Annotated in this window: 57 protein-coding genes (1 of these 57 running past the window's edge); 39 read left to right on the plus strand and 18 right to left on the minus strand. The window is 42.1% G+C overall.

Features of this window, described 5'->3' with window-relative positions:
- The first annotated feature begins 456 nt into the window (after positions 1-456).
- The 7 genes from tig to AN213_RS18055 all read left to right on the plus strand — a co-directional run bounded on the left by tig (position 457) and on the right by AN213_RS18055 (position 9,605).
- On the plus strand, positions 457-1,761 hold the full coding sequence (gene tig / locus AN213_RS18025; protein WP_054553149.1) for a trigger factor: 1,305 nt from the start codon (positions 457-459) through the stop codon (positions 1,759-1,761).
- Between the two features lie 273 nt (positions 1,762-2,034).
- On the plus strand, positions 2,035-2,652 hold the full coding sequence (clpP, locus tag AN213_RS18030; protein WP_054562075.1) for an ATP-dependent Clp endopeptidase proteolytic subunit ClpP: 618 nt from the start codon (positions 2,035-2,037) through the stop codon (positions 2,650-2,652).
- A gap of 135 nt (positions 2,653-2,787) precedes the next feature.
- The gene (gene clpX, locus AN213_RS18035; RefSeq protein WP_054562074.1) at positions 2,788-4,071 is read left to right on the plus strand and encodes an ATP-dependent protease ATP-binding subunit ClpX; all 1,284 of its coding nucleotides are present in this window, start codon (positions 2,788-2,790) and stop codon (positions 4,069-4,071) included.
- A gap of 143 nt (positions 4,072-4,214) precedes the next feature.
- On the plus strand, positions 4,215-6,575 hold the full coding sequence (lon, locus tag AN213_RS18040) for an endopeptidase La (protein WP_055199285.1): 2,361 nt from the start codon (positions 4,215-4,217) through the stop codon (positions 6,573-6,575).
- Between the two features lie 197 nt (positions 6,576-6,772).
- Entirely contained in the window at positions 6,773-7,063 is a 291-nt protein-coding gene (locus AN213_RS18045; RefSeq protein WP_175580427.1) for an HU family DNA-binding protein, read from the plus strand.
- Between the two features lie 158 nt (positions 7,064-7,221).
- Positions 7,222-9,123: a peptidylprolyl isomerase gene (gene ppiD, locus AN213_RS18050; protein WP_054562072.1), complete on the plus strand. Its 1,902-nt coding sequence runs from the start codon at positions 7,222-7,224 to the stop codon at positions 9,121-9,123.
- An 83-nt stretch (positions 9,124-9,206) separates the two neighbouring features.
- Entirely contained in the window at positions 9,207-9,605 is a 399-nt protein-coding gene (locus AN213_RS18055) for a GNAT family N-acetyltransferase (RefSeq protein ID WP_054562071.1), read from the plus strand.
- Positions 9,606-9,745: 140 nt separating this feature from the next.
- Here the strand turns inward: AN213_RS18055 and AN213_RS18060 are convergent, their stop codons facing one another.
- The 6 genes from AN213_RS18060 to pspF are packed head-to-tail and all read right to left on the minus strand — an operon-like array spanning position 9,746 to position 16,112.
- A complete protein-coding gene (locus tag AN213_RS18060) occupies positions 9,746-10,507 on the minus strand; it encodes an ATP-binding cassette domain-containing protein (protein ID WP_054562070.1) in 762 nt (253 codons plus the stop codon).
- Positions 10,507-11,499 (minus strand): oligopeptide/dipeptide ABC transporter ATP-binding protein, encoded by a 993-nt coding sequence (locus AN213_RS18065; RefSeq protein ID WP_054562069.1) that lies wholly within the window; start codon positions 11,497-11,499, stop codon positions 10,507-10,509. Before AN213_RS18065 ends, AN213_RS18060 begins: the two co-directional genes overlap by 1 nt.
- A gap of 2 nt (positions 11,500-11,501) precedes the next feature.
- Entirely contained in the window at positions 11,502-12,395 is an 894-nt protein-coding gene (locus AN213_RS18070; RefSeq protein WP_054562068.1) for an ABC transporter permease subunit, read from the minus strand.
- The gene (locus AN213_RS18075) at positions 12,382-13,416 is read right to left on the minus strand and encodes an ABC transporter permease subunit (RefSeq protein WP_054562067.1); all 1,035 of its coding nucleotides are present in this window, start codon (positions 13,414-13,416) and stop codon (positions 12,382-12,384) included. The genes AN213_RS18070 and AN213_RS18075 overlap by 14 nt, the downstream gene beginning before the upstream one ends.
- Entirely contained in the window at positions 13,416-15,023 is a 1,608-nt protein-coding gene (locus tag AN213_RS18080) for an ABC transporter substrate-binding protein (RefSeq protein WP_054562066.1), read from the minus strand. The genes AN213_RS18075 and AN213_RS18080 overlap by 1 nt, the downstream gene beginning before the upstream one ends.
- Before the next feature lie 15 nt (positions 15,024-15,038).
- Positions 15,039-16,112 carry a phage shock protein operon transcriptional activator gene (gene pspF / locus AN213_RS18085; RefSeq protein WP_054562065.1) on the minus strand — a complete coding sequence of 358 codons (1,074 nt, stop codon included), beginning with the start codon at positions 16,110-16,112 and terminating at the stop codon, positions 15,039-15,041.
- Between the two features lie 188 nt (positions 16,113-16,300).
- On the opposite strand from pspF, the gene pspA reads away from it, so the two are divergent.
- The 9 genes from pspA (at position 16,301) to AN213_RS18130 (ending at position 23,542) form a co-directional block, all read left to right on the plus strand.
- Positions 16,301-16,963 (plus strand): phage shock protein PspA, encoded by a 663-nt coding sequence (pspA, locus tag AN213_RS18090; RefSeq protein ID WP_054562064.1) that lies wholly within the window; start codon positions 16,301-16,303, stop codon positions 16,961-16,963.
- A gap of 57 nt (positions 16,964-17,020) precedes the next feature.
- Positions 17,021-17,254: an envelope stress response membrane protein PspB gene (gene pspB, locus AN213_RS18095; protein ID WP_036969793.1), complete on the plus strand. Its 234-nt coding sequence runs from the start codon at positions 17,021-17,023 to the stop codon at positions 17,252-17,254.
- Positions 17,251-17,652 (plus strand): envelope stress response membrane protein PspC, encoded by a 402-nt coding sequence (gene pspC, locus AN213_RS18100; RefSeq protein ID WP_054562063.1) that lies wholly within the window; start codon positions 17,251-17,253, stop codon positions 17,650-17,652. The genes pspB and pspC overlap by 4 nt, the downstream gene beginning before the upstream one ends.
- Positions 17,653-17,714: 62 nt before the next feature.
- Positions 17,715-19,127: a YcjX family protein gene (locus tag AN213_RS18105; RefSeq protein WP_055199286.1), complete on the plus strand. Its 1,413-nt coding sequence runs from the start codon at positions 17,715-17,717 to the stop codon at positions 19,125-19,127.
- A complete protein-coding gene (locus tag AN213_RS18110) occupies positions 19,124-20,158 on the plus strand; it encodes a TIGR01620 family protein (RefSeq protein ID WP_055199287.1) in 1,035 nt (344 codons plus the stop codon). The genes AN213_RS18105 and AN213_RS18110 overlap by 4 nt, the downstream gene beginning before the upstream one ends.
- A gap of 134 nt (positions 20,159-20,292) precedes the next feature.
- Entirely contained in the window at positions 20,293-21,474 is a 1,182-nt protein-coding gene (megL, locus tag AN213_RS18115) for a methionine gamma-lyase (protein WP_055199288.1), read from the plus strand.
- Positions 21,475-21,700: 226 nt separating this feature from the next.
- Positions 21,701-22,498: a phenylalanine 4-monooxygenase gene (gene phhA, locus AN213_RS18120; protein ID WP_054553132.1), complete on the plus strand. Its 798-nt coding sequence runs from the start codon at positions 21,701-21,703 to the stop codon at positions 22,496-22,498.
- 9 nt (positions 22,499-22,507) lie between these two features.
- Positions 22,508-22,852 carry a 4a-hydroxytetrahydrobiopterin dehydratase gene (locus AN213_RS18125; RefSeq protein ID WP_036969771.1) on the plus strand — a complete coding sequence of 115 codons (345 nt, stop codon included), beginning with the start codon at positions 22,508-22,510 and terminating at the stop codon, positions 22,850-22,852.
- Between the two features lie 120 nt (positions 22,853-22,972).
- On the plus strand, positions 22,973-23,542 hold the full coding sequence (locus tag AN213_RS18130) for a hypothetical protein (RefSeq protein WP_055199289.1): 570 nt from the start codon (positions 22,973-22,975) through the stop codon (positions 23,540-23,542).
- Between the two features lie 31 nt (positions 23,543-23,573).
- Here AN213_RS18130 and AN213_RS18135 read toward each other — a convergent pair whose 3' ends face one another.
- A complete protein-coding gene (locus AN213_RS18135) occupies positions 23,574-23,780 on the minus strand; it encodes a type II toxin-antitoxin system RelE/ParE family toxin (protein WP_082401586.1) in 207 nt (68 codons plus the stop codon).
- On the minus strand, positions 23,752-23,994 hold the full coding sequence (locus tag AN213_RS18140; protein ID WP_054562057.1) for a type II toxin-antitoxin system prevent-host-death family antitoxin: 243 nt from the start codon (positions 23,992-23,994) through the stop codon (positions 23,752-23,754). The genes AN213_RS18135 and AN213_RS18140 overlap by 29 nt, the downstream gene beginning before the upstream one ends.
- 147 nt (positions 23,995-24,141) lie before the next feature.
- Here AN213_RS18140 and AN213_RS18145 point away from each other — a divergent pair, with 147 nt between their 5' ends.
- The 7 genes from AN213_RS18145 to AN213_RS18175 all read left to right on the plus strand — a co-directional run bounded on the left by AN213_RS18145 (position 24,142) and on the right by AN213_RS18175 (position 27,023).
- Positions 24,142-24,489: a hypothetical protein gene (locus AN213_RS18145; RefSeq protein ID WP_054562056.1), complete on the plus strand. Its 348-nt coding sequence runs from the start codon at positions 24,142-24,144 to the stop codon at positions 24,487-24,489.
- A gap of 105 nt (positions 24,490-24,594) precedes the next feature.
- Positions 24,595-24,993, plus strand: coding sequence for a hypothetical protein (locus AN213_RS18150; RefSeq protein WP_150114738.1), 399 nt, complete (start codon positions 24,595-24,597; stop codon positions 24,991-24,993).
- Between the two features lie 60 nt (positions 24,994-25,053).
- A complete protein-coding gene (locus AN213_RS18155) occupies positions 25,054-25,395 on the plus strand; it encodes a hypothetical protein (RefSeq protein ID WP_055199291.1) in 342 nt (113 codons plus the stop codon).
- A gap of 191 nt (positions 25,396-25,586) precedes the next feature.
- Positions 25,587-25,973, plus strand: coding sequence for a hypothetical protein (locus tag AN213_RS18160; protein WP_055199292.1), 387 nt, complete (start codon positions 25,587-25,589; stop codon positions 25,971-25,973).
- A 137-nt stretch (positions 25,974-26,110) separates the two neighbouring features.
- Entirely contained in the window at positions 26,111-26,326 is a 216-nt protein-coding gene (locus AN213_RS18165; RefSeq protein WP_055021930.1) for a hypothetical protein, read from the plus strand.
- A 21-nt stretch (positions 26,327-26,347) separates the two neighbouring features.
- Positions 26,348-26,683, plus strand: a complete 336-nt coding sequence (locus AN213_RS18170; RefSeq protein WP_055199293.1) for an RHS repeat-associated core domain-containing protein — start codon at positions 26,348-26,350, stop codon at positions 26,681-26,683.
- Between the two features lie 34 nt (positions 26,684-26,717).
- A complete protein-coding gene (locus AN213_RS18175) occupies positions 26,718-27,023 on the plus strand; it encodes a hypothetical protein (RefSeq protein WP_150114739.1) in 306 nt (101 codons plus the stop codon).
- A 119-nt stretch (positions 27,024-27,142) separates the two neighbouring features.
- On the opposite strand, the gene AN213_RS18180 is transcribed toward AN213_RS18175, so the two are convergent.
- The 5 genes from AN213_RS18180 to map all read right to left on the minus strand — a co-directional run bounded on the left by AN213_RS18180 (position 27,143) and on the right by map (position 35,913).
- Complete coding sequence (locus AN213_RS18180; RefSeq protein ID WP_055199306.1) at positions 27,143-28,219, minus strand: efflux RND transporter periplasmic adaptor subunit; 1,077 nt, start codon at positions 28,217-28,219, stop codon at positions 27,143-27,145.
- A gap of 11 nt (positions 28,220-28,230) precedes the next feature.
- Positions 28,231-31,341: an efflux RND transporter permease subunit gene (locus tag AN213_RS18185; RefSeq protein WP_055199295.1), complete on the minus strand. Its 3,111-nt coding sequence runs from the start codon at positions 31,339-31,341 to the stop codon at positions 28,231-28,233.
- 294 nt (positions 31,342-31,635) lie between these two features.
- Positions 31,636-32,463 carry a 2,3,4,5-tetrahydropyridine-2,6-dicarboxylate N-succinyltransferase gene (gene dapD / locus AN213_RS18190; RefSeq protein ID WP_054562049.1) on the minus strand — a complete coding sequence of 276 codons (828 nt, stop codon included), beginning with the start codon at positions 32,461-32,463 and terminating at the stop codon, positions 31,636-31,638.
- A 9-nt stretch (positions 32,464-32,472) separates the two neighbouring features.
- Positions 32,473-35,091, minus strand: a complete 2,619-nt coding sequence (glnD, locus tag AN213_RS18195) for a [protein-PII] uridylyltransferase (RefSeq protein ID WP_054562048.1) — start codon at positions 35,089-35,091, stop codon at positions 32,473-32,475.
- Positions 35,092-35,103: 12 nt separating this feature from the next.
- Positions 35,104-35,913, minus strand: coding sequence for a type I methionyl aminopeptidase (gene map / locus AN213_RS18200; protein WP_228482666.1), 810 nt, complete (start codon positions 35,911-35,913; stop codon positions 35,104-35,106).
- Positions 35,914-36,160: 247 nt separating this feature from the next.
- Between map and rpsB the strand changes: the two genes are divergently transcribed.
- From rpsB to AN213_RS18270, 14 genes are all read left to right on the plus strand, one after another.
- Positions 36,161-36,889 carry a 30S ribosomal protein S2 gene (gene rpsB / locus AN213_RS18205; RefSeq protein ID WP_054562046.1) on the plus strand — a complete coding sequence of 243 codons (729 nt, stop codon included), beginning with the start codon at positions 36,161-36,163 and terminating at the stop codon, positions 36,887-36,889.
- A 103-nt stretch (positions 36,890-36,992) separates the two neighbouring features.
- Complete coding sequence (tsf, locus tag AN213_RS18210; RefSeq protein WP_054562045.1) at positions 36,993-37,844, plus strand: translation elongation factor Ts; 852 nt, start codon at positions 36,993-36,995, stop codon at positions 37,842-37,844.
- A 151-nt stretch (positions 37,845-37,995) separates the two neighbouring features.
- Positions 37,996-38,745 (plus strand): UMP kinase, encoded by a 750-nt coding sequence (pyrH, locus tag AN213_RS18215; RefSeq protein WP_054553317.1) that lies wholly within the window; start codon positions 37,996-37,998, stop codon positions 38,743-38,745.
- A gap of 14 nt (positions 38,746-38,759) precedes the next feature.
- Positions 38,760-39,317 carry a ribosome recycling factor gene (frr, locus tag AN213_RS18220; RefSeq protein ID WP_054553121.1) on the plus strand — a complete coding sequence of 186 codons (558 nt, stop codon included), beginning with the start codon at positions 38,760-38,762 and terminating at the stop codon, positions 39,315-39,317.
- Positions 39,318-39,421: 104 nt separating this feature from the next.
- Positions 39,422-40,201: an isoprenyl transferase gene (locus AN213_RS18225; RefSeq protein WP_054553120.1), complete on the plus strand. Its 780-nt coding sequence runs from the start codon at positions 39,422-39,424 to the stop codon at positions 40,199-40,201.
- A gap of 22 nt (positions 40,202-40,223) precedes the next feature.
- Positions 40,224-41,090, plus strand: coding sequence for a phosphatidate cytidylyltransferase (locus AN213_RS18230; protein WP_055199296.1), 867 nt, complete (start codon positions 40,224-40,226; stop codon positions 41,088-41,090).
- Positions 41,087-42,286: a 1-deoxy-D-xylulose-5-phosphate reductoisomerase gene (gene ispC / locus AN213_RS18235; RefSeq protein ID WP_055199297.1), complete on the plus strand. Its 1,200-nt coding sequence runs from the start codon at positions 41,087-41,089 to the stop codon at positions 42,284-42,286. The genes AN213_RS18230 and ispC overlap by 4 nt, the downstream gene beginning before the upstream one ends.
- A gap of 1 nt (position 42,287) precedes the next feature.
- Complete coding sequence (gene rseP, locus AN213_RS18240; protein WP_055199298.1) at positions 42,288-43,640, plus strand: sigma E protease regulator RseP; 1,353 nt, start codon at positions 42,288-42,290, stop codon at positions 43,638-43,640.
- A gap of 106 nt (positions 43,641-43,746) precedes the next feature.
- Positions 43,747-46,218, plus strand: a complete 2,472-nt coding sequence (bamA, locus tag AN213_RS18245; RefSeq protein WP_055199299.1) for an outer membrane protein assembly factor BamA — start codon at positions 43,747-43,749, stop codon at positions 46,216-46,218.
- Between the two features lie 12 nt (positions 46,219-46,230).
- On the plus strand, positions 46,231-46,749 hold the full coding sequence (locus AN213_RS18250) for an OmpH family outer membrane protein (protein ID WP_054553115.1): 519 nt from the start codon (positions 46,231-46,233) through the stop codon (positions 46,747-46,749).
- A gap of 9 nt (positions 46,750-46,758) precedes the next feature.
- Positions 46,759-47,799, plus strand: coding sequence for a UDP-3-O-(3-hydroxymyristoyl)glucosamine N-acyltransferase (lpxD, locus tag AN213_RS18255; RefSeq protein WP_054562041.1), 1,041 nt, complete (start codon positions 46,759-46,761; stop codon positions 47,797-47,799).
- 10 nt (positions 47,800-47,809) lie between these two features.
- A complete protein-coding gene (gene fabZ, locus AN213_RS18260) occupies positions 47,810-48,262 on the plus strand; it encodes a 3-hydroxyacyl-ACP dehydratase FabZ (protein WP_054562040.1) in 453 nt (150 codons plus the stop codon).
- Positions 48,263-48,264: 2 nt separating this feature from the next.
- On the plus strand, positions 48,265-49,035 hold the full coding sequence (gene lpxA, locus AN213_RS18265; RefSeq protein ID WP_054553112.1) for an acyl-ACP--UDP-N-acetylglucosamine O-acyltransferase: 771 nt from the start codon (positions 48,265-48,267) through the stop codon (positions 49,033-49,035).
- Positions 49,036-49,176: 141 nt separating this feature from the next.
- Positions 49,177-49,545 carry a septal ring lytic transglycosylase RlpA family protein gene (locus AN213_RS18270; RefSeq protein WP_055199300.1) on the plus strand — a complete coding sequence of 123 codons (369 nt, stop codon included), beginning with the start codon at positions 49,177-49,179 and terminating at the stop codon, positions 49,543-49,545.
- Here AN213_RS18270 and cydC read toward each other — a convergent pair.
- From cydC to AN213_RS18295, 5 genes are read right to left on the minus strand one after another with little or no spacing between them, the layout of a single operon-like run.
- Positions 49,542-51,305: a thiol reductant ABC exporter subunit CydC gene (gene cydC / locus AN213_RS18275; protein ID WP_055199301.1), complete on the minus strand. Its 1,764-nt coding sequence runs from the start codon at positions 51,303-51,305 to the stop codon at positions 49,542-49,544. The genes AN213_RS18270 and cydC overlap by 4 nt on opposite strands.
- Positions 51,298-53,058: a thiol reductant ABC exporter subunit CydD gene (gene cydD / locus AN213_RS18280; protein WP_055199302.1), complete on the minus strand. Its 1,761-nt coding sequence runs from the start codon at positions 53,056-53,058 to the stop codon at positions 51,298-51,300. Before cydD ends, cydC begins: the two co-directional genes overlap by 8 nt.
- Positions 53,048-53,200, minus strand: coding sequence for a cytochrome bd-I oxidase subunit CydX (cydX, locus tag AN213_RS18285; protein WP_054553108.1), 153 nt, complete (start codon positions 53,198-53,200; stop codon positions 53,048-53,050). Before cydX ends, cydD begins: the two co-directional genes overlap by 11 nt.
- A 12-nt stretch (positions 53,201-53,212) precedes the next feature.
- Positions 53,213-54,352, minus strand: a complete 1,140-nt coding sequence (gene cydB, locus AN213_RS18290; RefSeq protein ID WP_055021939.1) for a cytochrome d ubiquinol oxidase subunit II — start codon at positions 54,350-54,352, stop codon at positions 53,213-53,215.
- Positions 54,349-55,935, minus strand: a complete 1,587-nt coding sequence (locus AN213_RS18295) for a cytochrome ubiquinol oxidase subunit I (RefSeq protein WP_054562035.1) — start codon at positions 55,933-55,935, stop codon at positions 54,349-54,351. Before AN213_RS18295 ends, cydB begins: the two co-directional genes overlap by 4 nt.
- A 422-nt stretch (positions 55,936-56,357) precedes the next feature.
- On the opposite strand from AN213_RS18295, the gene lpxB reads away from it, so the two are divergent.
- Both lpxB and rnhB read left to right on the plus strand, forming a co-directional pair.
- Positions 56,358-57,515, plus strand: coding sequence for a lipid-A-disaccharide synthase (gene lpxB, locus AN213_RS18300; protein ID WP_054553105.1), 1,158 nt, complete (start codon positions 56,358-56,360; stop codon positions 57,513-57,515).
- A protein-coding gene (gene rnhB, locus AN213_RS18305) for a ribonuclease HII (RefSeq protein WP_055199303.1) crosses the window boundary here: on the plus strand, positions 57,505-57,671 show its 5' end (the start). Its footprint extends 439 nt past the window's final position; the window shows 167 of its 606 coding nt (coding positions 1-167); the start codon lies at positions 57,505-57,507; its stop codon lies beyond the right edge, outside the window. Before lpxB ends, rnhB begins: the two co-directional genes overlap by 11 nt.

Consider the following 57,671-nt stretch of genomic DNA (forward strand, 5'->3'; position numbering starts at 1 on the left):
GTTTGGGTCCAAGGGGTCGCAGGTTCAAATCCTGCATCGCCGACCACTTTTAAAGATTTATGGTCAAAGAACAATTGGTTTGGGTATATCCAATTCAGTCGCAGGTTCAAATCCTGCATCGTCGACCACTTCTCAATTTCTAAATACATCCTTTAATTCAGCTTAATTCTCCTTTGTCATTTTGTTGCGTTCGTTTTTTACGCATTTAAACGCTGATTGCTGCTATATACGCCAAATAATTGCCCCCCAGACTCGACTATCATAAATATTAGGTTATAATGCCGCGTCTATTGTTTAACATAGTGCCCATAGGGGCAAAGCAGCAATGGTATCTCATGGTTACAATGCGCCGTTTTAAGTTGAAATATTCAGCGTTAAAACTTGCTATCACTCATGGAGATCACCTTGTTTGTAAGGAAGGCGAACAGTCGCCAAAATTGAAGATTGAGGTAAATCATGCAAGTTTCTGTTGAGACGACTCAAGGCCTTGAGCGCCGTCTGACCATCACCGTTCCTGCAGAGAACGTTGAGACTGAAGTAAAAAAACGCTTACAACAACTGTCTAAAACCCAGCGTATCGATGGTTTCCGTCCTGGTAAAGTACCAGCGTCTATCATCAACAAGCGTTACGGTGCTGCAGTACGTCAAGAAGTTGCTGGCGAATTAATGCAACGCAACTACATCGAAGCAATCGTTTCTGAAAAAATTAACCCAGCTGGTTCTCCTACTTTCGCTCCTAAAGCGTTAGAAGCTGGTAAAGATTTAGAGTTCGATGCAACTTTCGAAGTTTACCCAGAAGTTGAAATTCAAGGTTTAGATAAAATTGCTGTTGAAAAACCAGCTGTATCTGTAACTGACGAAGACCTAGCTAACATGCTAGAAACTCTACGTAAGCAACACGCTTCTTGGGCTGAAGTTGACGCAGCTGCAGGCGAGAACGACCGTGTAACTATCGACTTCGTTGGTTCTATCGAAGGCGAAGAGTTTGAAGGCGGTAAAGCTGAAGACTTCCCACTAGAACTTGGTCAAGGTCGTATGATCCCAGGTTTCGAAGACAACATCGTTGGCAAAAAAGCGGGCGAAGAAGTTGTTGCTGAAGTAACTTTCCCTGAAGAGTACCACGCTGAAAACCTTAAAGGTAAAGCTGCTACTTTCGCAATCACTGTTAAGAAAGTTGAAACTCAAGAGCTTCCTGAGCTTAACGACGAGTTCGCAACTAAATTCGGTGTAGCTGAAGGCGGTGTTGACGCTCTTAAAGAAGAAGTTAAAAAGAACATGACACGTGAGCTTGACCAAGCAGTTAAAGCTAACGTTAAAGATCAAGCTATCAAAGGTCTTTTAGCTAACAACGAAATCGAAGTGCCAAAAGCGCTAGTAGATCAAGAAATTGATGCACTACGTCAGCAAGCTGCACAACGTTTCGGTGGCGACGCTAAAAACATGCCTGAGCTTCCAGCTGAATTATTCCACGAGCAAGCTGTAACTCGCGTTAAGACTGGCCTATTACTAGGTGAAGTAATTAAAGCGAACGAGCTTAAAGTTGACGACGCTAAAGTTGAAGAGTTAATCGCAACTGTAGCTTCTGCATACGAAGATCCAACTGAAGTAGTAGAGTACTACAAAGCAAACGATCAGCTTATGCAGCAAATGCGCAACGTAGCGATGGAAGAGCAAGCAGTTGAAGCTATCCTAGCTAAAGCAAACGTGACTGACGTTGAAAAAGCATTCGACGACATCATGAATCCACAGCAAGGTGCTTAATAAGTCATTGACTTAAGCTCTCGCTAGCGATTAAATGGCTCGTGTTACCCTGTATTTATACAGCGTACTCGGGCCATTTTAGTTTGTGGTATCAGTTTCAAAAAAACCAACAATACTGATGTTATTTCAGAACTTTTTTCGGCGAGGATTGAATTTGTTCTGATAAGTTCCTATATAGTTATAAAGATTGAATAGACAGCTTAACTTACATTAGTATAAATGTGCTTTCCTTATAGTAAGGATGAGTCGCAGCGGATAAGGAATTAAATAAGAATGAATAGCGGTATGATAGACCCTCTAAACGCACTAGTCCCTATGGTTGTTGAACAAACAGCTAAAGGTGAGCGCTCATATGATATTTACTCACGTCTTTTAAAAGAGCGCATTATTTTCTTAACTGGCCAAGTAGAAGATAACATGGCTAATTTGATTCTTGCGCAAATGCTGTTTTTAGAATCAGAAAACCCAGAAAAAGATATTTATCTTTACATTAATTCGCCAGGCGGTTCTGTGACTGCGGGTATGGCAATTTACGATACAATGAATTTTATCAAGCCTGATGTAAGCACTATTTGTGTTGGCCAAGCGGCAAGCATGGGTGCATTCTTGCTATCAGGTGGCGCTAAAGGTAAGCGTTTTTGTTTACCTAACTCACGTGTAATGATCCACCAACCATTAGGTGGCTTCCAAGGTCAGGCATCTGACTTTGAGATCCATGCCCGTGAAATTTTATCAATTAAAGATAAGTTAAACCGTTTAATGGCTGAACATACTGGCCAGCCACTCGATGTGGTTTCTCGTGATACAGACCGTGATAACTTTATGACTGCTAGCGAAGCAGTTGAATACGGCCTAGTTGACTCAGTATTTTCAAGCCGCGATTCGAAGTAATCTGAATAGCTAATAATAACGTATTGTTAGCTATCACCCTTTACTATGCGAAAACTGATATTCTTTGATATAGTTAAACATAGTGAATTAGCAGTAGCCCAGTGCTACTGCCAACGTAATAAATGAGGTAGCTGAATGTCTGACACTCCTACAGACGGCGACAAAAGTAATAAATTGTTATACTGCTCTTTCTGCGGCAAAAGCCAGCACGAAGTTCGCAAACTAATTGCTGGCCCTTCAGTATATATTTGTGATGAATGTGTAGAGCTGTGTAACGATATTATCAGGGAAGAAATCAAAGACATTGCGCCGAAGCATAATGCGTCTGATAAACTGCCTGTGCCGAAAGAAATTCGTGATCACTTAGATGATTACGTGATTGGCCAAGACCACGCTAAAAAAGTGCTGTCGGTTGCGGTATACAATCACTATAAACGTTTACGCAATCAAACAATCAATGCAGATATTGAGCTTGGAAAGAGTAATATTCTACTAATCGGTCCTACAGGTAGTGGTAAAACATTACTTGCTGAAACCATGGCTCGTTTACTTGACGTACCATTCACGATGGCCGATGCAACGACACTAACTGAAGCAGGTTATGTAGGTGAAGACGTTGAAAACATCATTCAAAAGCTACTGCAAAAATGTGATTACGACGTAGAGAAAGCACAACGTGGTATTGTTTACATTGATGAAATCGACAAGATTTCTCGTAAGTCTGACAATCCATCGATCACCCGTGACGTATCGGGCGAAGGTGTACAACAAGCCTTACTTAAGCTAATTGAAGGTACGGTTGCATCTGTGCCACCACAAGGCGGCCGTAAACATCCACAGCAAGAGTTCTTACAAGTTGATACTTCTAAGATCCTATTTATCTGTGGCGGTGCGTTTGCTGGCCTAGATAAAGTGATTGAACAACGCAGCCATAAAAATACCGGTATTGGTTTTGGTGCTGAAGTTAAGCAATCATCAGGTAGCCGTAGCTTAAGTGAAACATTTAAAGATGTTGAACCTGAAGATTTAGTGAAATACGGTTTAATTCCTGAGTTTATTGGTCGTCTTCCGGTTGTTGCGACACTCACAGAGCTAGATGAAGCGGCGCTTATTCAAATTCTGAGCGAACCAAAAAATGCATTAACTAAACAGTTCTCTGCATTGTTTGCGATGGAAGATGTTGAGCTTGAGTTCCGCGAAGATGCACTTAGCGCAATTGCTCATAAAGCAATGGAGCGTAAAACAGGTGCTCGTGGCTTACGTTCAATCGTTGAAGGCGTATTACTTGATACTATGTATGAATTACCTTCGATGGATGATGTTAGCAAAGTGGTTATTGATGAAACCGTTATTAAAGGTGAATCAGACCCAATTTTGATTTACCAAAGCGGTAACCAAGACAAAGCTGCATCAGAATAAAGCTGTAATAGTTTAAAAGTTAAGCAGTTGAACACGAAAAAGGAGCCAAAGGCTCCTTTTTTTATAAATATGTTGAACTTTCCCTTACATATCCCCATATACTTGAGTAATCTTTAAAATAAATGAAGTGCGAAGAGAATATAATGACGCTTGAGAGAACAGATCGAGTCGAAATCCCCGTGTTGGCACTGCGCGATGTAGTGGTTTATCCACACATGGTGATCCCGCTATTTGTTGGTCGTGAAAAATCAATAAAATGCCTAGAAGCGGCGATGGACAAGGACAAACAAATTTTCCTAGTGGCGCAAAAAGACGCCTCTGTTGATGATCCGCAGCAAGATGATATCTACCGTGTTGGCACCATTGCCACAGTACTTCAGTTATTAAAGTTACCTGATGGCACAGTTAAAGTGCTTGTTGAAGGCACACAACGTGCGAGCGTTGAAACGTTTTTAGATAACGATGATTTCTTTGTGGCAGAAGCACAGTACATCGAATCAAGCCATATCGACGAGCAAGAACAAGATATCTTTATTCGCAGCGCAATTAGCCAATTTGAAGGCTACGTAAAGCTTAATAAGAAGATCCCACCTGAGGTACTTACTTCTGTGTCTGGCATCGATGAAGCTGCACGCCTTGCTGATACCATGGCAGCACACATGCCGCTTAAGGTACCTGAAAAGCAAAAAGTACTTGAGATTGCCGATGTGACTGAGCGTCTTGAATACTTAATGGCACTGATGGAAGGCGAGATTGACTTACTGCAAGTTGAGAAAAAAATCCGTACCCGCGTGAAAAAGCAGATGGAAAAGTCGCAGCGTGAGTATTACCTCAACGAGCAAATGAAAGCGATTCAAAAAGAGCTTGGCGAACTTGATGATGTACCCGATGAATTCGAAGCAATTAAAAAACGCATCGAAGAGTCTGGTATGCCTAAAGAAGCGCAAGAGAAAGCAAACGCTGAGTTATCTAAATTAAAAATGATGTCGCCGATGTCGGCGGAAGCAACTGTCGTGCGCTCGTACATTGATACGTTAATCAATGTACCTTGGAAAAAACGCTCTAAGGTGAAAAAAGACTTAGCTGGCGCACAAAAGATTTTAGATAGTGACCATTACGGCTTAGATAAAGTTAAAGAGCGTATTATTGAGTATCTAGCGGTGCAGCAGCGCACTAATAAGCTTAAAGGCCCAATTTTATGTTTAGTCGGTCCTCCTGGTGTAGGTAAAACCTCATTGGGTCAGTCAATCGCTCGTTCTACAGGTCGTAAATATGTGCGTATGGCATTAGGTGGAGTTCGTGACGAAGCGGAAATCCGTGGTCACCGTCGTACTTACATTGGTTCTATGCCTGGTAAGTTAATCCAGAATATGACTAAAGTTGGTGTAAAGAACCCATTATTCTTATTAGATGAAATCGATAAGATGTCATCAGATATGCGTGGCGACCCAGCATCAGCATTACTTGAAGTACTTGATCCTGAGCAAAATAGCCATTTTGCCGATCACTACTTAGAAGTTGATTACGACTTATCTGATGTGATGTTCGTGGCAACATCAAATAGCTTTAATATTCCAGGTCCATTATTAGACCGTATGGAAGTGATTCGTTTATCGGGTTACACCGAAGATGAGAAGCTAAACATTGCTAAACAACACTTGATTCCAAAGCAAGTTAAGCGCAATGGTTTAAAAGAGCATGAAGTTGAAATTGCTGACAGCGCAATTATTGGCATTATCCGCTACTACACACGTGAAGCGGGCGTTCGTAACTTAGAGCGTGAAGTGTCAAAACTATGCCGTAAAGCAGTTAAAAACATCCTGCTTGATAAAGACACTAAAAAGGTCCTTATCGACGATAACAACCTTGAAGAGTTCTTAGGTGTACAACGCTTTGATTATGGTAAAGCAGAAGACGGTGACCGTATTGGCCAAGTAACGGGTCTTGCGTGGACTGAAGTAGGTGGTGATTTACTAACTATTGAATCTGCAGCTGTACCAGGTAAAGGCAAGCTAACTTACACAGGTTCGCTTGGTGATGTAATGCAAGAGTCAATTCAGGCTGCGATGACGGTCGTTCGTAATCGTGCTGAAAAACTTCGCATTAATAGCGACTTCTATGAGAAACGTGACATTCATGTTCACGTGCCAGAAGGTGCAACACCAAAAGATGGCCCAAGTGCTGGTATTGCCATGGTAACTGGTTTGGTATCGAGCTTAACGGGTAACCCAGTGCGCTCAGATGTTGCAATGACAGGTGAAATCACATTACGTGGTGAAGTATTACCTATTGGTGGCTTAAAAGAGAAGCTATTGGCAGCGCATCGTGGTGGAATTAAAACCGTTATTATTCCAAAAATTAACGAACGTGACTTAAAAGAGATCCCAGACAACGTATTAGAGGGCCTTGAAATTCACCCAGTTACATGGATTGATGACGTTTTAAAACTGGCTTTGAAGCACCCAGTTGAGAGTTTTTCTGTCGAAACTGAAAAAAACCAGTAAAAAACCGCAAAAAAGTGCATTTAGGGGCTTTTCAAATACAAAGGGTATGATAAGTTAAGCACTAGTTTTCAAGCCTAGGCCTTATGTGGCCTAGGGTTGAGAAAAATATAATAAACTGAGTATAAACTTAATTTGCTCATAAATTTTCAAAACAGTGATGTTATTTTTTATAAAAACAATCGCTCTTGATAATAACAATGAAAGAGGATGATATTGTGAATAAATCTCAATTAATCGATCAAATCGCAGCTGACGCTGACATTTCTAAAGCGGCTGCAGGTCGTGCACTAGATTCATTCATCGAGGCTGTTTCAGGCGCTCTTAAAGATGGCGATTCAGTAGCGCTAGTTGGCTTTGGTACTTTCTCTGTACGTGAGCGTGCAGCGCGTTCAGGTCGTAACCCGCAAACTGGTGAGACTATCCAGATTGCTGCAGCAAACATTCCTTCTTTCAAAGCAGGTAAAGCGCTGAAAGACGCAGTAAACTAATCATTAAAGATTAGTTGGTGAGAGATACCTAATCACACTTAAATTGAATTTAGGTAACTTATCACCAGTTACTTCAAGTGAAAAAGCGTATCTGGTAAGATACGCTTTTTTTACATGAGCAGGGTTAATTTGTACCTGATCAGAATAGAGATAGATAAATGCTTGAGAAAATCAGAGAAGGTTCGCAGGGACCTGCAGCCAAAATTATTTTAGGCGCGGTGATTTTATCTTTTGCTTTAGCTGGGATCGGTGGTTATTTAGGACAAACCACAGAGCAACCCGTTGCAGAAGTAAATGGAGTTAAAATTAGCCAAACCGAATTCAGCCGTGCATACCAAAACGAACGTAACCGTTTAGAACAACAATTTGGTGAATACTTCGCACAAATCGCTGCTGATCCAAATTACATGGCACAAATTCGCCAAGGCGTAATCGACCGTTTAGTACAACAAGAATTGCAAACTCAACTAGCGGCAGAATTAGGTCTTCGTGTAAGTGACGAAAGTGTTCGTAAAGCAATTTTAGAAATGCCTTACTTCCAAGTAGGCGGCCAGTTTAGCAACGACCGCTACTTACAAGTTATTCGTCAAATGAATTTCCAACCAGATGCTTTCCGTGAATATTTACGTGAAGACATGACACGCAGCCAATTAGTAGGTGCTGTTGCTGGTACAGATTTCATCTTAGAAAATGAATTAAACAACAGCGTTGCTCTACAACAGCAAACGCGCAGTATTGATTACTTAGTTGTTGCTAAAGAATCATTACAAGCAGGTATCGAAGTAACAGAGCAAGAAATTGCTGATTACTATGAGTTGAATCAACCGCAATTCTTAGCACCAGAGCAAGTGTCTGTAAGTTACATTGACTTAAATGCAGCTACCTTAACGCTTGATTCAAGTGTTTCAGAAGAAGATATCAAAGCTTACTATGATCAAAACAGTGCACAATATATTGAGCCTGAAAAACGTCGTGTATCGCACATCTTAATTGATAACAGCGAAGACGATGATGCAGCAAAAGCGAAAGCTGAAGAGCTACTAGCGCAGTTACAAAACGGTGCTGACTTTGCTGAGCTAGCTGAGTCATCTTCTGATGACGTAGTGAGTGCAGAAATGGGCGGCGACCTAGACTGGATTGAACGTGACATGATGGACCCTGCGTTTGAAGATGCAACGTATGCACTAGAAAGCAAAGGCGACATTTCTGACGTTGTAGAATCAGAGTTTGGTTATCACATCATCAAACTTACTGATATTCAAACACAGCAAGTTAAACCATATGCTGACGTAAAAGATGAGCTTCGCGCTGAACTTGAGCGTACTAAGAAAATTAATGCGTTCTATGAAAAGCAAACTCAAATGGGTGAGCTTGCGTTCGAAATTTCAGATACTTTAATTGATGCAGCAGAAGCAGCTGGCGTTGAAGTACAGAAAACAGAACTTGTTACTCGCAATGCATTACCTGAGCCGTTAAACAACCCACAAGTTGTTACTGCTATTTTCTCACCTGAAGTGTTAGAAGACCGCATGAACTCAGAAGTAATTGAAGTAGGCGATGAGCATGCTGTTGTTGTTCGTGTAAACGATCACAAAGCTGCTACAACGAAAGCACTAGCAGATGTTTCTGAGCAAATTAAGGCGACCTTAGTTTCACAAAAAGCATCGGAGCTTGCTAAAGAAAAAGCACGCACTCTATACGCTGAGATTGAAGCTGGTAAGAGCCTAAACGAAGTTGCACAAGCGGAAGGCCTAACAGTACGCCAAGAAGCTGCACTTGCTCGTCAAGCTTACACAGTGTCACCAGCGATTGTTCAACAAGCTTTCAAAATGGCTCACCCACAAGGAGCACCAGAGGTTGAAGTTGTTGACCTAAACAATGGCGATGCGGCAATTGTTGCGTTAAAAGCAGTTAATCCAGCGACTGAAGTTGAGATTAATGAGCAACAAAAGCAAAACATCACTATGGCTCAAGTGAATAAAAACTACATGGTATTTATTGCAGCACTAAAAGCACAAGCTGAAGTGCAAGTACCGCAAGCGACTCAAGCTGCTGAATAATTAGCAAACTGAGTTAAATAAAAGGCGCCTACTGGCGCCTTTTTTGTTACCGTTAAAGGTAATGCAAATTACTAGGAGCATTTATGGAGTACAGTCTGATCGAGCAGCTACCAAGCGCAGAAGAGTACTGTGATATGCGCCTCAAAGCTGGCTTATCAGCACGTTCATTAGCGGCTGCAAAGGCGGGGTTACCAAACTCTCTTTATGCTATTTGTATTCGTAAAAACGATGAGTTGATTGGCATGGGCCGCGTTATTGGTGATGGCGGTTGTAATTTTGAAGTGGTTGATATTGCAGTATCACCTGAATATCAAGGACAAGGGTTAGGGCGTGTCATTATGGAACATGTTGACCGCTACATTGAATCTGCCGCCTTTGAAGGTAGTTATGTCACTATGGTCGCTGACAAACCAGGCTTTTACGAAAAGCTTGGCTACAAGTTTGTCGCACCACAAAGCCAGGGGATGTATAAAAAGTTTTGATAAGAGTAAAGTTGCAAGGGGAAAGAGTAAAGTTTCGAGGGGAAGAGTAAAGTTAATTGAGGTATCAGCTTACTCGCGTAGGAGGCGTTTTAACGCCGAATCAAACTGAAAGCTGAAAGCTGATAGCTGACAGCTCACTATCAGCAGTTCAACAACTTCTGCGTCACGTTTGATTGCGGGTTTTGGAAAATCGCTTCAGTTTGGCCGTATTCAACAATCTCACCGTGATCAAGTACCACAAGTTGGTCGCTAATATGACGCACCAAACTTAGGTGATGAGTAATAAGCACATAGCTAAGGCCAGTATCTTTTTGTAGACGCAGTAATAAGTTTACCGTTTGTGCGCGTACAGACGGGTCTAGAGACGATAACGCCTCATCGAGCACTACAACCTTAGGGTCTAAAATTAAAGCCCGTGCAAGCGCTATACGTTGCAATTGTCCACTACTAAACATATGCGGGTAATAGTGCTGATGATCTAAAAGCAAACCCACTTTTGCGAGGGTTTGTTTTATTTTATCTTCACGCTCTTCTTTGTTTAAGTCAGTGTTGTACTGTAAACAGTCGTTAAGCATGTCGCCAATGGTTAAACCCGGGTTCAACGACGCCTCAGAGTCTTGGAAGATCATACGAATGTGGCGACAGTCGTTATCACGCAAGCCATCATTTTCGATGATATTACCATCGAGCAAAATTTGCCCTTTATCAGCGTTATCGGCTCCTGAGAGTAATTTAGCTAAGGTACTTTTGCCTGAGCCGGTTTCGCCGATAATTGCAATGGTTTCACCTTGCCCTAAGCAAAACGAAATATCTCTTAAAACAGAGAATCGTTTGCGTGAAAACAAGCCTGCACGCAGGTTAAAACTCTTTGATAACGCTTGAACTTTGAGCAGTGGTTGCATTATTTCATCGCCTTAATTAATGGGAAATGGCAGGCATAACTATGACTATGATGCTTGGTCAATTTTGGGGTAACCACACATTCTTTTTGTGCTTGTGGGCAACGTGGACCCAAGCGGCAGCCTATTGGCAAATGCTGCAAGGTCGGAATGGTGCCTTTTAAAGCATAAAACGGCTCTTTGTGAGCCAGACCTTGCTCGTAGTCAGGCAAGCTTTTTAACAGTGCTTGAGTATAAGGGTGATATGGCTGACTAAAAATACGATTAGTTGGGCCAGCTTCAACCATTTGTCCGCAGTAAAGAACATGCATGCCATGAGACCACTCAACAATTTCTTCAAGTTCGTGAGAAATCATCAAAATCGACATGTTCTTTAGCTGGTTCAAGCTTTTTAACAGTCTAAATACTTGCGCACGCGTGGTGCTTTCAAGGGCGGTAGTTGGCTCATCGGCAATCAATAGTTTTGGGGTACGCGCAATGGCCATGGCAATCATCACTTTTTGACAAATCCCTTCAGAGAGCTCATGAGGGTAGCTGTCGAGCACCTTTTTATGATCTTTAATACCGACCTTGTGGATTAACGCTTTTACTCTGTCTTTACGCTGTTTATTTCGCTTTAAGAAAAAGCCACTGGTTGCTTGCGCAGGCAGGGTCTCGGCAATTTGGTCGAATATCTTGGCAGTTGGATCTAGGCAGCGACTCGGATCTTGGTAGATCATAGCAATGTCTTGACCTACTAGTTTACGGCGTTGCTCGTTAGATAAGCGCATTAAATCAACACCACGCCAATGCATGCGATCAGCGGTGATATGCCAGCGTTTATTTAAAACCCCAACAATGGCTTTTGCAATTAAGCTTTTACCTGAGCCAGACTCGCCAACTAAAGCATGCACTTCACCTTCTTTTAAGGTCATGCTGACTCTATCAACCGCACGAATAACGGTATCTGAGGTGCGTAACTCTATCGTGAGATTGCGAATATCGAGTAATTGCATAATTAGTCGGCCTTACGTTCTTTAAGCACTTGGCGTAAACCGTCACCTACTAAATTGGTAGACAGTACTGCTAAAAATAATAATACGCCCGGTAAGCCAACAGTCCAAGGGGCAAGGTAAATTAAACCAAGGTTTTCAGCCAAAATAGCACCCCATTCTGTGGTTGGGGGCTGTGCGCCCAATTTTAAAAAGCCAAGTGCCGAGATATCCAAAATAGCGGTAGAAAGCGCCATGGTAAAAATAACCACAATATGCTCGTAAATATTCGGGAAGATACCACGGGCGAGAATATGCCAGTTTGACGCACCATCCAGTTTAAATGCCGTGATGTAGTCTTTGTTAAGCTCTTCAACAATTAAGTTACGTACCGAGTGAATAAACTGAGGCAGTAAAGCTAAAATAATCGCCCATACTGTATTCATTAAGCCCGGGCCAAGAATCGCAATAATAATGATGGCTAGTAACAGCGATGGAATAGATAACGTAATATCAAGCAAGTGATTCAAAAAGCTTGAGCGAATACCCCGGCTGATCCCAGCAAAAGTACCTACTAACACCCCAATTACTGTGGTGATCAAAGCCGCGACAACCGACAAACCAAAGGTGTAGGTTGCACCATTCATTAAGCGCGATAATACATCTCGGCCTAAATCGTCGGTGCCTAATAAAAAGCGTACGTCACCTGCATCATGCCACGATGGCGGTAACAGCAGTGCATCGCTGTGTTGTTGGTTCACGCCATAAGGTGCAAGGAGTGGTGCAGACACGGCCAGTAACACTAAAGCAATAAACAACCATAAACCCACAAGGGCAGGGTGATTGGTTTTAAATTTTTTCCAAAATCGCGCTAACGGCGATTTATTCGACTCTTCAGAGAATAAATTAAACTTTGCCATGAGCTTGGTTCCGCGATAATGGGTCGAATAATGTATAAGTGAGCTCAGCAATAATGGTAGCTAAAATAACGAACATAGAAACAGCGAGTAAGCCACCTTGAATCGCAGGATAGTCGCGCTGATAAATACTATCGATAAGCCAACGACCAATGCCCGGCCATGAGAAAATAACTTCGGTGATCATCGCAAGGGTGATCAAGGTACTAAACTGTAAACCTATTTGTTTTATAACCGGTAGCAGCGCATTACGCAGAGCGTGGTGAAGGATCAGCTGTGCACGGTTTAAGCCTTTAGCGCGTGCTGTTTTAATGTAACTTTGATCGAGTACTTTCAGCATAGAGTCGCGGGTAAAGCGAACCAATACTGTGGTCGGATACATGGCAAGTACAATAGTAGGCAAGGTTAGGTGGTGTATTGCATCTAAAAATGCCATGCCATCATACGGAAAGTCACCTAATATGATATCGATTAAAATAAAGCCGGTAATTGGTTCAATTTCGTAAAGTAGACCCATACGGCCCGACATCGGAAACCAACCTAGTTGTAGTGAAAACACCATGATCAACAATAGCGCTAACCAAAAAACAGGCATCGAGTAGCCAATAAGCGTGCCTGAGTTTATAAATTTGTCTGGCCATCGTTTGTAGTAAGCAGAAGCTAAAATACCACCCGGTACGCCCACAGCAACCGAGACAAACAATGCGTAAAGGCTAAGCTCTAGCGTTGCAGGAAATAAATCTTGAATATGCTGAAAAACACTTTCGCCAGATGCAAAAGAGACACCCCAATCGCCGTGTAAAATACGGTCTAAAAAGGCAAAGTATTGCACCACATAGTTTTCGGTAAAGTGGAACTTTTCTTCAAGTGCACTGGTTTGTGAGAAGGTGCTATTGGTAATACCGCTTAAGTTAGTTAGCGCATCACCCGGGAACAAAAAGCTCAATGAAAAGGTAAAGATACTCAGTGTCAGCATCATAAACATTAACAGTGCTAAGCGGCGCAGAATATAATCTAGGATCATTATTCTTTCCTCGCGTTAGCTAGTGAAATGCCACCAAACGGGCTTAAGCTGATGCCTTTAACATCACTACTTGCGGCTTGAAAACGCATACCATGGGCTATCGGTAAAATAGGCAGCTCTTGCACTATGATCCGCTGTGCCTGATTGTAGTATTGTTTACGCTTTTCAAGATCTGTTGTATCTAAGGCTTGTGTAAGTAATAAATCAAACTCAGGGTGACACCAATTTGCTGGGTTTTTACCACTGAAAGTCGCAGTACAACTTAATAATGGGCTCATAAAGTTATCAGGGTCTGGCGTATCTGCTGCCCAACCAAGTAACACGCTATCGTGTCTATGTTCACCAATTCGTTGTAAAAAGGTATTCCATTCGTACTCGACGATATTAACGTTCACACCAATTTTGCGTAAATCACTTTGCATCAGCTCAGCCATTTTACGGGCATTGGGGTTATAAATACGGCTTACTGGCATAGCCCAAATATTCATATCAAAGCCATTTTTGTAGCCAGCTTCTGCGAGTAATGTTTTGGCAAGTGCAGGGTTAAATTCAGGCATGGCTTTTTGCGCTTCAAATGCCCAAGAAGCAGGAGGCAGTAATGACTGCGCTTTAATGCCGTTACCGTAATATACCGCTTGCATGATTTTATCGACATCAATGGCGCTTGCGAGTGCTTGGCGTACACGTACATCATCAAAAGGCGGGCGCTCAGTGTTAAAGGCCCAATAACCAATATTTAAGTTTTGCTCTTTTTGAACTTTAATATCTTCGCGTTGCGATAAAATACTCAACTGTGCGCTGCTTGGGTGCGCAGTAACATCACACTCTTTGGTGAGCATTTTCGCAACGCGTGTGGTGCCGTTTGGCGTAATGTCATACACCAGTTGCTCAAGTACTACAGGGTGTTTCCAGTAATCAGGGTTACGGTAATAGCGAATTAAACGGTCGCGACGATATTCTTTATATACATAAGGGCCAGTACCCACAGGGTATTGGTCAAATAAGTTTTCTTGGTTTCGCGCTTTAAGCTGCATGGCGTATTCTTCGGATAACACCACGGCAAAGTCGGTTGCAAGGTTTGCTAAAAAGCTGCTTTCAGCATTATAAAGCTCAAACCGTACTTGGTAATCAGAAACACGCACAATGCGACGAATAAGCTGATCAATACCCACACTTTGAAAATAAGGGTAGCTGGCATCACCAACAAAGTGATAAGGGTTATAAACGTCGAATAAGCGGCTGAAAGTAAAAATTACATCATCAGCGTTAAAATCACGGCTTGGGGTAAAGTATTTTGTGGTATGAAATTTAACCCCTTTACGCAGGGTAAAGGTAATTGCTTTGCCGTCTGGGCTAATTTTCCAATCAGTTGCCAGCTCTGCTTTAAACTCGGCAGACACCGGATCAATACTTAACAGGCGATCATAAAGCTGATTGGCGATAATATCGATAGTCGAACCCGTCGTTGTCACTTGCGGATTAAACGACACAGGGTTTGCTTCAGCGCAATAGACTAAGCCCTGGTTTTTTTGTTCTGTGGTTTTTTCTTCGTTATCTAGGCAGCCTACTAAGCACACCAAAGACAAAGCAAGTAACGGTTTAAACACCTGATTAGCCTCTAACTATTGCTGCTGATCTAATAAATTGTATTTTTTCAAATAGCCACGTAATTGATGATACGTTAATTCTAAGTGTTCTGCAGTTTTCTTTTGGTTAAATTGGCTATGTTCAAGCGCTTTTTTAATGACATCAATTTCAAAGTCGTTAGACAGCTGCTTTAAATTACAAGGAAATTGAATGTCGGGCTTATTGAGTGTCACAACGTCTTGATTTTGTGTCGTGGCGATAGGCGCAGCTTCGACGTTTGCAACAGGGGCACTGCTAACTGCAGCTTTAACGCGCTGTTTAGGTCTAAATTTACTCGCAAATGGGTCTAAAATAATCTGGTGAACGGGAATATGTTCGTTACCATGACGATATAAACTACGTTCAACCACATTCTTTAATTCACGAATATTACCCGGCCACTCATAAGATTGTAGCGTTTCGATGGCGCTACGCGTAAAGCCACTAAATAGCTCCCACTCAAGGTCGCGGGCCATGTTAATTGCAAATTGTTCTGCCAGTAACATGATATCTTCTTGGCGTTCACGCAGCGGGGGCAGGGTAATAACATCAAAGGCGAGGCGGTCGAGTAAGTCGCTTCTAAATTCGCCTTGCTCAGCTAGGGTTGGTAAGTCTTCATTGGTCGCACAGACTAATCGGGTATCGACTTTAACGGTTTGCTTACCACCAACGCGTTCAAATTCGCCGTATTCAATAACGCGTAGTAGTTTTTCTTGTACCATCGCTGAGGTATTAGCTAATTCATCAAGGAATAGCGTACCGCCATTAGCACGTTCAAAGCGGCCTTCGTGGCGTTTGCTAGCACCGGTGAATGCGCCACTTTCATGACCAAATAATTCACTTTCGAGCAGGTTTTCGTTAAGCGCTGCACAGTTGAGCTTTATATAGTTTTGGTCCCAACGTTTAGATAAGAAGTGCAAACGCGCAGCAATGAGTTCTTTACCCGTACCGCGCTCACCAATAATAAGGACTGGCTTTTCTAAACTGGCTAGTTGCGAAACTTGATCAAGCACACTTAAAAAGCTGTCAGATTGGCCGAGTAAATTATCCTGCTGGCGAAATTGGCTCATATTCCCTAACTCTTAGTCATTTTTACTAAGATCTAGTGTATTTCATTATCTATGAGAACTAAAGAAATTTATAAATTTAGTTTAACTGTTTGAATATATTAAGTTATTCTAAGTTTATAAAAGTTGGCAAGCATATTGATACTAGATATACCAACTGATTAAGTTAAAACACCAAAGAGGTAAATGTTATGGGAATTTTTTCACGTTTTGCAGACATCGTTAATTCTAATATCAATGCCATCTTAGATAAAGCAGAAGATCCAGAAAAAATGGTTCGCCTGATCATCCAAGAGATGGAAGATACATTAGTAGAAGTTCGCTCTACATCAGCAAAAACACTTGCTGAGAAAAAAGAGCTAGTACGTCGCGTTGAAACTTTAAAAGTTCAAGTTGCAGACTGGCAAGAAAAAGCTGAATTAGCACTAAATAAAGACCGTGATGATTTAGCACGTGCAGCACTGATTGAAAAGCAAAAGTCAGCAGATGCAGTCGCAGCGGTTGAAACTGAACTTGAGCATGTAGAGTCTCATATCGAGAAACTACAGCAAGAAGTCAGCACGTTACAAGAGAAGCTAGCTGATGCAAAAGCGCGTCAAAAAGCAATCATCTTACGTCAACGCTCTGCTGAGTCACGTCTTGAAGTTAAAAAAGCACTCGACAGCTCTAAAGTTGAAGACGCTTTAAACCGCTTCGAACGTTACGAAACTAAGATCGATGGTCTAGAATCACAAATAGAGTCTTATGATCTTGGTAAAAAATCATTAGCTGACGAAATTGCTGGTCTTCAGCAAGATGAAAAGATTGATGATGAGCTAGCTGAGCTTAAGAAAAAACTAGCAGATAAAAAATAATAAATGGGGGCATGTCCCCCAATGCTTAAACACATAACGGATTGACAGGAGAGTACCATGTTCGACGCAGAAGTTTTGATGGCACCGATTATTGTTTTTATGGTGGTTGTTGCCCCACTTTGGCTAATTTTACATTACCGTAGTAAAAAACAAGTGAGCCAAGGTTTAAGTGAACACGAGCACCGCCAATTATTAGAGCTTGCACAAAAAGCAGATAAAATGGCAGAGCGTGTTGAAACATTAGAAGCCTTACTTGACCAAGAGGCTCCGCAGTGGAGACGTAAAGTATGAGTACCAAACGCGAATTATTTAGAGACGCAGAGCGTGGCAAAATAGCAGGTGTGTGCGCAGGTATCAGCGATTACTTTAACATGGAGCTTTGGCTAGTACGTATTTTAGTCGTGACAGCAGTACTATTATCAGGTGGTCCATTTATTGTCGTTGCTTACATTGCTGCTTGGTTTATTTTAGATAAAAAACCAGCAGAAAAAACAGAGAAAAGCACAGACAGCATTCACCAAGACCCGCTTGAAGTAAAATTTAAAGTATGGCAAAAAGGGGAACCACCTCGCCGTGCATTGCAAGACTTAAAAGATCGTCTTGCTCGAGTTGATGGTCGTTTACAAGAGATGGAACGCTATGTCACATCAACAGAATTTACGGTTAGCCGTGAAATCAACAAACTTTAAAGGATATATACGCACCTTGTTTGCATCGTGATACCCAGCGCAAATAAGGTGCTAGACACTTTATGAGCCAATCATTTGCAAAGAACACCTTTAATTCGTTAAAAAATAAAGCGGAAAAAGCCCTTCACCGTAGTTTAGATCAACACGTGAAATTAGCCGTCACAGGCTTAAGTGGCAGCGGTAAAACCGCTTTTATTACCGCCTTGGTTAAACATTTAACCAGCCAAGCTGACGATAAAAACTTACCTTTTTTTGATGTGATGCGCGAAAAGCGTCATATCGCCACAAAAATAGTGCCGCAGCAAGCACTGACAATACCGACATTTGAATACACAAATGCATTATCAGCGTTATTACCTGTTGAAGGTGAGCCAGCTTGGCCTGCATCTACCGAGCGTATAAATACGCTACGTTTAGCAATTAAGTACCAAAGTAACTCGGGGCTACGCGGTCACTTTGCACCGCAATCAACACTCTATTTAGACATTATTGATTACCCAGGTGAATGGCTACTTGATTTGCCAATGCTAGAGCAATCATTTGCTGATTGGTGTGAGTCACAATACTCACTCTTGCAGCAAACAGCACGCAACGAAAAAGCGAAGCCATTTTTAACCGCCCTTGCTGAACTTGATCTATCAGCCAGTGTTGATGAAAGCAAACTTGCTGATGTCGCTGCGCTTTATCAGCAGTTATTAGTGGGCCTTAAAAAAGACACCAAACTTGCCATGCTGCAACCTGGTCGCATGCTGATGCCAGGCGAGCTTAAAGGAGCGCCGCTACTGCAGTTTTTTCCGGTTGCGAATGTGCCAGACGACATAACCGAAGGGTCGAATTTAGCGCATCTTAAAAAGCGCTATAAAGCCTATGTAAAAGAGGTTGTAAAACCTTTTTACGAGCAGCATTTTCGTCATTTTGATCGACAAATTGTGCTGGTGGATGTGCTCAGCGCCTTGAATGAAGGCAGCGAAACCTTGCATGAGCAAAGCCGTGTTATTAACCAATTGTTGGCGCACTTTAATTATGGTGAAGCAAGCTTCTTTAAGCGTTTGTTTAAACCAAACATCGACAAGCTACTGTTTGCGGCCAATAAGTCAGATCATATTAGTGCGCAATATCATAAAGATTTAGCGCTATTGCTTGATTCAATCGTGCATGACCAAACGAATCATTTAAAATTCGAAGGCGTGCAAATCGAAACCATGGCAATGTCATCTATCTGCGCTACAGAGCCGCGCCAAGTGGCTGAAAAAGGCCAACAGTTAGCTTGTATTTATGGCAAGCCTTTAGGCGAGCAAGAATGGCTAACGTATTTACCACCGCAACCACCGTCACGCCTTCTCAACAAACAAGAGTGGCCAAAACAGGGCTTTGAGTTCTTATCGTTTTCGCCACTGCCATGCCCTGATAAACGGTTAAAGCATATTCGTTTAGATCATGTCATTCAGTACCTGATAGGAGATAAACTAACATGAGTGAGCAACCAAAGGAGATGAACTTTCAGGCGGGTCGCCGTATTTCAAGCTCTGCAAGCAACGAAGCTCCTGCAGAGGAGTTAACTGTTGCTAAAGTGATAGAAAACGCCGAATTTATCGACACTGAAGAAGATCAGCAAGATAGCATTGAGCTTGAGCCTGTGTATAAAAAGTCGAAATGGCAAACCCTAAAAGGGGTGTTTGTTGTTAGCTTTTTAGCGTTAGTGTTACTTGAGTTTGCACTGTCATTGTTTGTGACGTTTCAGCAATCAATTATTTTAGGTTCGGTGTATTTAACGGCTGTTCTCAGTGGTGTGCTGCTGATTGCCCGTGTTATTTGGCGCGAGTACCGCATGCTAAGAAGTTTAAAGCGTAATCAATTGCATCGTACCGAGGCCGACCGCTTACTCAATAGCGAGCAAGTAGGTGAAGCATTACCCTGGCTTGAAAAGCTTAATAAACATCAAACGCTTACTGGGTTTGAAGAGTTTAAGCAACAAATAGCAAGTCACCATACCGATAAAGAAATCATGACCTTATATGCCGATAGCTTATTGGTAAGCCAAGATCAGCAAGCGAAAAAACTGATTAACCGTTTTGCCACTGAGTCTGGCTTATTGGTTGCGCTAAGCCCGTTGGCTTTAGTCGATATGATGGCGGTGCTATGGCGTGGCACTAAGCTCATTGAGCAAATTGGCCGTATTTACGGTATTGGTTTTGGTTATGCAAGCCGTATTAAATTGTACCGCTTATTAGTGAAACAAGTATTGTTTGTTGGTAGTGCAGAGTTAGTTTCAGATTTAGCAGCAACGGCACTAAGCGCTGAATTACTGGGGAAATTGTCGGGCCGAGCAGCGCAAGGGCTAAGTGCAGGTATTTTTACCGCGCGTATAGGGTATAAAGCGATGGAGCTTAGTCGCCCATTACCTCGCTTAGAGCATAAGCGCAGCTTGTTAAAAGAAACCGCCAATAGTATTGCCCGTAAAATTGCCTCACGTACGAGCGACAAAGAGACCGAAAATACAAAATGACAACTTTTGTGTACAGTTAATAAAAACAGCTGAGTGATATTTAGCCATCTGAGCATCCGGCATGCTTGTGCATTGTGGGTATCTACGTTTTATTTATGAGTATGAAGTACTGATAATAAAAACGAGAACACACAATGACTAAGCATCACTTACATACACAATGTATTCATGGTCCAGAAAAACCAAATGATCCACATGGCGCACTGAGTGCGCCACTTTACCAAACCTCTACCTTCTCTTTTGCTAATGCAGCCCAAGGTGCAGCCCGATTTGCTGGTGAAGAGCAGGGCTTTATTTATACCCGTTTAGGTAATCCGACAACCCAAGAGCTAGAACAAAAAGTGGCTCAGTTAGAAAATTGTGAAGCAGCGGCTGCCACAGCAACGGGTATGGGGGCGGTGTCTGCGTCTGTGCTTAGCTTTTTACAACACGGTGACCACCTAGTCGCATCAAGCGCGTTATACGGTTGTACCTTTGCATTTTTTGCTCACATGTTGCCGCGCTTTGGTATCGAAGTTACTTTTGTTGATATGACCAATGAAGCTGAACTTCGCGGCGCGGTTAAAGCCAATTCAAAAATGATTTTTGCAGAAACGCCAATTAATCCGACCATGGCAGTGCTTGATTTAAGTTTAATTGCCGATGTTGCCAAGCAGCATCAGCTGATAAGCGTTATCGACAATACCTTCTTAACGCCTTTGCTACAGCAACCGACCTCGTTTGGTATTGATATTGTGGTACACAGCGCAACTAAATACCTAAATGGCCATGGTGATGTGGTAGCAGGGCTTGTGTGTGGCACAGAGGAGCATATCAACCTAATCAAAATGACGGTGCTAAAAGATATTGGTGCAACGATTAGTCCTCATGATGCATGGTTAATTAATCGTGGTTTAAAAACCCTTGCTGTACGCATGGAGCGCCACTGTGCAAGTGCCCAAGTGGTTGCTGAATATTTAGAGCAACACCCGTTAGTTAGCCAAGTTTATTACCCTGGGCTTAAATCACATCCGGGTCATCAATTTATTGGCTCACAGATGAAAGCCGCTGGTGGTGTTATTGCCTTTGAAATAAAAGGCAGCCTTGAAGATGGCGAAACATTTATAAATAACACCCAACTTTGTACCCTTGCTGTGAGTTTAGGGGATGCTGAAACCCTCATTCAACATCCTGCATCGATGACACATTCGCCTTATACACCCGAAGAAAGAGCAGCTGCTGGGATCAGTGATGGTCTAATTCGATTATCAGTTGGTCTTGAGGATGTTAACGATATTATTAACGATCTTAAAACTGCATTTACATTCATTGGTTAGGTTGTAATTTAAAGTTTACGGTTGTGTTTGCTTTTAGCCCTTTAAAAATGTGGTGTGTAAACTTTTAGATCCTTTGGTGTAACCTTAGCTTTACGTTGGGGCTGTTTCTGCAAACCTTAGAAACAGCCTTAACTATTAAAATTTCGCTTACTTTTACATAGTATCGGCTTAACAAGTTAATGAGATTCTGATCAATGCTGATCAAGATTTAACGAAGAAGGTTATTATGGCTAAAGCAAGTAATTACACCTCCAAGCAACCTGATGAAAATGGGGTTATCCATTGGAGCGAAGAAGAAAATAAAATATGGTCTGAGCTAGTTGCTCGCCAACTCGCTTGCATAGAAGGTAAAGCCTGTGATGAATATTTAGCAGGTCTTAAGAAAATTAATTTACCAACAGATCGTATTCCACAACTTAGTGAACTCAACGAAGTGTTACTCGAAACAACGGGCTGGCAAGTTGCGCCTGTTCCGGCACTGATCGATTTTGATGAGTTCTTTCGATTACTAGCAAACAAGCAGTTCCCAGTAGCGACTTTTATTCGCAGCCGTGAAGAGTTTGACTACTTACAAGAGCCAGATATTTTCCACGAGATTTTTGGTCATTGTGCGATGCTTACCAACCCAGCATTTGCTGAGTTCACACACAAATATGGTCAGTTAGGTTATGCCGCTGAAAAGAAAGATCGTGTTTATTTAGCACGCCTTTACTGGTTTACTGTTGAGTTTGGTTTAATGCAAACCGAACAAGGTCTGCGAATTTATGGTGGTGGTATTTTATCAAGCCCAGGCGAAACACAATACGTGTACTCAGATAAGCCAGAAATCAATGCGATGAACGTGCTTGATGTATTACGTACACCTTATCGTATTGATATTATGCAGCCTGTGTACTACACCATTAACTCAATCAATGACTTATTTGATATTTCACAAATGGATATCATGTCGCTGGTGAGTAAAGCAAAAGAATTAGGGCTACATGAGCCAAAGTTTCCTCCTAAAGAAAAATTAGCAAGTTAAGGATTTATAATGTCTTCATTAAGCACACAAAAGTGTGAAGCGTGTCGTGCGGATGCGCCTAAAGTATCTGATGCTGAATTAGCAGAATTGATCAAAATGATCCCTGATTGGGTTCCTGAAGTGCGCGACGGCATTATGCAATTAGAGCGTGTTTACAAGTTTAAAAACTTCAAGCAAGCACTTGAGTTCACTAATAAAGTGGGCGATATGGCTGAAGAAGAAGGTCACCACCCAGGTCTGTTAACCGAGTGGGGCAAAGTAACTGTTACTTGGTGGAGCCACTCTATCAAAGGGTTACACAAAAATGATTTTATCTGTGCTGCTAAAACAGACGATGTATTCGCTGCACTGTAAATTTTAAGTTCTGCCCAGAACGATAAAAGGCGTAACCTCAGGTTGCGCCTTTTTGCTTTTTTAGAGTCCAAGAATTAACATTGAACTCTTATCTTTGCGAGAACACTAGAAAAGTAAATAATGAAAAACAAAGCGCTTATTCTGCCATTCCTACTCATTTTACTGCCCTTAATTGATAGCTTGTTTATCCCGCAAACATTTGGCATTCAATGGCATAGCCCTAAGCTGATGTATCAAATAGGCGTAGCACTGATGATTGTAAAGCTCACTATGGTTGCCATTGGGCTTTGGTTATTATTAAAAGCAAAGCGCCTTTATATGGAAGCTAGTAAATCGACTCGTATTCTTAAATTTTCAGTATTTTTACTCGGCGGCTTACAGGTGGTGATAATGACAGCAATATGCTTTTGGTATTTAGTAGCGGGCACGCAAGCGAAACACTTTATACTGCAAGACAACATTGCTGTATTTACCGCTGATTATGGCGTATTTGCTCCGGTACATCATGAGTTCTCATTTATATGCTTTGATGCCAATGGTTTTTACCATATGCAACCAATAGCCCAGCTACCTTGGCTCGGAACCTTTACGTTTACTAGCCAAGATTCGCGTTTGATCATTCAACATAAAAACCAAAGCGGCGCGAATACTCAAGAAATTTCATTAAAAGGGGTTGGCTGTTTGCAGTGAGAGGTGTTGGCTTTGTGAAAGGAGGCTGCAATTATAAGTGGTTTTCAGGAAGCTGAGATTGGTTTAGTACGGCAACAATCATTATAAAACCATCTTCTTTAATAAAATAAGCAGTGTGTTTACCAATAGGAAAGTAAAAACCATTTGGATAAATGTCATTACAGCTACGCCCAATTTCTGGATTTTTTACTACTCTTTTGCATAATGTTTTATAAAGTATCCAAGAAGTCTTTACCATCAACTACATTACCTTGAGCTAAGTCTCTTTTTGCGTTTTCAAAGCAATGCTTAATATAGTCAACTTTCTTAGTTTTTAGTTCTTCATAATCCTTATTAGACATGACCAATACAGCGTCCTTGTTGTTTTGACTAATTTTAATAGGCTTACGTTGGGCGTTTAAAAGTCGTTCACCAAAATTACGTTTTGCATCATTTGCTGTTAGTGTATTCATGGCTGCTCTCTACAATAAAGTGATAGGGGAATTGTATTAAAAAGCATGAAATGGTCAAAATAATTAAATCGCGCGATTCGTGTGAGTTCTGTAGTTTTACTTGCAAGGCACTGATTATATAAGGCACGTAACATACATAAGAGAATAATGAAATTTATATTAGATGACATAGTAATCGAGCATATTGAAAACTCTGATCCTATTTCAATAAAAGTAGGAAAGGTTGGCTGTAGCCATGGTTATATTGACTTAGAAGTAAATATGCTATCTATCTCTCAAGCAAATGAAGCACTTACAACAGGTAGAAAGCCAAAAAGCTTAAAATTTGGTTCAGCCCTCAAAGGGTGTAAGTTTAAATTTAGTAAGCAAGAGACAAAATTTTACACAGGTTCAATGCTTTGGTGGTGTTTGCCACTAAGCTTTCGCTGGGAACCTCTTTATTGCTATGAAATAAAAGAGGTTATTAGAATGATTCACTATTTTAAAGCATTATAAGGCGAGTATTTTAAACGCGAATCGTAGCTGTTAACTTAGTTCTGCGTTAGTGTATCTAGTTGGTCATTTCTAAATCATAATTGTGACATAACACATGGAGACAAATTGAATAGTTTAAGGATAGTAAAATACACGTTAGTCATGCTGGTTTTGAATACCGTATTAAGTACTTTTATCACTCTAATAATTGGAAGTGATAACTTAGCTTCATTCTCATTCGGCAAATATTTTACATACCAGTTATTACCATCTTATTTATTGAACGCAGGTATCTTTACCGTAATGGCTAAGCGCAATGTTGTAAAAGCTTGGAATTATGCCCTAAGTGTATATTTACTGAGTTTTATAATGGGAACAGTAATTGTATCGATACTATTACAAACGTTATTTATCCCACCTTTATGGTTTGTAGAAGTGCCTCTGAGTATAGCCTTTGCGATTGTTGGTACTGTCATCGGAATTAAGTTAGGTACTCTGGATAGTAAGGAAGTCGAAGGGCCCTGATCTTGTTTTTTCTTCTAAAAAGTCAAAAAATTAAGAACTTAATTTAAAGGTGGAATAAAGATGATTAAGAAACTGATAGTTATATTTTTCTTTTTGTTTCTTCCCATAATCGGTATTTTGCTACATGTGTTTACGCAGTTTCTACATCTTTCTCAATGGGAGATTATAAACATCATCGTTTCTGTAATTTTTTCAGTGCTTTTTGTTATGAAGCAGTATTTGTTATCGAAAACGTTAGGAGCATTACTGGTTACTTCAATAGTCTCTAAAAATGCATACTTACTACTTGAATCTTCAGATGAAATTACAACAGCTATTATTCAAGTAGGGTTCGTTATAGTTTATCAAGCTGCACTGGGCTTACTCGCTTTGTACTTTCTTCATAAGAAAACTAATTTGTAAAAGTTGTCAGGTCTTGCTTTTTGCTTTCATAAGGCAAAAAACAAGACTTGACCCTCATAACAGTAATTTCAATAAAAAAGGAGCTAGGAAAAAGCACAATATTGATGGTTCAACGACATTTACTAGAAAAGATGGAGAATTCAAAATAGAGTTGAACGGGAAAACTTTAACATACGGAAAAAATTAGAGTTATGAATTTAAGCGATTCAGAACAACAAGTTCAAAATTTGTTGAACTTAAGTTCTAAGCAATTTGAAAAGGCAAGGAAAGATATTAAAGCTATCGGGGTTGAGTGTTTTGCATTAGAAGAAGATCAATTTTCAATATATGACGAAGCCCTATTCTATTCTGAAGTTATCGAAGGTGTAGCCTATAAATACTCTAAACAGACTATTTCCGGACGCTCTGAAAAGTTACTTAAACTACAAAAGTTAACACTATTTGAAAATACTGATTTTAAATCTTGGTTTTCAAAATATCATCTAAAGTACCATGAGTACGCCATGTATTTGCTGGTTTTAGAGAGCTTAAGAAAGCTAATAGTATCTGATCTTGAACTCGAAAGTGACTATAAATAATCTTGGTTCTTTTGCCGCATGAATATAAGCCTCTTAACAGAGGCTTAGTTTTGAGCGAGGGAGCCAAAAGTGTCACCCATTAGAAAACTCCGCCCAAGCAGGCAGCTGTGTTTTTTTGATCTTTAGTTCAAAATCAGATGAATTTGTATGCTTATGTGGGGAATGATCCAATTAATATGGTTGATCCTACAGGTGAATTTTTACAAACAATAGTCTGTGGTTTTGTAGGCGGTAATGTAGGCCTTACTTTTGATTATATCTCCAAAGGTGGAAGTATGTCCGGTCAAGAAATGTTGGTGTCATTTTTTGGTGGTGGAATGAAGGGGTCAGGTCTTGCTTTTTGCCCTTGGTAAGTCTGAAGTGGCAACTTATTAGTGAAAACGAATGGCTCAGGTTCATTAATAGCAACACATAAATATGGCCCATTTGGAGAGCCAATTAATACCAGCTCATCGCGTTTCCGTTATACTGGGCAAATCTTAATTCCTGGTACTGGGCTTTACTACTACAAAGCACGGATTTATCATCCAAAGCTAGGTCGATTCCTGCAAACTGACCCTATTGGTTGTGAAGATCAGATGAATCTTTATGCTTATGTGGGGAATGATCCGGTAAATATGGTCGATCCTAGTGGCAAGTTTATGCACATTGTTGCTGGAGGAGTAATCGTGGCGACAGGTGGAGCTGCATCTGCAATCTTAAGTGGGTAGTGCTAATTGTTCTTTTGGTAAATGTGTTCAGGCAATGAAATTTTCGGATAACGTAAATGCTGCTAATTTTTATGGGATAGAGTGGATTGTTGGAGCCATTTTATTTTGCGCACTTCTATGGGTATATAGAGTCTCATATTCATTCAGTGATGCAGAAGTAATGGTAGGATACTCTTTTAACTTACTTGGCTTTTATTATTTATCTGTGAAATTAAACGGTTCAAAAGTGAAGAAAGTTACTAGAGAAAAAATCATCAAATTCAAAGTAGGTGAAAAGAAAGAGTTCATTTTGGACTCGACTCAACTACATAAAACAGGTCCCAAATTCAAGCAAGAATGACAATATGAATAACGAAATGTCAAAAAACAAGCGCAACTCTTAATAATCATTACTACCCTTTATCATGACTGCCAGCTCTTAAAATATTTAATAGCTGGCAGTCATCTCAAGCCTAATAGTTATTGCTTTACCTGAACTTCGACTTCTTGCCCGGTTTGTAGTTGCTCGGCGCCGCGCACTGCAACTTTATCGCCCGCATTTAAAGCGATGTTAGAAGTCGGGGTGACTTCAACAAGTTTATCTTTACCATTACCTACTTTTACGGGAACTTGCAGGGCTTTGTTGTCGTTGTCGATTTTGACGATATGGGTGCCTTTTTTGCGTAAGATAAGCGCATCGCGATTCACCAGTAGTACATCCCCTTTGCTTTTTAGTGGCACGGCTACATCAACCAGTTGGCCAATCGCCCATGTTTGCTCGGCGTCTCTTGGTAGTAGGGCGCGTACTTCTATAGTTTGTGAACGCGGATCGGTTGATGGGATCACCGCTGTTACGGTAGCTGTTGTCATATCAGGGGCTGATAAGTCGCCGGCTTGAATTGGTAACTCTATGCCTTTGTGTAAAAACTTTAAGTATTTAACAGGCACGTACAAACGCACTTCTAAGTTATTAATATCGAGAAGGGTGACCAGTTCATCAGCACGATTTATTTCGCGGCCAGCGCGTTTAAAACGCTCGCTGATCACGCCATCAAATGGGGCGCGAACGGTTGCACGGGAAAGCTGATCGTCTATCACTTTTAATTCAACCTTAGCCAGTGCGATATCAGATAACGCAAGGTCATGCTTATTTTGCATATCATCAACTTGGCTTGCTGCTGCACTGCTGGCTTTGGCGAGTTTTTGTAAACGAGCTAGCTCTTGTTGATATAAGCGTAAGTTTATTTTGGCGCGATTGAGCATTTCTTGCTGACGTGCTTTTTCAAGTTCAAGCGGTAAGGTATCCATACGTACGAGGGTGTCGCCACTTTTAACCAGAGTACCTGGCTCAACAACATATAATAAACGGCCGCTAACGCCTGCTGTTAGGGTTACATCATCTTTGCCATACAAAGTGCCACTGACTTCAATTTCGCTTGTCAGTGGAGCTTGTGTGACGGTTTCTACCGTAACCGGCACGACTGCAAAGGCATTAAATGCGATAAGGCTTATTAGCGCACAAAAGCGAGCGGTTAATTTACGAAAAGGTGTGTTCATTGTTTTAATACTCATTGATTCGATACCAAGCTTAAAGGCGTTTTTTCTGGTTGCTGTTTGTTATTAACAGGCGGCAGTTGTCTGCCAAGTTGCAATAAACTTGGCATTAATATCAGGGTGAATAGGGCGCTAATGGCCATGCCGCCGACAATCACAGTGGCAAGGCCACGGTAAATTTCTGATCCTACCCCCGGCATTAGCATCAGTGGCAGCATGCCAAATAAGCTGGTTAAGGTACTTAAGTAAACGGGTCTTGCGCGCAGCAGTACTGCTTGGCGAACGGCGTCTTCTCGGCTGAGCCCTGCGGCCATTGCGACACGGGTTTGGTCAACCAATAAAATGGCATTATTTACCACCAAACCCAGCAAGATAATAAAGCCAATCATGGTCAGTAAGTCGAGCGATTGGAAGGTAAATAAGTTAAGTACGAATAGGGCCAGTACGCCGCCTGCAATTGCCAGTGGCATAACGAGTAAAACTAACGCACTGTCTTTGGCTGACTTAAACAATGCGGTCATTAGCAAGAATAATATAAACAGAGCCAAGATAAAGTTGATTGTCATTTCTTGCATGGCCGAATTCATCTTTTGTGCGTTACCCGCCAAAATCGCGCCAGAGCTGTCGGGTAAGCTTGCACGTACTTTTGGCATAACTTGCTCTGAGAGAATAGTTTGCGCTTGTTGCAAGCTCATGTCTGCTGGTGGCGTGACAACAATACTCACGGTACGGCGGCCATTAACACGTCTAAGTTGGGTTGGGCCTACGGTGCGCTCAATATTGGCAAGTTCGCCTAAAGTTTGAATACCTGATTGCGGGGTTACAATAGGCAGTGCTTTAAGCTCCTCTGGAGTTTGCCACGGTATACCGCGCAAAATCACGTTCATGCGTTCGTTGCCATCAAAGTATTCATTAACAAATAACCCACCTGTATAGGCTTGCACTGCTTGAGATACATCACGACGAGTTAGCCCTGCTTGGGTTATACGGCGGTCATTAGGTGTGAGCCTAAGTTCTGGCTCTGCCATATCGAGTCGTGGTTGTGGCCTTGCAGTGGCATTCGGCATTGCGTCGGTGACAGCTTGCAGCGCCACATTAGCACCGGCTATTAGCTCGTCCATATTCGGGCCCGTTAAATCGATATTGATATTGCGACCATCACCGCCATTAGCAACTTGGATCATCGACCCTCTAAAGAAGAATACTTGGGTGTCGGGCAAATCAATGAAGATCTCTTCTCGGGCAACCTTCATTAATTCTTCAACACGTTGCGGATCGGCAGAATAAATAAAACCGCCAGCGTTCGAACCAAAAGCATAAAAGTTAAAATCTTTAATTCCCGGCTCTTTTTCACCTGTGTAATAAGGCATTAAACGCTTTTTAATACGCATCAGCAGCTCTTCTTCCATAAACTGCACATTGCCGCCAGGCGGGGTATTTAAGTTAAAGAAAAAGCCATCGGTTGGTGCGCGCGGCATAAAATCAGTTTTCGGGAGCATGGTCATGGTCGCGACGAGTGAGCCACCCAATAACGACACTATCCATACTATTTGTTTAACGCGGGTATTGGTAAGCGCCATGATGAAGTTAGTTAGCTTCTGCCAATATTCACGATAAGGATCCGCTTTTAGCTCTTTGTCTGGCCAAAAATGGTTAGCCAACGGAATAAGTGTAATTGCGCAAATCATAGAGGCAATAACAGCAATAGATAAGGTGAGCGCCAAATCAGAGAATAACTGCCCCTCAATACCTGCCATAAATAAAATTGGCAAGAAGATAGCAACGCTAGTGGTGGTTGAGGCAAATAAAGCGCCAGTTACTTGAGCTGCGCCTTTTAGCGCGGCTTTTTTACTATCAAAGCCTTCACTTCTGAGCCTTGCGATGTTTTCTTGCACAATGATGGCGGCATCAAGTACTAAGCCAACAGCAAAGGCAAGACCCGCCAGTGAAATAACATTTAAACTGCGGTCAAAAATATTTAACGTTAAAAACGCAACTAACAAAGAGACAGGAATTGTCGCTGCAATCACAAACGTGGCCTTTAAGCCCCTAAAGAACAACCACAAGATTAAACACGACAGCAAAACACCTAGGCCTAAGTTACTTTTAACCAAGGACAAGGCATTACGAATATGCACTGAGGCATCAAAACTTAATTCAATCGATAAGCCATTCTCAGCCAGCGGCCCTTCGTTTAGCTCTTTAATGGCAAGGTTAATTTCGTCGAGTAGGGCAACGGTATTGGCTTCGTTAGCGCGCGAAATACGAATGTAATACGCGGGTTTACCATTTCGACCACTCATCCCTAAACGGTCAGAAAAAGTGCGCTCTACACTTGCGATATCGCCAAGGTAAATGGGTCTATCGCCTGAATAACCAACGCGCATTTGTGCCATGCTTGATAAATCATATTGCCCAGTAAAACGTACGGTATATTGACGACGGCCAACATTGGCAAGGCCACCAGAGGTATCGCGTGAGCTGGCTAATACGTTACTGATTTGGTCAAGGCTGACACCAAGTGCAGCGGCTTTGTGAGGGTCAAAGGTAATACGTAATTCTTTTGGTCGCTCACTGGCTAAGTCAACGCGGGCAACACCAGGAATACGTGCCAAACGGGGCTCAACAAATTCATCGATTTGTTTTTGGAACTGCGCCATGTCTAAATCAAGGCTGTCGCTATTAAAATCTTTTGGGGTGACCAGTAACGTTGCTGCGGCTTCACCATTATTACCGCCAGCAAACACCACAGGATCAAATGCATCTAACGGCAGGGGCGGCGCTTGGTTAAGGCTTGTTAACACATCAAGCATGGCCTGTTGCATGTTTTGCCCAACAGCAAAAGTCAACGTGATCGAGCCATTGCCACGGTTAATGTAAGTATTAACCTCTAGAGCACCCGGAGTGTTTTTTACTGCGTTCTCGAGCGGCTCAATGATCACCGATTCAATCTCTTCAGGTGCAGCTTGGCGCCAGCCAGAGAAAATAGTGATCTGCGGTTGCTCAATATCTGGTGTGAGCTGAATTGGCAGCTTAAAAATACTCAACATGCCAAACAACATAATCAACACCAAGATGACAATAACACTCGCAGGGTTTTTCAGCGAACTACGTGTCAGGTTCATTGTGTGTGTTCCAAAATCAATTTGTCTGCATTGTAGTGCGATGTAAAAAAAGTGCCAGTGAGGTAAATGAAATGTGTTTCAGAAGTAACGCTGAATAGCCGTAATTAAGCGATAAAGTGTGTATTTGAAATAAGATGTAACAATTTAGCTGGGGAGCTTTAAGCTTTAAGCTTTAAGTTCTAAGTTTTAAAAAAAGCGCGAAACTAGCTAGCATCGCGCTTCTTAATCTCTAAAACTTAAAGCTGACGGCTGACGGCTGACGGCTGACGGCTGACGGCTTAAAGCTCAGTCTTGTTATTCATCAATTGAGCGAAGTAGGGCATTAATACCTACTTTTTCGCGAGTTTGCTGATCTACTTTTTTCACGATGATGGCAGCATATAGGCTGTGCGAACCATCTTTTGACGGTAAAGAACCAGGAACAACAACCGCACCGGCTGGTACTCGGCCGTAATGGATTTCGCCAGTTTCACGGTCATAGATACGTGTGCTTTGGCTGATGTAAACACCCATTGAGATAACGGCGCCTTCTTCAACTACAACACCTTCAACAATTTCAGAACGTGCGCCAATAAAGCAGTTGTCTTCAATAATAGTTGGGTTAGCTTGTAGTGGCTCAAGCACACCACCAATGCCTACACCGCCCGACAAGTGAACGTTTTTACCAATTTGTGCACATGAGCCAACCGTTGCCCATGTATCAACCATGGTACCTTCATCAACGTAGGCGCCAATGTTGACATAAGATGGCATAAGCACTACGTTTTTACCTACGAAGCTGCCTTTACGTGCCACAGCATTAGGCACAACACGCATGCCGCCTTGTTGGAATTGCTCTGGTGTAAAGTCGCTAAATTTAAGTGGTACTTTGTCGTAAAACTGATTAACACCATCGCTCATTGGTTGGTTATCACGAATACGGAAAGACAGTAGCACCGCTTTTTTTAACCATTGATGTACAACCCACTCACCACTGATTTTTTCAGCAACACGTGCAGCGCCGCTATCAAGTAATTCAAGCGCGTCGATAATAGCTTGTTTTACTTCACTTGATACCGTGCTTGGGCTGATGCTATCGCGGTTGTCCCAGGCGTTTTCGATCATGGTTTTTAAATCTGACATAAGATCCTCTTATTCGGTTTCTGCGTTGAGTTTTTTACGCAATGCTTGATGAATTTTAGCCTGTTCTTCGTCTGTTAATGCTTGGTATTCGTTATTTGATACCACGAAGAAATCTTCTGCACGCTCACCAACTGTGGTGATCCGTGCGGCATGAATATGTAATAAGTGCGCTTGAAATACTTCCGCAATTTTTGTTAATAGACCCGGAATATCCACCGCTTGAATTTCAATTAAGCTGCGGTCTTTACGGGCATGCGGTCTAAGCACAATTTTTGGTTTGATATTAAAGTCTTTGAAGCGCTGAGAGCGATTCTTTTTAAGGCGAATTTTCTTTTTCGGGTCGCTAATTGCAAGATCTAAAGCACGTTTAATGCCTTGCGAACGGTTACTCGCAATCGGGTCACCATTGACCTCTAAAATAACAAAGCTAAATAGCACGTAGCCATCTTTAGTGGTCAGTACCTGCGCATGTTGAATTTGTGCTTTTTTCGAACCAATTACACTTACCAAACGGGCGAATAAGCCACCTGAGTAAGGGCTATAAGCAAATACTTGTGTACCACCATGCATTGCGGTGTTAGACACGGCAACGCTGGGCTGGCTTAAATCTTCACAGCTTAGTAGGTGCTCTGTGTGCCACGAAATCTGTTGCTCGCTAAAAGCAGTAAAGTAATTGGCTTTAAAGCGACTCCAAATTAAGTCGATTTGATCTTCGTTACAACCGTGGTTCAGTAAGCGCTGTTTGGCTTGCTGTTTTTTATCACGTATTTGATCACGTTGGTCCATTGGGTTTTCGAGCCCTAAACGAAGCGCGCGCTGGGTGTGTAAATACAGCTCACGTAGTAGGGTATTTTTCCAATCGTTCCACAGGTTATCGTTAGTTGCGCGAATATCGGCTAACGTTAAGCAGTACAAGTAGTCAAGCTGGCGCTCATTTTTCACTTTACTGGCAAAGTCTTTAATCACATCTGGGTCATTAATATCTTTGCGCTGCGCTGTAACCGACATAAGTAAGTGATTAGCCACTAACCACGAAATAAGCTTGCCATCTGAGGCTGGGAAGCGGTGTAGCTTAGCAAACGCAATTGCATCAACTGAGCCAAGCTCAGAGTGATCGCCACCACGGCCTTTAGCAATATCGTGGAAAATACCGGCTAAATAAAGTAACTCAGGCTTGTCCATGCGAGTGACAATTTCACTACATAACGGAAATTCGCTGACTTTTGATTTATCAAAGTACTTATAAATATTGTTGATGAGTTTATGGGTATGTTCATCCACGGTGTAGGCATGGAATAAATCAAACTGCATTTGCCCAAAAATATTACGCCACTGTGGTAAGTAGGCAGCAATAATGCCGTGCTTGTGCATCAGCGTAAATGCGCGGCCCATACCGTTAGGGTGTTTGATTAAACGCAAAAATGCTTCGCGACAGGCGGCGTAGTCTTGTAAATCACCCAATAAACGACGGCGAACTTGGCGCATTGTACGTATGGTACTTGGGTAAATATGGGTGATCTCTGGGTTATCAGCAATATGCTCGAACAACACAAATAGCTGATCACGGCGGAAGAACACCGATGGGTTCTTAACACGAATTTGATGGCCAATACGCTCAAAGTTACGGTCAAGCTCAATCACAGGTAACTCACCGGCACCCGGTAAAATGCTTTGCTCAAAGTATGAAAGCAGCATTTGGTTAAGCTCACGTACGCGGCTCATGATCCTAAATAAGCGTTTCATCATGCGCTCGACCGAGGCTTTACCATCACTACCAAAGCCAAGAATTTCAGCGGCGTTAGGTTGATGATCGAACAATAAGCGGTTTTCAGAGCGACCCGCAGCGATGTGCAGCGCAAAACGAATGTTCCATAGGTTTTCTAAACACTCAGACAGCTCTTGGTATTCTTCGTGAGTAAGATAGCCGTGATTTATGAGTTCTTGTAATGTTTCGGCTCTAAAGTGCTTTTTAGCAACCCAAATAATGGTCTGTAAGTCGCGCAGGCCACCCGGGTTTTCTTTGATATTCGGCTCAAGGTTATAAGCAGTACCATGGCATTTTTTATGGCGTAAACTTTGTTCTTGTACTTTTGCCAAAAAGAATTCGTCTGAGCGCCAAATAGGCGTATCTATTAAATGATTTTTTAATTTTTCGAATTCGATATGGTTACCGAAAATTAATCGGCTTTCGAGTAAGCTGGTGGCAAATGTCACATCTTCGCGTTTTTGTTCTAATGCTTGTTCTATAGTGCGAACGCTGTGACCAATTTCTAAATTTAGATCCCAAAGCATGGTAACGAACTGGCCAATTTTTTCGCACACGGCTTCACTTGGCTGCTCGCTTACTAGCAACATAAAGTCGATATCGGAATAGGGGTGTAGTTCGCCACGACCATAACCACCCACAGCAATCAGGGCAAGATCACTTTCGTGAGCAAGATCGTAATCGTGAAACAGTTTAATTAATAAGCGGTCGATAAACTCAGCGCGGGCATTAATTAAGTTGCTAACGGGTTGTTTTGAGAATTCGTTCTGTAGCCATTTATAAAAATAACTAGAACAGTCGCGATAATCGCTAAGTTGCTCAGCTTGGCTGAGCAACTTTTTTACTTTATTGGGTAATGCCACTGGGGCTGGCTCCTAGTGTTCGATGATCCTGTCAATAGTATCATCTGATCGGAGCGTTAAAATTTCAACACCATTTTCAGTCACTAACAGTGTATGTTCCCACTGTGCAGACAGTGAACGGTCTTTTGTTACGACAGTCCAGTTGTCTTTTAGTAGCTTACATTGGCGTTTACCAGCATTAACCATAGGCTCGATTGTTAAGCACATACCTGCTTTTAATACTTCGCCAGTACCTGCTTTACCATAGTGCATTACTTGTGGCTCTTCGTGGAACTCAGCACCAATGCCGTGACCACAATATTCACGAACGATTGAATAGCTAAAGCCCTCTGCGTATTTTTGAATTGCAGCACCAATATCACCTAAGCGTACGCCTGGTTTTACCATTTTAATCGCAAGGTAAAGGCTTTCTTGTGTGATATCAGCAAGACGCTTGCCTTGAATGTTAGGCGTACCAACGTGGAACATCTTCGATGTATCACCGTGATAGCCATCTTTGATCACAGTTACGTCGATATTTACGCTATCGCCTTCTTTAAGTGGTTTGTCATTTGGAATACCGTGACAAATTACATGGTTCACTGAGGTGCAAATTGATTTTGGGAAACCGTGATAATTAAGCGGTGCTGGAATAGCATCTTGAACATTAACAATATAATCATGACAAATTGTATTTAGTTCATCTGTGGTTACACCTGGCACCACATGCGGTTCTATCATTTCTAGTACCTCGGCGGCTAAGCGCCCGGCAACACGCATTTTTTCGATTTCTTCAGGGGTCTTGATCACAGCACTCATTGAGGCTCCAAAGTTGTTTTTCAGGTCAGTTTTTAGTGCACAAATTTTGCACTAGACGTTGAGTTTTCAATTTTAATATGGTATAAAGCGCGCCGTCTTTTTACAAATAAATTCTTAACTGATTTTTTGTATTTAAGGCAAACACAATTTTATTTTAACACACACACGTATCGTCACATACACTTGGGTGCACTTAAGTTACAAATTAACTACGGTGTTGGTGCTATGGGATATGTGGAGGCCTAACCCTAAATTATAGAGGATTATACAAATGGCAAACGTTTCAATGCGCGATATGCTTCAAGCTGGTGTTCACTTTGGTCACCAGGCACGTTACTGGAACCCTAAGATGAAGCCTTTCATCTTCGGCGCTCGTAACCGTGTTCATATCATCAACCTAGAGCAAACTGTACCAATGTTCAACGAAGCACTTAAGTTCTTATCGAACGCAGCTTCTAACAAAGGTAAAGTACTTTTCGTTGGTACTAAGCGCGCAGCAAGCGAAGCAGTTAAAGAAGCAGCGATCCAAAGCGAGCAGTTCTACGTAAACCACCGTTGGTTAGGTGGTATGTTGACTAACTGGAAAACAGTTCGTCAATCAATCAAGCGTCTTAAAGACCTTGAAGCGCAAAGCCAAGACGGTACTTTCGAGAAATTAACTAAGAAAGAAGCGTTAATGCTTACTCGTGAAATGGAAAAGCTTGAAAAGAGCCTTGGTGGTATCAAAGACATGGGCGGTCTTCCTGACGCGCTTTTCGTTATCGATGCAGACCACGAGCACATCGCTATCCGTGAAGCTAACAACCTAGGTATTCCAGTTGTTGCTATCGTTGATACTAACTCTAACCCAGACGGTGTTGATTACATCGTACCTGGTAACGACGATGCGATCCGTGCTATCCAACTTTACACAGGCGCTGTATCAGCTGCGATCACTGAAGGTCGTGAGAACAACATCGTTGCTCAAGCTGAGAAAGACGACTTCGTAGAAGCTGAGTAATTAGCTGTCATCAAGTCTTCATCTATTTAAGGTGAAGACTTGTTATTCTTGTTAAGCGGCCTATACCGCTTCCCTATAACAGAATTCAATTGAGGATATTCTAATGGCTGTAACTGCTGCCCTAGTTAAAGAATTACGCGAGCGTACTGGCGCTGGCATGATGGATTGTAAAAAAGCGTTAACTGAAACTAACGGTGACATCGAGTTAGCGATCGAAAACATGCGTAAGAGCGGTGCTGCAAAGGCTGCTAAAAAAGCAGGTAACATCGCTGCTGAAGGTACAATCTTAATCAAAGAAGGTAACGGTTTCGCTGCACTTCTTGAAGTTAACTGTCAAACTGACTTCGTTGCTAAAGACGCTAACTTCCTTGGTTTCGCTAACCAAGTTCTTGACGCTGCTGCAGAAACTAAAGCAGACATCGAAGCACTTAAAGCACAATTCGAAGAAACTCGTGTTGCTCTAGTTGCTAAAATCGGTGAAAACATCAACGTTCGTCGCGTTGAGTACATCGACGGTGACAAGCTTTCTTCTTACCGCCACGGCGACCGTATCGGTGTTGTTGTAGTTGGTGAAGCTGACGAAGAAACACTTAAGCAAGTTGCTATGCACGTAGCTGCGTCTAAGCCTGAGTTCGTAAACCCAGAAGACGTACCAGCTGACGTTGTTGAAAAAGAAAAAGCAGTTCAAATCGATATCGCGATGAACGAAGGCAAGCCTGCTGAAATCGCTGAGAAAATGGTTATCGGTCGTATGAAGAAATTCACTGGTGAGATCTCTCTTACTGGTCAAGCTTTCATCATGGAACCTAAAAAATCAGTTGGCGAAATTCTTAAAGAGAAAGGCGCAACTGTTTCTAACTTCATCCGTTTAGAAGTTGGTGAAGGTATCGAGCGTAAAGAAGAAGACTTCGCTGCTGAAGTAGCTGCTCAAATCGCTGCTGCAAAAGGCGAGTAATTTTCTAACTTAGTGACGTAGGGCAATAAGATGAAATTAATCTGCTATTAGCTTTTGCGTCACTGATGAAAATTCTTTAAAATAACCGCGTTTTATGTGTAACCATAGCGCGGTTATTTTTTATCTCATTACTAAGGCTGGCCCAAATATTATGACTATCAATCGTAAACCTATTTTTAGACGTGTTCTTCTTAAACTTAGCGGTGAAGCATTAATGGGAGACGAAGGCTTCGGCATCGACCCAAAAGTACTTGACCGTATGGCTCAAGAAATTAAAGAACTTGTAGAGCTCGACGTAGAAGTAGGTTTAGTTATCGGTGGTGGTAACTTCTTGCGTGGTGGTTCATTAGCAGAAGCGGGTATGAACCGCGTAGTTGGCGACCACATGGGTATGCTTGCGACTGTAATGAATGGTTTAGCAATGCGTGATGCACTGCACCGTGCATTTGTAAATTGTCGTTTAATGTCTGCTATCCCACTTAACGGTGTGTGTGATGCTTACAACTGGGCAGAAGCTATCAGCCTATTAAAATCTGGCCGCGTTGTAATTTTCTCAGCGGGTACAGGTAACCCATTCTTTACGACTGACTCAGCAGCGTGTTTACGTGGTATTGAAATTGAAGCAGATACTGTAATCAAAGCGACTAAAGTGGATGGTGTTTACTCTGATGATCCAGTGAAAAACCCAGACGCTACACTATATCGCCACTTAAGCTACAATGAAATCATTGATAAAGAGCTTAAGGTTATGGATTTAGCTGCATTTACGCTGGCGCGTGACCACAACATGCCATTAAGCGTATTTAACATGAATAAATCAGGCGCGCTTAAGCGTGTTATTATGGGCGAAGATGAAGGAACGCTTATCTCTTCACAAGCCTCAGATGAAACTAGCAAATAGATTAGGATTGAACCGTGATTAACGATATCAAAAAAGATGCGTCAGAACGTATGCAAAAAAGTGTTGCGGCACTAGGCAGTCAATTATCTAAAATTCGCACAGGCCGTGCGCACCCAGCATTACTTGACGGTATTCAAGTGTCTTACTACGGTGCAGACACACCATTAAACCAAGTTGCTAACGTAACAATTGAAGACTCACGTACACTTGCAATTAGCGTGTTTGATAAGTCACTAGCTCAAGCAGTAGAAAAAGCGATTATGGCTTCAGATTTAGGTTTAAACCCAATGTCTGCAGGTACTGTTATTCGTGTTCCACTTCCTCCACTTACAGAAGAACGTCGTAAAGACCTTATCAAAATCGTACGTGGCGAAGTTGAAAGCGGCCGTGTTGCTGTACGTAACATCCGTCGTGACGCAAATGGCGACATTAAGAGCTTATTGAAAGAAAAAGACATTTCTGAAGATGAAGCACGTCAAGCAGAAGACGAGATCCAAAAGCTTACTGATAAGTTCATCAAAGAGATGGACGCACAACTAGCTGCAAAAGAAGCTGAGTTAATGGAAATCTAATCGCTGCTGTTTATCTTTCAGACATTGATTCTGCAAGTAAACAGACGCAACTAAATTTATTAGTTTTGAAACGCCGTCTAGGGTATACTAGACGGCGTTTTTTTATGGAATACTCGATATTTATGGTTCTTAACGCTGATAAAATTTCCCAGCAAAGTTTGCCTAAGCATGTCGCTATAATCATGGATGGCAACGGACGTTGGGCACAAGCGAAAAATCGCCCACGTGTTTATGGGCACAAAAAGGGCGTTGATGCGGTTCGTCAATCAGTGCAATTTTGTACTCGCTTAGGTATACAGTCGTTAACACTATTCGCATTTAGTAGCGAAAATTGGCGACGTCCAGAAGACGAAGTAAATACGCTCATGGAGCTATTTTTATTTGTACTGGGCAAAGAAGTTAAAAAACTTCATAAAAATAATGTAAAGCTAAACATAATTGGTGATTTATCACGCTTTTCAGAAGGTTTGCGCAATAAAGTTGATGCAGCCCATGAATTAACTCGTAATAATACGGGTCTACAGTTAAACGTGGCAGCTAATTATGGTGGACGTTGGGATATTACTAACGCCGCAACAACGCTTGCGAAAAAAGTCGCAGCCGGTGAAATGGCCGCAGAAGATATTACTGAAGAGCTAATGGCTGAACAAATGAGTATGGCCGACCAAGGTGAGCTTGATTTAATGATCCGCACCGGTGGAGATTTACGCATCAGTAACTTCCTTTTATGGCAAGCGGCTTATGCTGAGCTTTACTTTACCGATACGCTTTGGCCAGACTTCAATGAAGCTGCATTTGCTGACGCTATCGCATGTTACGTTGCCAGAGAGCGACGATTTGGTTGTACAGGCGAACAAATAAAACAATTACTCGCCGAGACCTAATTACTAGTTGAAGGTACACACATTGCTAAAACAACGAATTTTAACCTCGCTCGTGTTGGCACCACTTGCACTTATTTTGGTTTTTTATACCCCATTAACACTATTTAGTTATATCGCCGCCGGTATTGTTTTACTCGGTGCATGGGAGTGGTCTGCATTTATGGGCCTATGCGATAAAGTTAAACGTTTTGGATTTGTTGCAGCAACGGCTGCATTTTTGGCATTACTGAACTGGCATTGGCCCATTGAATCACTTTGGCAAAATGGTCAATTAGTGGGTGATGCAAACTACCTATTTACCTTGTCATTTGCATGGTGGATTGTGGCAACTTATTTAGTTTGGCGCTACCCAGCTATGGCAAAGGCTTGGAATGAAGGCATTGTAATGCGTGCCATTGCAGGCTTTTTAACGCTAGTGCCACTTTGGCTTGCACTAAATACACTACGTAGCGCAAGTTATGGCGAATCTACTCACTTTGGTTCAATGTTAATTTTAGTTGTACTTGGTATTGTGTGGAGCGCAGATATTGGTGCTTACTTTACTGGTAAGAACTTAGGTAAACGTAAACTAATGCCAAAGGTAAGTCCTAATAAAACAATTGAAGGATTATTAGGTGGTGTAGTGGCTTCGGTTGTTTTTGTTTTAGCATTTTGCCATTTCACTAATGTTGATATGAGTGTTTGGCCAATCTATGCCGTGATGACTGCATTTATCGCGTTATTCTCAGCCGTAGGCGATTTACTCGAAAGTATGTTTAAACGTGAAGTTGGCTTGAAAGACAGCGGCTCATGTTTACCAGGTCATGGCGGTATTTTAGATCGTATCGATAGCTTAACCGCAGCTGCGCCAATCTTTGTACTTTGCTACGCATGGACACTGAGTTTATGAGCAAGGTAGAGCAACTTGTCGTACTGGGCGCAACTGGTTCAATCGGTTTAAGCACCTTAGATGTTGTTTCTAGAAACCCAGAGCGCTTTGCGGTTTTTGCTTTAGCGGCGGGTAAAAATGCCGAGCAAATGGCTGAACTGTGTGTTGCACATCAGCCTAAGTTTGCTGTAATGGCTGATCAACAAGCCGCTAGTGCGCTATCAAATTTACTTGCAAATAGCTCGTGTAACACACAGGTGCTAGCAGGTGTTGATGCGATGTGTGAGCTTGCTGCACATACCGATGTTAATGCAGTGATGTCGGCGATAGTAGGTGCAGCGGGTCTGTTACCGACTTTAAGTGCAGTTGAAGCAGGCAAAAAAGTGTTGCTAGCGAATAAAGAGTCGCTAGTTATGTCGGGTCAGTTGTTTATTGATAAAGTAAAACAACATGGCGCAACTTTACTGCCTATCGATAGCGAACATAATGCGATTTTCCAATGTATGCCAGCATCATTACAAAATGCATCTGGCCTACTTGCCGACAATGGCGTGAGCAAAATCTTGCTTACAGGTTCTGGTGGTCCTTTCTTAAAACGTGATTTATCGACACTACCATCAGTGACTGTTGCAGAAGCAGTGGCACATCCAAACTGGTCAATGGGACAAAAAATATCTGTCGACTCAGCGACTATGATGAATAAAGGCCTAGAGTTTATAGAAGCCAAGTGGCTGTTTAACTGCTGTGCCAGTGATATTGAAGTGGTGATCCACCCACAAAGTATTATTCACTCTATGGTGCAATATCAAGATGGCTCAGTGCTTGCGCAAATGGGCAATCCAGATATGCGCACACCAATTGCTCATGCTTTAGCTTTTCCTGAGCGTGTCGATGCGGGTGTAAAACCGCTCGATTTTTCACAAATGGCAGATTTTACTTTCACTAAACCAGATTATGCTCGTTACCCTAATTTAAAACTTGCCATTGATGCGTGTGAAATGGGGCAAGGTGCAACCACCACAGTAAATGCGGCGAATGAAATAGCGGTTGCAGCATTTCTAAATGGTCAAATCGGCTTTACAGATATTTATCGAATTAACGCTGAAACGCTTAATGCAACACAAAATATCAACGTGCAGACCCTCGATGAGATTTTAGCTTGCGACCAAGCTGCACGTGTAAAAGCGACTGAGTTTCTAAAAAGAGGCATCAACTAGCATGTTTGATTTTTTCTGGAATCTTGGCTCATTTATTCTTGCTCTGGGTATTTTAGTGACTGTGCATGAATATGGTCATTTCTGGGTTGCGCGAAAAGCCGGCGTGAAAGTGCTGCGTTTTTCAATTGGCTTTGGTAAGCCGTTGATCAAGTGGTACGACAAACAGCAAACCGAATATGTGATTGCAGCAATCCCACTAGGTGGTTATGTCAAAATGCTTGATGAGCGTGTTGACGAAGTCCCGCCAGAGCAGCGACATTTATCATTTAATGCTAAATCAGTAAAAGCACGTATTGCTATTGTGGCTGCTGGCCCGATGGCAAACTTTTTATTCGCTATTTTTGCCCTTGCTGTAATGTATATGGTCGGCGTTCAGTCATTAAAACCTGTGGTGGGTGAGGTGTCTCAAGGCAGCCGTGCCGCAGCTGCTAATATTCAGCCAAATCAGCAAATTATTAAAATTGGTGAAGACGATATCAATACTTGGCAAGATGCAACATTCTCGCTAATGAGCCGCTTAGGTGAGCAAAGTGTTGTGGTAACGCTTCGTGATCAGAATTATCAAAAGCATGTGCGTACTCTTAACTTAGATGGTTGGAAACTAGATCAACAAGACGTTCCGCCATTAACCTCGATAGGCATTGTACCATTTCGTCCTAAAGCACTTTTAGAAGTGGCGATGATCAGCAAAGGCTCGGCGGCAGAAGCTGCAGGGTTACAGGGAAACGACAAAATCTTTGCTGTAAATGGTGAAAATATCAGCAGTTGGACCCAGTTAGTTTCACTAATTCAGCAATCACCTAACAAATCCTTACAATTTAGTGTACAAAGGCAAGATAGTATAAAAGAGCTGTCTGTGACGCCACAAAGCAGAACCAATGATGCGGGCGTTGCTCAGGGCTTTTTAGGTGTGTCTCCGGTGGTTGAGCCATGGCCAGAAAACTATATTGAAACTAGACATTATGGCCCTGTCGATAGTATTGTGCTGGGCATACAAGAAACATGGCGTTTAATTACCCTTAGTTTTGACATGATTGGTAATTTAATTACCGGTCAGGTGTCGGTTAAAAATTTAAGTGGCCCGGTGGGCATTGCAGTTGGCGCGGGAACTAGCGTAAGCTATGGCTTGGTTGCATTTTTAAGCTTTTTAGCATTAATTAGTGTAAACCTTGGCGTATTTAACTTATTACCGCTGCCAGTGCTAGATGGTGGGCACTTAATGTATTACATAATTGAACTTTTTCGCAAAAAGCCGGTCTCTGAAAAGACGCAAGAATTTGGTTTTAAAGTGGGGGCCTTGCTGCTTCTGTTTTTAACATGTTTCGCTTTGTTCAATGATGTATCGCGTTTATAACAAGTAAGCGAAAAATTCCAATTTGAACACGATTGTAAAACACCGCAAAAGTTAAATTTATAAGGTGTTGAGCGGTAATACAGTTGTAAAGGATAAAGATAACAAAATGGCTATAAAAAAACATTTGGCAGTTTCAAGTTTATTAGGTGCTAGCTTTGCAGCCCTAGGCCAAAACTCCTTTATTGTAGATGATTTAAAAGTTGAAGGTTTACAGCGTGTTGCACTGGGTGCTGCGTTAACGCATATTCCGATCAACGTGGGCGATAATATTGATGAGTACACAATTTCTAGAACCATAAAGGCTCTCTATCGTTCAGGTCACTTTGACAATATTAAAGCATTACGTGATGGCAATAGTGTTATCTTCCGAGTGACTGAGCGTCCTACGATCAGCATGATCGAATTTGATGGCAATAAAGACATCAAAGATGAGCAACTTAATGAGTCGCTAGACCAGCAAGATATCCGTACTGGTGAGCCGCTTGATAAAACAGTCCTTGATAACATTGAAAAGGGTTTAACGGAGTTTTTCCACAGCATCGGTAAGTACAATGCTAAAGTGGATGTAAGCATTACTAAGTTGCCACGTAACCGTGTAAAGCTTTTATTTGAGTTTGATGAAGGAGACGCAGCGTCAATTCGTCAAATCAACTTAGTTGGTAATGAACTTTTCTCTGATGAAGAGTTACTTAAATTAGCTGAGTCTCAGCAAGATTTGCCGTGGTGGCAGTTCATGTCGAGCGACAGGTATCAAAAGCAAACCATCGAAGGTGATTTAGAGAAAATTCGCAGTTACTACCTAGACCGTGGTTACTTGCGCTTTAATATCGATTCGACACAAGTATCAGTTAGTCCAGAACGTGATTCTGTTTATGTAACAGCCAATATCACCGAAGGCGTTAAGTATAAAGTGAAAGGCTTTGACTTTATTGGTGACTTGTTAGGCCGTGAAGAACTCATTAAGAGCGTTATCCCGCTAAAAACTGGCGAGCTTTATAACGGCTCTGTGGTGACATCATCTGAAGAGTTTATTAAAAGCTACTTAGCGCGTTTTGGTTATGCCAATGCTGAAGTGCGCACCATCCCAGAAATTGATGACGAAAACAAAGAAGTTCAATTAACGCTTTCTGTTAATCCGGGCAAGCGTGTTTATGTTCGTCGTATCATTGTGGGCGGTAACCAAAATACTTCTGATGAAGTGGTTCGTCGTGAAATGACACAGCTTGAAGGTGCATGGTTATCAAACCAAAGCCTTGAGCGCTCTAAATTGCAAATCCAGCGTTTACCATACATGGAAAGCGTTGATTTTAATGTTGTGCCAGTACCAGGTGTAGATGACCAAGTTGATGTAGATTTTACTGTGAAAGAGCAATCTGCAGGTAGCTTTAACGCAGGTCTTGCCTATGGTTCATACTTGGGTCTGCAATTTAACATTGGTGTGAGTGAATCAAACTTCTTAGGTACCGGTAACCAAATTGGTTTCAACATCAATACCTCACGTGGTTCTGAGCGTATTAGTGTGTCTTACACTGACCCTTACTTTACGCCGGATGGTGTGTCGCAAGGTAGTAGCATCTTCTACAGTAACTATGATGCAAGTAAATTCAGTCTAATCGACTATAAATCGAAGAGTTACGGTATTGGTACTAACATCGGTTTCCCAATCGATGCGGTAAACCGTATTAACTTTGGTGTTCGTTGGGTGCAAGAAGAGCTGTCTGATATTGCAGAATATGAGCAAACACGTGTTATTCGTGAAACCTTCTTAGATCCTGATAACCCAGATGCAGGTTTTGATTTTACTAAGTACGAGTTAAGCGCAGGTTGGTCTCGTTTAACTGTTAACCGTGGTTTATTCCCAACAGCAGGTTCGCGCCAATCTCTTAACTTAACAGCGACAACGCCGAACTCAGATTTACAGTACTTTAAGCTAAATTATGACTCGCGTTTTTACTGGCCAATCAGTAATGACCACCGCTGGGTGTTCTCAACTCGTGCTGCCCTTGCATATGGTAATGGTTATGGTACTACGAATGGGTTTGACCAAACGTTACCATTTCAAGAGTTCTTTAGAATCACTGAGATGGAACTACGTGGTTTTGATAGAAATACGATTCTACCACGAGCTGTTGCTAGAAGCCCCCAGACTATTCCAGGTACGCCATCTGATGATGGTAATAGTACAGGGAATATTGGCGGCGCATCAGAATTTGACCAATTACAAACAGCAGGCCGAATTGGTGGTAATGCCAAAGCGGTAGCAGGGATGGAGCTTATTGTTCCAACACCTTTCTTAGATGAAGAAAACACCAGCTCTGTACGTACTAGCTTCTTCGTAGATGCTGCAAACGTATGGGATACAGAGTTTAATATTGACCGTTATCAAGATCTTCCTGCAGCGCAACGTGATAAGTTGGATGATTACTCAGATCCAATGCGTTTTAGGGTTTCAACCGGTCTTTCTCTACAATGGATCTCTCCGATGGGTCCAATGCTGATCAGTTTTGCGTATCCATTGCAAAAAGAAGAAGATGACGATACGAAGACCATCAGCTTTAACATTAGTAATACATTCTAAAGGAGTTTTTTCGTGAATAAATCAATTAAATCAACAGCTTTTGCACTACTTGCTACTTTATCTATGGGTCTATCTACTAACGCATTTGCGCACAAAGTAGGTATCGTTGATATGCAAGAAATCTACAAGCAAATCCCACAAATGGCGAAAGTAGAGCAAACTTTAGAAGCTGAATTCTCAGAGCGTCGTCAAGAACTAGAAAAACTTCAAGGTGATATCCGTTTTGAAGCTGAAAAGTTCAAGCGTGAAGCAACAACGATGAGCGACAAGCAAAAAGAAGAATTACGTACTAAGATTCAAGGTATGCAGCAGCAACTTGCTGAAAAAGGTCGTCCTTTAGAGCAAGAAATCAAAATGCGTCAAAACCAAGAACTAGCTAAAGTTCAAAAGCTAATCTTAGATGCAATCGAAGAAGTAGCGAAAGCTGGCAAATTCGATGAAGTTAAAGTTAAAGAAACAACGATTTATGTTAACCCTAAAACTGTCGATGACTTATCAAGCAAAGTTGTTGAAAAAGTAAGTAAGCAATAGAAATCATATATGCAAAACTACACGCTTTCGCAGATAGCGGATCTTCTGGGCGCTGACCTTCAAGGTGACGGCGCCACAGAGATTAAAAAAATATCTACACTTGCAAATGCCCAACATGGGCATATTGCATTTTTAGCGAACAAGAAATATCGCTCGCAATTAGAAGATACTCAAGCAAGTGCGGTGATTTTATCACCAGCAGATGCTGAGTACTTTTCGGGTAATAAGCTCATTGTTGCTAATCCTTATGTTTGTTACGCCAAACTTGCTCAGCTAATGGATACCACACCGCGCTCAGCAGTGACGGGTATTCACCCAAGTGCAGTCATTCACGATTCAGCCTCTATTGGCGATAATGTCGCGATCGCCGCCAATGTGGTGATCGAAGCGGGCGCTGTAATTGCAAACGATGTGCAGATTGGCCCAGGCTGTTTTATTGGTGAGCACGCAAAAATTGGCCAAGGCACTAAGCTTTGGGCAAATGTAAGCGTTTACCATGAAGTAGAGATTGGCAGCGACTGTTTATTCCAAGCGAATACGGTAGTGGGCAGTGATGGTTTTGGTTACGCTAACGAGCGTGGCGAATGGGTGAAAATACCGCAACTTGGCCGAGTAATTATCGGTGATAAGGTTGAGGTAGGCGCGTCTACTACGATTGACCGTGGTGCGCTAGACGATACTATCATCCATAGTAATGTAATTATCGATAATCAATGTCAAATAGCGCATAATGTCGAGATCGGTTCGGGTACAGCGGTTGCTGGTTGTACGGTATTTGCCGGCAGCACAGTGATCGGTAGGAATTGTCAGATTGGCGGTATGGTTGCAATTAATGGTCACATTAGCGTATGCGATGGTGCTATAATCACCGGCATGAGTATGGTGACTAAGGCAATCACAGAACCTGGAATTTATTCTTCAGGCTTGCCACATCTAACCAACAAAGAATGGCGACGTAGTATTGCCCATATCCGTAACCTTGGCGATATGAAAGACCGCATTAAAGCACTTGAGTCACTGACTAAGTCACTCAATATTGAAGACAAATAAGGATGCTATTTTGGCAAATGAATTAAATAGTCTTGATATCCAGGATATCTTGAGTTTACTTCCGCATCGTTACCCGATGCTACTTGTTGACCGTGTACTTGATTACACGCCAGGCGAGTCGTTACATGCTATTAAAAATGTAACAGTGAACGAACCTATTTTTACGGGTCATTTTCCTAATCAACCTATCTTTCCAGGTGTGTTGATTTTAGAAGCAATGGCTCAAGCAACTGGCTTACTTGGTTTTAAGACAGTTGAAAATCGTAGCGATAACGAACTATATTTATTCGCAGCGATCGACAATGCGCGATTCAAACAGCCGGTATTACCTGGCGATACTATGCATTTGCATGTAGAGTTTGTAAAAGAGCGCCGCAATATATGGAAATTTGCAGCAGAAGCAAAAGTTGACGGCAAAGTAGTGTGTACTGCCGAAATCATGTGTGCGAGAAGAGAGTTTTAATAGTGATCCATCCTACGGCGATAATCGAACCAGGTGCAAAACTTGGAAATAACGTATCAGTTGGCCCTTACAGCTATATCGGTAACGATGTAACTATTGGTGATAACTGTATCATCGAATCTCATGTGGTTGTTAAAGGCCCATCGACGATTGGTTCTGGTAACCACATTTTCCAATTTGCTTCGGTCGGTGAAGCTTGCCAAGACAAAAAGTACGCGAATGAGCCAACGACTTTGATCATTGGTGACAACAACGTGATCCGTGAGTGTGCGACAATTCACCGTGGTACGATTCAAGACCAAGGTGTAACTAAAATTGGTAGCAATAACTTATTTATGGCTTACACACACGTTGCACATGATGCTGTAGTGGGCGATAACGTTATTTTTGCTAACAATGCCTCTGTTGCTGGCCACGTACACGTAGGTGACTGGGTGATCCTTGCAGGTAATTCAGGTGTTCACCAGTTCTGTAAAATTGGTTCACATGCCTTTGTTGGTATGTACTCAGGCGTTAATAAAGATGTACCGCCATTTGTAACTACTATTGGTACACCGGCTGGCCCTGTAGCAATCAATACTGAAGGCATGAAACGCCGTGGCTTTGAAAGCGATGAGATCATGGCAACACGCCGTGCATATAAAACGCTTTATCGTAAGAGCTTAGGTGTTGAAGAAGCAATCGCTGAGCTAAGTGAAGATGCTGCGAAGTACCCAGCTGTTCAGCTGATGATAGATTTCGTGAAAAGCTCTGAGCGCGGAATTATTCGCTAATCATAAGCGAACTTCTATAAAAGCCACCGTAAGGTGGCTTTTTTGTTTTTATACTCATTCGCTTAATTAGGTAACTTGATATAGTTCAGGTTTTGCTAAGTCAGTGCTTGCTATCTTCACGGCAAAAAAGGATCTACTAATATGAACAAACTCATCGTTTTTGCATTATTAAGCTTAATTATAACTGGTTGTAGTAGTGCACCTTCAGTATCTAAAGGAGCAATAGAAAAAGGCAAAGCCAGTTATTACGCTGATAAATATCATGGCCTAACGACAGCAAGTGGTGAGGTGTTTAATCAACGGGCATTGAGCGCGGCTCATCAAACGCTTGGTTTTGGCAGCAGAGTAAAAGTTACTAATCTTAGTAATAATAAAAGCGTGATTGTTACTATTAATGACCGCGGCCCATTTATCCGCGGTCGTATTATCGACTTATCAAAAAAGGCGTTTTCACAAATTGCCTCAGTCAAGCAAGGTGTGATTGACGTCACCGTTGAGCAGCTCGATTAAAAACGGGTAATAAGCTCTACGTAGTCGGCTTCATTCGCCACTAATTCAGCATGACTCGCAAAGGCTCTTACTTGTCCTTGCTCTAACCAAATAACCTTATCAACACGACTTAGCATTGCAGGGTCATGGGTAATGGTCAGCATAGTTTTATTTGCCCATATTCTCTCAACTGTAGTCAGCAAGTTTTGCTTAGTGTGATTATCTAGGCTCTCTGTTGGTTCATCAAGAATGATTAAATTACCTTGCCTTAATAGAGCTTGGGCAATAGCAATACGACGTGACTGACCATGAGAAAGCTTTCTGCCTGCGGTTCCTAAGCGGGTATTAAGGCCGGCTTTTAAGTTCTTAAGCCAAGAGCCAAGTTCAGCTTGTTCACAGGCCTCAATAAGCCTCTCATCTGTCGCATCAAAAGCTGCATAGCGAAGGTTTTCACGTAGCGTGCCATCAAAAATATGATGCTGCTGGGCAACTATCGTTAGCTGCTTAAAGCGTGTTGCAGTGCTCAAGCTTTCAAGTTCAAAGGTGCCTTCTTGCTTGGTGGCGAGCTTTAATGAGCCTGATTGCAGCGGCCAAAGGCCTGTGAGTAAGTTAACTAGGGTGGTTTTGCCACTACCACTGGCACCGACTAGAGCAACTTTACTGCCGGGCGCAATAGCAAAATTGATATTGCTAAGGGCTTTGCTTTTTGCCCCCAAGTATTGGTAATTGACCTCGCTTAACTCAAGGCCAAGTCCAGATTGATCCGCTAATTGGTTTGCTAACTGATCGTCTAAGTTGTTTGGTTTTTTGGCTAAGCTGCTGTGTTTATCTTCAAGATCGAACAGTCGCTTTGCGGCACTTAAAGTAAGCGGCAATTCAATAAATGCCGTAGGCAGGGTGAGCACGGTTTCAAAGCTTGCTAATACAAATAACGCGAGCATCGCCAGTTCAACGTTTTTCATAGTCCCCATTGCAACCAGTGGAATTATCATAAATACACTGGCCAGCATGGTTAGTTGGATCACCAAAGTGCTTAAACCATTACTGTTTGCCACGGCTTTGTGGCGACTATAGAGCTGGTTGTTGTATTGTTTACTGAGTGAGTCACAATGCGCTAATTGCGCCGCCTGTGCTTGATAGACAGCAAGCTCTCTGGCACCTGATAGTGTATCGGCAAGTTCAGCTCTTAAGTCGGCTGAAAGTTGGGTTTCGGTATCCGCTTGTTGATGAAGCTTATGGCTTAACAATGCGGGAAGCAGCACGCCAATAATCATCAGTGAAGTAAAGCAAACTAATGCAACCTCAGCGTTATACATGGCCATGAAGGCCATTACTATAGGAATGCTGATCAAGGCGACAATAATCGGCAGCAGCACATTGAGGTAGAATTTATCCAGCGCATCGACATCATTCTGTAGGCGGTTAAATAAATCGCTACTACGACTCATTGCTAAGTCAACGTTGTTCAGTTGGCTCAGAGTCTTGAACATGTTTACGCGAATTTCGCTCAGCAATAAAAAGGTAGCATTATGAGTTATCATCCGCTCACCGTAACGAGACGCTGTGCGCACGATAGCTAAAAAGCGGATCACTCCAGCTGGGGTAAAGTAATTCATCTGCACACCAGCAATGCCCGCCGCTGCCATGGCTGCTAAAAACCACCCAGATATAGCGAGCAAGCCCACATTAGCGAGTACCGTTAAGCTTGCTAAAAAAGCCCCTAAAAGCAACATGCCAGTATGAGGTTTGCACAGTTTTAATAGACGTATAAAGTTATGCATGGGTGTCACCTTGGCTCACAAGTTTAGCAAATAGGCCTGCTTGCTCAGTCAGTTGCTGGTACTGACCAGATTCAACAATGTGACCTTGTTGCATAACGTAAATATTATCGGCGTGTTTTACCGTATTCAGTCGGTGAGCAATAACCAGTACTAAATGGTCTTTTGCATAATCGCGGATTGCTTGATTGATTAAATGCTCTGTTTGGCTGTCTAAGTGAGCGGTAGGCTCATCTAGCATCAGCACAGGGGCATTCTTCAAAAATGCACGGGCAAGGGCTATGCGCTGTTTTTGCCCTCCAGAGAGGCCTTCTCCTTGTTCACCTAGCAAGGTATCAAAGCCATCAGGTAGTGCAGAAATAAACTCAAGTGCTCCAGCTTTACTTGCTGCTTCATCGAGCTCTGCTTGGCTTGCATCGGGTTTAGCTAAACGCAGGTTGTCTGCAACGGTTCGATAAAATAACGTGGCTTGCTGTGGGATCCATGCCAGCTGTGCTTGCCAATCAGCTAATGCAGTATCACTCAGTGGTTGCTCGTTAATGCTAATGGCACTATTGGCCTGATGATGAAAACCCAATAGGCAATCAAACAAGGTACTTTTACCCGAACCACTTTCACCCACAAAGGCAATTAAGCCTGAGCTTGGTAAGCTTAAGTTGATATCAGTTACCCCTTCGTTTGTTTCAGGGTAGTGAAAGGTAAGCGCACTCAGCTGTATATCTTTTATCGGTAACTCAAGCTTAGATGACCCGACATGTTTATCAGCGTCGCTTTGATTGATTATGTCGACCATATCAGCAGCAGCGCTGATCCCTTCAAGTTTTGCATGATAGTGAGTACCCATTTGTCTAAGTGGTAAGTAAAACTCAGGGGCCAGTAGTAACACCACAAATCCAGTGGCAAAATCGAGCGTACCAAAAAATAATCTAAAGCCAATGATTACAGCAACAAGGGCCACACTAATGGTGGCTAAAAATTCAAGGGCGAAAGACGATAAAAAGGCGACTTTCAATACACCCATGGTTGCTCCACGGTAATCATCAGAAATCTGACTGATGCTATTTAGCTCACGCTTGGTTGCATTGAAGAGCTTGAGTTGAGTCAGGCCTTGTAATCGGTCAAAAAAGTAATTACCAAGTACCGCCAGTTGTTGCCAGCGTTCTTGATTTAACTGCTCAGCTTTATGGCCCACTAAAATCATGAAAAAAGGGATAAGTGGCGCTGTTAAAAGGAATATGAGGCCTGCTTTGTAATCGGTTGGAAAAATCACCACCAATATCGCTAATGGAATAAGCGCACTGTAAGCCACACTCGGAATGTAGTTTGCGTAATATTGATGCAGTGCTTCCACCCCATTATGTAAGGTGTTAAGTGTTGCGCCGTGACCTTTTTGTTCACTGTAGGCTGGCCCAAGTTTGCTGAGCTTTTCTAGCAGTGTATTACGCATCACGTTTTTTATTTTTAATGCGGCGAGGTTACTTACGCGTTCACTTAGCGTAACCAACAAAGCACGAACTAAAATTAGCCCAGCCAGCGGCCATAATAATGGGCTTACGGCTTGCAAGTTTGCTTGTTCAAACATGACTTGATGAGCCGCGTTTGCAAGAAGGTAACAAGAGGCAATCATTAATAGGGCGTTGAGTGTGCCCAAACTAATGCTTAATTTAAGAAGCCCTGAAGCGGACTGGCTATACTGCTTTAAAAAAGCGCGCAGCGTTTGCTGCTGCGCGCGATTTGGTCGGGGTTTAGTTGTCATCGGTGTTTTTGAGTCTCGCGTACAGCTCTAGCTCATCATCAGCAATCGAATCTTTATGTTGGTGAAATTCGTACCACATTACGTTGATCACCCCAAGTGTACAGGCTAATAGAACACCTAAAATCCAGGCAAAATACCACATATTTAAATCTCCTTAATAGCTACCGTGAGTGTTGTTTTCAATTTCACTAATCGTTACTTTGCGCCACATCTTCACATAACACCATGTTGTGTAGATAAGAATAAGTGGTACAAAAATAACCGCAGCGATAAACATCACGTTAAGTGTCATATGGCTCGAAACCGCATCCCACATAGTTAAACTAATATTTGGGTTGTTGCTCGAAGGCATCACAAACGGGAACATTGACATACCCGCAGTTAAGATAACGCCTGCGAGCATTAAGCTTGACGCAGCCAATGCCATTGCTGGTTTTTGTAATTTAGATAATACAATTGCCAGTGCCGCCATCACGAATGCTAGGGCAGGGAACAGCATGGTTAATGGCATTTTTGTATAGTTATCAAGCCATGCACCCGGTGCCTGCGTTACTGTTTTAGCAAGCGGGTTTGCAAACCCTTGAGTATCGCCCATGCTAACGATTTTATAACCGTCAATTTGTGATACCCACACACCAGCTAAGGCAAACAATACAATAAACGCCATCAGTGCATATTGACCATATTGTGCTGAGCGTTTAGCAACCTCTGCATCAGTACGAAGTTGTAACCACATACCAGCGTGACCAACCAGCATCAGTACACTCACTAAGCCAACTACAATGGCAAATGGGTTTAATAACGCAAAGAATGAACCTTGATAACTGACACGCAGTAGGTCGTCGATATGATAAGGCACGCCCAGTAATAAGTTACCAAATGCTACACCAAATACTAAAGCAGGAATAAAGCTGCCAGCAAATAGGCCCCAATCCCAGTTATTACGCCAGCGCGGTGAATCTATTTTTGAGCGATAATCAAAACCAAGCGGTCTGAAAAATAACGCAAATAACACCAGCATCATAGCAAAGTAAAAGCCAGAGAAAGCGGCCGCGTAAACCATAGGCCAAGCCGCAAACAGTGCGCCCCCAGCGGTGATGAACCAAACTTGGTTACCATCCCAGTGAGCGCCAATGGTGTTAATAACTGTACGGCGTTCAACATCTGTTTTACCAACTAGGCGAAGCAAAATTGCCACACCCATGTCCATACCATCGGTTACTGCAAAGCCAATTAGTAATACACCAATTAACAGCCACCAGATTAGTTTTAGTGTTTCGTAATCAAAAATCATGACTGAGCTCCTTGGCTTGCAAGTGAATCCGCTTTGGCAAGTTCATGGTGATATTTACCAGTATGAAGTGAGCTTGGGCCTTGTTTAATAAAGCGCAGCATCAGCCAGCCTTCTACAGCAGCAAGACCTGTATAGAAAACTAAGAAACCAGTAATACTAATCAATAAGTCATTCACCGTGAGTGACGAGGTTGCCAAGAAGGTCGGTAAAATTTCCGAAATTGCCCACGGTTGACGGCCGTATTCCGCAACAATCCAACCAAATTCAATGGCAATCCAAGGCAGAGGAATACTCCATACCGCAGCCCATAATAACCAGCGCTTTTGCTCAATAATGCGGTGTGCGTTGTAATAAAATGCGAGGACGAATACGCCAAGCATGATCACGCCACAGCCAACCATGATTCTAAATGACCAGAACATAGGGCCGACTTGAGGGATTGAGTCTTTCACTGCTTTTTGAATGTGCTCTTCTGTTGCATCTACCACGTTAGGGGTATAGCGCTTAAGTAGCAAACCATAGCCAAGGTCGTCTTTTAAGGTATCGAACTTTGCAATGTTTTCTGGTGTGTCTTCACCGCCACGAAGCTTTTCTAAGTATTCGTATGCAATCATACCGTTACGAATACGTACTTCGTGCTGCTCTTCAAGGTCTTTAATACCTGTTACTTGCTCGTCAATAGAGCGAGTCGCAATGATGCCAAGTGCATAAGGGATTTTTACAGCGGCATGGGTGACTTGTTCTTCTGAGTCAGGAATACCAACTAGCGTAAATGCGGCAGGGGCTTCTTCGGTATGCCACTCAGCTTCAATGGTTGCGAGTTTGACTTTTTGCACCTCGCCAACTTCGTAGCCAGATTCATCACCAAGTAAAATAACACAAAGAATAGACGCTAAACCAAACCCTGAAGCAACCGAGAACGAACGCTTAGCAAAAGCAAGGTCGCGACCTTTTAAGATGTACCAGCTACTAATACCAAGTACAAACATAGATGCTGCAACATAACCTGCTGATACGGTATGAATAAACTTAACCTGTGCGACTGGGTTAAATACCAATTCAGCAAAGCTAGTCATTTCCATGCGCATGGTTTGGTAGTTAAATTCAGCACCTACTGGGTTTTGCATCCAACCATTTGCTACTAAAATCCATAACGCAGATAAGTTAGTCCCTAAAGCCATTAAGAAGGTAGCACCTAGATGCTGACGTTTACTCAAACGCTCCCAGCCTAAAAAGAACATACCGACAAAGGTTGATTCTAAGAAGAAAGCCATTAAGCCTTCAATCGCTAGCGGTGCGCCAAATATATCGCCCACATAGTGAGAGTAATAAGACCAGTTGGTACCAAACTCAAACTCCATGGTTAGACCTGTCGCCACACCAATCGCAAAGTTAATACCAAACAACTTACCCCAGAACTTAGTCATATCACGATAAATTTCGCGACCTGTCATCACGTAAACGGATTCCATGATCACTAAAATCCACGTCATACCTAAGGTAAGGGGAACAAATAGGAAGTGAAATAGGGCAGTGATTGCAAATTGCAATCGCGATAGATCCACAAATGTTTCATCTATCATTGTTTAGCTCCTTGTTAGCGGGTGCGGTAGACACGACAAATATTGATTATGAAGTTTCAGTAATTATTGAAACTTTGCAAATATTAAACCTGTATTCATTTTAGTCAATAGGAAAATACGAAATAAAGATGAATTAATCCTGCTCACCTTTTCTACAGATTAGAGATAAAGCTCTAAAGTTTCAAATATTTAATCGTTATAAAAAGCCGTTTTGCTATGGCTTATTTTATTCTTTTTTAAGCTCTTTTTAGATAGTAGCGAGTAAACCTGCAGGCTACACACGCAAATAAATGCTCAACCAATGAGCAAGTAGGCAGGCTAATTTCGATTTCTAGTATTTATTAACTCTGTGACATTTATCCGACTGCTAAAACACGGTAAACTCGTTTTTATTAGTGCCAAAAGTTGCGAATTATCAACGAATGAAAGAACAAACAAAGCCGTTACGTATTGCCTTGGTGGCAGGTGAGTTATCAGGTGATATTTTAGGTGAAGGGCTAGTAAAAGCACTTAAACGCCGTTTTCCGGATGCCATATTTGAAGGGATTGCAGGCCCGCGTATGCAAGCGGCTGGCTGTAAAACATTATTCGATATGGACGAATTATCTGTAATGGGCCTAGTTGAAGTACTAGGCCGATTACCGCGCCTACTAAAAATACGCAAACAATTGGTGCAGCATTTTATCGACAACCCACCAGATGTATTTATTGGTATCGATGCCCCTGACTTTAACTTACGTGTCGAAAAACCGTTAAAAGAGGCGGGTATTAAAACAGTACAATATGTTAGCCCATCAGTGTGGGCGTGGCGCGAAAAACGTATTCATAAAATCAGTGCCGCCACTAATTTAGTGCTGGCATTATTACCGTTCGAAAAAGCCTTTTACGATAAGCACGATGTACCTTGTACCTTTGTGGGTCATACTTTGGCTGATGATATTGCCCTTGAGCACGACCAAACCGAGGCTCGTAACCAACTAGGTTTAGCACAAACTGATAAAGTACTTGCGTTGTTACCAGGTAGCCGAGGTTCTGAAGTAGGGCTTTTAAGCGAAACCTACATTGAAACAGCGGCTAAATTGCAAGCGCAAAACCCTGACCTTAAAATTGTGGTTCCGTTAGTCAATGAAAAACGAAAAGCACAGTTTTGTGAGATTTTAGAAAAAACAGCCCCCGATCTAAAACTGCAATTATTGGATGGTCAGTCAAACCTTGCAATGCAAGCGGCTGATGCCATTTTACTTGCCTCAGGAACCGCAACGCTTGAAGGTATGCTGTATAAAAAGCCGATGGTTGTGGGCTACAAAATTAAGCCACTGAGTTACTGGATTTTCAAAACCTTATTTACTTTTAACATTAAGTATTTCTCGTTGCCTAATTTATTAGCCGATGAAGAACTCGTTCCAGAATACTTACAAACTGAATGTAATGTTGAAAACCTATCGGCTGCGCTAACACCTATGTTGAATACCGATAACAGCGAACTAAAAGCGCGCTTTTTAGCCATACATAAAAACATTAGATTAAATGCCAATGAACAAGCTGCAGCAGCAGTCGCGGAGTTACTAAATGCAAATTGAACGACCGAATGTTAATTATATTGCTGGTGTAGATGAAGTTGGCCGTGGTCCATTAGTGGGTGATGTTGTTACCGCTGCGGTAATATTGGACCCAAATAAGCCTATTGCAGGGTTAGCAGATTCTAAAAAGTTATCAGACAAAAAACGTCAATTATT

Source organism: Pseudoalteromonas sp. P1-8, from assembly GCF_001399985.1.
Classification (GTDB): Bacteria; Pseudomonadota; Gammaproteobacteria; order Enterobacterales; family Alteromonadaceae; genus Pseudoalteromonas.

Excerpts from the sequence above, each read along its gene's own strand:
- AN213_RS18065 (WP_054562069.1), bottom strand. The coding sequence starts at position 11,499 with ATGCAATTACTCGATATTCGCAATCTCACGATAGAGTTACGCACCTCA.
- cydB (WP_055021939.1), bottom strand. The coding sequence starts at position 54,352 with ATGATTTTTGATTACGAAACACTAAAACTAATCTGGTGGCTGTTAATT.
- tsf (WP_054562045.1), top strand. The coding sequence starts at position 36,993 with ATGGCTGTAACTGCTGCCCTAGTTAAAGAATTACGCGAGCGTACTGGC.
- pspC (WP_054562063.1), top strand. The coding sequence starts at position 17,251 with ATGAGTACCAAACGCGAATTATTTAGAGACGCAGAGCGTGGCAAAATA.
- AN213_RS18125 (WP_036969771.1), top strand. The coding sequence starts at position 22,508 with ATGTCTTCATTAAGCACACAAAAGTGTGAAGCGTGTCGTGCGGATGCG.
- lon (WP_055199285.1), top strand. The coding sequence starts at position 4,215 with ATGACGCTTGAGAGAACAGATCGAGTCGAAATCCCCGTGTTGGCACTG.
- lpxB (WP_054553105.1), top strand. The coding sequence starts at position 56,358 with ATGAAAGAACAAACAAAGCCGTTACGTATTGCCTTGGTGGCAGGTGAG.
- rseP (WP_055199298.1), top strand. The coding sequence starts at position 42,288 with ATGTTTGATTTTTTCTGGAATCTTGGCTCATTTATTCTTGCTCTGGGT.
- dapD (WP_054562049.1), bottom strand. The coding sequence starts at position 32,463 with ATGTCAGATTTAAAAACCATGATCGAAAACGCCTGGGACAACCGCGAT.
- AN213_RS18165 (WP_055021930.1), top strand. The coding sequence starts at position 26,111 with ATGAATTTGTATGCTTATGTGGGGAATGATCCAATTAATATGGTTGAT.
- AN213_RS18140 (WP_054562057.1), bottom strand. The coding sequence starts at position 23,994 with ATGAATACACTAACAGCAAATGATGCAAAACGTAATTTTGGTGAACGA.
- rpsB (WP_054562046.1), top strand. The coding sequence starts at position 36,161 with ATGGCAAACGTTTCAATGCGCGATATGCTTCAAGCTGGTGTTCACTTT.
- AN213_RS18055 (WP_054562071.1), top strand. The coding sequence starts at position 9,207 with ATGGAGTACAGTCTGATCGAGCAGCTACCAAGCGCAGAAGAGTACTGT.
- pyrH (WP_054553317.1), top strand. The coding sequence starts at position 37,996 with ATGACTATCAATCGTAAACCTATTTTTAGACGTGTTCTTCTTAAACTT.
- AN213_RS18070 (WP_054562068.1), bottom strand. The coding sequence starts at position 12,395 with ATGGCAAAGTTTAATTTATTCTCTGAAGAGTCGAATAAATCGCCGTTA.
- AN213_RS18060 (WP_054562070.1), bottom strand. The coding sequence starts at position 10,507 with ATGCAACCACTGCTCAAAGTTCAAGCGTTATCAAAGAGTTTTAACCTG.
- AN213_RS18145 (WP_054562056.1), top strand. The coding sequence starts at position 24,142 with ATGAAATTTATATTAGATGACATAGTAATCGAGCATATTGAAAACTCT.
- lpxD (WP_054562041.1), top strand. The coding sequence starts at position 46,759 with ATGCAAAACTACACGCTTTCGCAGATAGCGGATCTTCTGGGCGCTGAC.
- clpX (WP_054562074.1), top strand. The coding sequence starts at position 2,788 with ATGTCTGACACTCCTACAGACGGCGACAAAAGTAATAAATTGTTATAC.
- bamA (WP_055199299.1), top strand. The coding sequence starts at position 43,747 with ATGGCTATAAAAAAACATTTGGCAGTTTCAAGTTTATTAGGTGCTAGC.
- AN213_RS18225 (WP_054553120.1), top strand. The coding sequence starts at position 39,422 with ATGGAATACTCGATATTTATGGTTCTTAACGCTGATAAAATTTCCCAG.
- pspF (WP_054562065.1), bottom strand. The coding sequence starts at position 16,112 with ATGAGCCAATTTCGCCAGCAGGATAATTTACTCGGCCAATCTGACAGC.
- AN213_RS18155 (WP_055199291.1), top strand. The coding sequence starts at position 25,054 with ATGATTAAGAAACTGATAGTTATATTTTTCTTTTTGTTTCTTCCCATA.
- AN213_RS18130 (WP_055199289.1), top strand. The coding sequence starts at position 22,973 with ATGAAAAACAAAGCGCTTATTCTGCCATTCCTACTCATTTTACTGCCC.
- AN213_RS18180 (WP_055199306.1), bottom strand. The coding sequence starts at position 28,219 with ATGAACACACCTTTTCGTAAATTAACCGCTCGCTTTTGTGCGCTAATA.
- pspA (WP_054562064.1), top strand. The coding sequence starts at position 16,301 with ATGGGAATTTTTTCACGTTTTGCAGACATCGTTAATTCTAATATCAAT.
- cydC (WP_055199301.1), bottom strand. The coding sequence starts at position 51,305 with ATGCATAACTTTATACGTCTATTAAAACTGTGCAAACCTCATACTGGC.
- tig (WP_054553149.1), top strand. The coding sequence starts at position 457 with ATGCAAGTTTCTGTTGAGACGACTCAAGGCCTTGAGCGCCGTCTGACC.
- AN213_RS18110 (WP_055199287.1), top strand. The coding sequence starts at position 19,124 with ATGAGTGAGCAACCAAAGGAGATGAACTTTCAGGCGGGTCGCCGTATT.
- AN213_RS18135 (WP_082401586.1), bottom strand. The coding sequence starts at position 23,780 with ATGGTAAAGACTTCTTGGATACTTTATAAAACATTATGCAAAAGAGTA.
- AN213_RS18295 (WP_054562035.1), bottom strand. The coding sequence starts at position 55,935 with ATGATAGATGAAACATTTGTGGATCTATCGCGATTGCAATTTGCAATC.
- megL (WP_055199288.1), top strand. The coding sequence starts at position 20,293 with ATGACTAAGCATCACTTACATACACAATGTATTCATGGTCCAGAAAAA.
- AN213_RS18045 (WP_175580427.1), top strand. The coding sequence starts at position 6,773 with ATGAAAGAGGATGATATTGTGAATAAATCTCAATTAATCGATCAAATC.
- AN213_RS18105 (WP_055199286.1), top strand. The coding sequence starts at position 17,715 with ATGAGCCAATCATTTGCAAAGAACACCTTTAATTCGTTAAAAAATAAA.
- ppiD (WP_054562072.1), top strand. The coding sequence starts at position 7,222 with ATGCTTGAGAAAATCAGAGAAGGTTCGCAGGGACCTGCAGCCAAAATT.
- pspB (WP_036969793.1), top strand. The coding sequence starts at position 17,021 with ATGTTCGACGCAGAAGTTTTGATGGCACCGATTATTGTTTTTATGGTG.
- cydX (WP_054553108.1), bottom strand. The coding sequence starts at position 53,200 with ATGTGGTATTTTGCCTGGATTTTAGGTGTTCTATTAGCCTGTACACTT.
- AN213_RS18270 (WP_055199300.1), top strand. The coding sequence starts at position 49,177 with ATGAACAAACTCATCGTTTTTGCATTATTAAGCTTAATTATAACTGGT.
- AN213_RS18075 (WP_054562067.1), bottom strand. The coding sequence starts at position 13,416 with ATGATCCTAGATTATATTCTGCGCCGCTTAGCACTGTTAATGTTTATG.
- cydD (WP_055199302.1), bottom strand. The coding sequence starts at position 53,058 with ATGACAACTAAACCCCGACCAAATCGCGCGCAGCAGCAAACGCTGCGC.
- AN213_RS18185 (WP_055199295.1), bottom strand. The coding sequence starts at position 31,341 with ATGAACCTGACACGTAGTTCGCTGAAAAACCCTGCGAGTGTTATTGTC.
- AN213_RS18160 (WP_055199292.1), top strand. The coding sequence starts at position 25,587 with ATGAATTTAAGCGATTCAGAACAACAAGTTCAAAATTTGTTGAACTTA.
- AN213_RS18175 (WP_150114739.1), top strand. The coding sequence starts at position 26,718 with ATGAAATTTTCGGATAACGTAAATGCTGCTAATTTTTATGGGATAGAG.
- phhA (WP_054553132.1), top strand. The coding sequence starts at position 21,701 with ATGGCTAAAGCAAGTAATTACACCTCCAAGCAACCTGATGAAAATGGG.
- ispC (WP_055199297.1), top strand. The coding sequence starts at position 41,087 with ATGAGCAAGGTAGAGCAACTTGTCGTACTGGGCGCAACTGGTTCAATC.
- clpP (WP_054562075.1), top strand. The coding sequence starts at position 2,035 with ATGAATAGCGGTATGATAGACCCTCTAAACGCACTAGTCCCTATGGTT.